Source organism: Fusicatenibacter saccharivorans, assembly GCF_015557635.1.
GTDB classification, from domain to species: domain Bacteria; phylum Bacillota; class Clostridia; order Lachnospirales; family Lachnospiraceae; genus Fusicatenibacter; species Fusicatenibacter saccharivorans.
On sequence record NZ_JADNOP010000015.1, the window covers coordinates 1 to 57,671 of the forward strand.

The following is a 57,671-nucleotide window of genomic DNA, read 5'->3' on the forward strand; positions in this document are numbered from 1 at the left end:
GGGGTATATTCTGAATTTATATGCTTTGTTTGCCATGTTGGTCACTTCCTTTTTCGATCCGTTTGTCCCTGACTTTCAATGTATTTTTTGATTACTTCCATCGGGGCACCGCCCGTTGTGAGCAGGCAAAAACTCTGGCTCCAGAAATGTTCTTTCCATAATTTTTGCTTTATCTGTGGAAATTCTTTTTTCAGAAGTCTGCTGCTTGCACTTTTATATGCGTTTATGAACTTGCTTATTTCTGTATTTGGATGCGCCTTGAAAAGTATATGCACATGGTCTTTATCGTGATTCCATTCTTCAAGGGTGATATTGTAATTTGGAGCAATATACGCAAAGATCTCTTTTGCCCTGCCGGAAATTGCGTCATCAAAAACCTGTCTGCGGTACTTAACCACAAGAACAAGATGATAGTGCAGCAAAAACACTGAATGTGCATTATTATCCAAATCCATTGTATTTCGACCCCTTTCTGCCATTCGACTGATTCTATTATACCATGATTAGAACCCACTATCAAGAAGGTAACGGACGCAATTCATCTCCCACCTTAGAGGTCGGAGTCTTCTTGCTGAAAGAGGATAAAAGTCCGTTTTCTGCTGACTTTTCTTCTTATTATTAGCCAAGCGGATATTCGCAATCCGTTTCGCTACTTGCTCATAACCGAATAACTGCTTCGCAGCTTATCAGGAGTGACTTGTACCACTCCTGATACAAACAAGTCCCAACCCACTGCTTATTGCTCCACGCAATGGAAGCAGGGGACTTGCTTGATTCGATTAAATCACTTTCGTCGTCCACTCCGAGCAGTCCCATACGCTGGTTGCCAGGCCATCATAAAATTCCGGCTCATGGCAGACCATAAGAACAGTTCCTTTGTACTCTTTCAGTGCGTTTTTCAGCTCCTCTTTCGCGTCCACGTCAAGATGGTTCGTCGGCTCGTCGAGGACAAGGAGGTTAGTTTCGCGGTTGATGAGTTTGCAGAGGCGCACTTTTGCCTGCTCGCCGCCGGAAAGGACACGCACCAGGCTTTCAATGTGCTGTGTGGTAAGACCGCATTTGGCAAGCGCTGCGCGGACTTCATACTGGGTATAGGATGGAAATTCTTCCCAGATTTCCTGGATACAGCTGTTGGTGTTGCCTTTTTGCATTTCCTGCTCGAAATATCCGATTTCTAGATAATCGCCAAGCTCCACGTCTCCGCCAAGGGACCGGATCAAACCGAGGATACTCTTTAAGAGTGTTGTTTTTCCGATTCCGTTGGCACCGGTGAGCACGATCTTTTCGCCACGCTCGATCGCAAAGGTCAGCGGTCTGGAGAGCGGTTCTTCATAGCCGATCACAAGTTCTTTTGCAGTCACAACAAAGCGGCCCGAAGTGCGCGCAGTGCGGAAATGAAATTCCGGCTTTGGTTTTTCTTTCGCAAGCTCGATCACATCCATCTTATCCAGCTTCTTCTGCCGTGACATAGCCATATTTCTGGTTGCCACACGGGCTTTATTTCGTGCCACGAAATCCTTCAGTTCACTGATCTCCTGCTGCTGGCGGTTATAGGCAGCTTCCTTCTGCGCTTTTTTGACTGCATAAACCTCCTGGAAGTGATCATAATCACCAACATAACGATTCAGTTCTTTGTTTTCCATATGATAGATCAGATTGACAACACTGTTCAGGAATGGGATATCGTGAGAGATCAGAATGAAAGCATTTTCATACTCTTCAAGGTATCGTTTCAGCCAGGTGATATGTTCCACATCCAGGTAGTTGGTCGGCTCATCCAAAAGAAGGATGTCCGGTTTTTCCAAAAGTAATTTTGCCAGAAGTACCTTCGTTCTCTGTCCGCCGGAAAGTTCGGTGACATCGCGTTCGAGACCGATCTCTTCAAGACCAAGCGCGCGGCCAATCTCTTCTATTCTGGAATCCAGAATATAAAAATCATGTGCATCCATCATCTCCTGGATTACGCCGAGTTCTTCCATCATTGCATTCAGCTCGTCCTCGGAGGCATCGCCCATGGAATCGCAGATCGTGTTCATCCGCTCTTCCATCTCGTACAACCAGGAAAAAGCACTTTTTAACACATCACGGATCGTCATACCTTTTTCCAGAACGGTATGCTGGTCCAGATAGCCGACACGGACGTTTTTTGCCCACTCAACCTTTCCCTCATCCGGCATCAGCTTTCCGGTGATGATGTTCATAAAGGTTGATTTTCCCTCGCCATTTGCACCTACCAGACCGATGTGCTCCCCCTTTAACAGGCGGAACGATACATCTTCAAAAATCGCACGGTCACCGAAGCCGTGGGACAGATGTTCTACATTTAAAATACTCATGCAGTAAGTCTCCTTTTTCTGTTCTATTGAATTCTCCTGATGATTTACTTTTTCCTATCACAATCTGAATCATTATATAGGAAATTTCACCCTTTTGGCAAGCTTTTTCTATCTTATTTACAGGCTTTTATGCCATGCATAGAAGACGCAGCTTTCTGCCGCAAAAAAGAAGAATCCCGTTGAGGAGTTCCGTCACCGTCTCCTCTGTCAGAATTCTTCTCTGTCCTTATGTTCTTACTCCGAAATCAAAGATGATGGGAAGTTTTAAGAACACTTCTTCTTTTGTCCATACACCCACTCCGCATACATTTCTTTTACGGATGGATACACATACTCCACAAGATACTGCGAGTTCTGCATTTCTTCACGCGTAGATTCACCGGAAAGCACAAGGGCTGCAGAAACGCCCGCCATGTTGGCGCACGCAATGTCCGTATAGAGACGGTCTCCTACAAGAACAGCCTCATCTCGGGTTCTGTCTGTCATATCAAGTGCCATCTCAATCATCCGTATGCCTGGTTTTCCGATATAAGTCGGCATGCGGTGGATCGCATGACCGATCATCTCGCAGATGGAACCGCAATCCGGCACGTAGCCGAATTCAATCGGACAAACATAGTCCGGGTTCGTTGCAGCGTAATCGAGCTCCGGGCGCTCTGTCAACAGCCGACAGATATCCGTCAGTTTTTGATACGTCAGTTCATTGTCATAGCTTGCAAGCACACACGCAATTCCTTCTTTTTCCGGATCGCGGGTGGTACACACACCGAAGCTCTCCAATTCCCGGATCAGAGAGTCTGTTCCCAGCACATAGACGGGACGGGATCCATATTTCTGTTTCAGGTAATGAGCTGTCGCAACGGATGCTGTCAGAAAGTTCCCGCTTGTTGTCGGAATGCCCAGCTTTGCAAATTTTTTCCGGTAATCTGCTACGCTCATCGTCGTATTATTTGTAATAAACACATAATCTCCACCGTACTCGGACAGTCCGTTTAAAAACCGGTCTGCTCCCGGAATCAGACGGTTCCCCACGCAGATGGTTCCGTCGATATCCAAAAGGAACAGCTTTTTTTCTCCAATCGGTATCACTTCGCGTTGCGGCAGGAAACGGCCACATCCGGATAATTGGTGATGACTGCGTCAACACCGGCATCCATCAGGCGTTCGATCTCCGCCTTATCATTGACCGTCCACACATGCACTGCAAGATCACTTTCCACATACTGCGGAAGAAAGTCTGCCATCTGCACATGAAAGGTTGCCGGATGAAGAGCTCCTGTTCCGATTTTTTTCGCATAATTCACGACATCGTAAATAACATCTGCGTAGAGGATGCCGGTGCTGGCTTTCGGATCCAGTTCCAGAATTTTTGCAATGCTGTAATGGTTAAAGGAAGAATAAATCACGCGATCTTCCATCTCCATCTCTTTTGTCAGCTCGAGTACCTTTTTTTCCAGGTCTTTATACCAGAAAATACCGGTTTTCAGCTCGACATTGATCGTCATTCCCGTTGGCTTTAATGCTTCATATACTTCGCGAAGCGTCGGAATTTTTACATCCTGATACTCCGGATGTGTCTTATTAAAGTTCAGGATCTTTAATTCCGCAAGCGTATAATCTTTGACAAATCCGCTTCCGTCACTGACCCGGTCGATTTCCTCATCGTGGACAACAACCATCTCGCCATCTTTTGTCAGCTGTACATCCAGCTCCACACCGTCTGCTCCCTGCTCTGCCGCAAGAAGAAACGCTTCCAGTGTATTTTCCGGTGCATATGCACTGGCTCCTCTGTGTGCCCATACTTTTGTTTTCATCTCGTATCTGTCCTCCATTTTCCGTTCCCATTTCCAAACCTGCACTCTTTTCTATCTTTTGTCCCGGCTGCAGCTTTTTTTCTTTTATCGTAAACCCTGAAAATAATTAAAAAAGCGGTACTGACTCTCTTGCATTATTTGGAGGCTTACTATAAATCCGGAAACACGCCGGATTTTTGTCTCCGACGCATTTCCAGTCATATCTGAAAAATCATTTCCGTAACTCGGATCTTCCCCTTCATAGAAACCGTTCAAACACGCTTTGGGAACTCGTTTTTCTTCACTATAGGACGAAATCTTATTTTTGTAAAGTCTGTCTCTTATTCATTCACCAGATTATAATCCTCGATTGAACTGTTGATCTGGGAAGCCATCGATTCTACTGCTTTCTCCGGAGTCTCGTTTCCGTTGATCATATTCTCGATTTCTGTTTCCACAATCTGTCTTGCCTCCGGGAATACAGAGAGAAGTGCGCCGGCATACTGCGGCTTGGAATCGTGCAGCTGATCAATCGCGGTCTGGAACTGCGGATACTGTGCTACATTATCTTTGAAGGTCTGCTCCTCATCGGCGGCTGTTGTAACTGGGAAGTAACCAGTCTCGGCATTCCAGTATGCCTGAGATTCCGGGGAAATCAGGAATTTGATAAATTTCCAGGTAGCAGCTGCTTTCACATCGTCGTTATTGTTCAATGCCCAAAGAGAAGCTCCTCCAATGGAAACACCGCCCTCATCGCCGTCCTTGATTGTCGGGAAATATGCAGTTCCAACCTCGAAGCTTCCGTTGACATCCTGCAAAATCTGCTTCAGAGATGCGGTAGAGCCAAGGGTGATCGCTGCTTTTCCGGAAGTAAAGTCTGTCGTTGCGGTATCACTTCCGGCACGGCCTACGTTTGGTGCAACGTCGGCATCATTCAGGGCTTTCCACTCATTTAAGATGTTGAGCGCTCCGCCGTTGGAATCAAATTCAACCGCAGTAGCAGCAGCATCACGGCCATTTCCATTATCCGCATAGGAAAGTCCCTGTTTGCAGAGCCACTGTTCGAAATACCATCCATAGATGGAGAGTGCCAGCGGTTCACCGGCTCCGCCCTTTGTTTTCAGATCATCACCGATGGCAAGAATTCCTTCCAGGCTTGTAGGAACCTCGGTGATCCCTGCTTTTTCAAACATATCTTTGTTGTAATACAGAATCGGTGTGGACGAATTGAATGGCATCGAGTACAGCTCATTGTTTACCGTATAATAAGCAGCGATATTCGGCTCGATCTGGGAAATATCATAGCCATCTGCATTAATCAGCTCCTGCATCGGAATGACCCAGCCGGAATCAATCATAAAGCGTGTTCCGATATCATAAATCTGTACCAGGTCTGCTCCCATATTTCCGATCTGTGCACTTTTCAGTTTGTTAATCGTATCATCATATTCTCCCTGATAAACCGCCTCAACGGTAATGCCATCGGTATTCTCTTCATTGAATTTATTGACAAGATAATCCATCGCTTCGCCATTGACACCTCCCATGGAATGCCAGAAGGTAATCGTGGTTCCCTTCGTATCCTGGTTTAAGTCCGGTGCTTCTGCTCCATCCGCCGTACTTCCTGCCTCAGTGCTGGCTGTGGTTTCATCTGTTGTCGCACTCTGTGCCTCACTCGTTGTTTTTCCGCCTCCGCATCCGGTAAGCGCCATAGCTGCCATAGAAGCCGCAAGAATTGATGCAATCACTTTTTTCTTCATTTTTTTTTCCTCGTTTTCATACAGTTTTCTATTCTTTTTTCTGTCACAGGAATCAGCCCTTGACTGCTCCCGAAAACATTCCTTTGATTAAGGCCTTCTGGCCCACGATAAAGATGGAAATGGATGGAATGATAATCATTACTACGCCCGCCAGCATCAGGGTAATCGACTGTGCGTCGACGCTGTTCAGCATACTGATACCAATCTGTACGGTACGCTTGCTGTCCGAACCTGTAACCAGCAGCGGCCACATGTACATATTCCATGCATTGATAAAGGTGTAAACCGCCATTGCTCCCATTGCTGACTTTGTCAGCGGCATCAGGATTTTTACGATAAACCGCAGATTACCGCAGCCGTCCAGCTTCGCCGATTCATAAAGCGAAATCGGAAAGGTCATGTAGAACTGGCGGAACAGGAAAATTCCCATTGCAGAGGTAAGAGAAGGCAGGATCAGAACAATATAGGTATCGAGCAGTCCGAGACTTCCTACTGTCAGATAATTGGAAATAATGGTTGCCTCACCCGGCACCATCATGGTCGCCATGACCAGCATAAACAGAACATTTTTTCCTTTGAAGTTCAGGAAAGAGAAGGCAAATGCCGCAAGAGAACACGTTACAATCTGACCCAGTGTAATGCTGCCCGCAACCAAAAATGAATTCAGGACAAAGCGTACCAACGGGATTTTATGAAATGCTTCCACAAAATTTTCCAGTGTCGGATGTTTGGGAACGATATTCATCGCCATTGTGTATAACTCGCCGGACGGCATAAATGCTACGCTGATGGTATAAAGCAGCGGAAACAGCATAAACAGGCAGACAATCAGGTTCATGGTAACCAACGCTGTTTTCTGAATCATTTTCTTTCTTTTTGCTTTTGCATTCATTGCCAGATGCAGTGCCTGCAGCTCCTCTGCAGAATAAGTTTTGGGTCTGGCAATCGTAGTTGCTATCGTAGACATCAGTATTTTACTCCTCTCTTTTCCACGCGGAACATAACCAGGGTAAGCGCCATGACAATCAGAAACAAAACAACGGACTGTGCAGCTGCGCTTCCAAACCGGTAATTAAAAAACGCATCACGGTAAATCGAATATACAATCAGGTTAGTGGATTCTCCCGGTCCTCCCTGTGTCAGGATTTTCACCTGTCCGAATGACTGGAATGCCTGAATAATGTTAACAACCAGTGTGTAAAACATGATTGGAGAAAGTCCCGGCAGTGTCAGCTTAAAAAATTTCTGTACTGCATTCGCGCCATCCACAGAAGCACGCTCATAAATCGAATCGTCGATGTTTCCAAGTCCCGCTGAAAAGTACAGGAAATTGATGCCACTGTTCAGCCATGCCGTGAGGACAGCCACACAGATCAGCGCATATTTCGGATCGCTGACCCAATTAATGCTCACATGCAGCAGTTTGTTTACGATACCGATCGTGGGATTTAAGATAATCTTGAAAATCATGGCGCCTGAGCTCGATGCTACTGCCATTGGGAGTGCATAGGAAGTACTGAATACCCGGATTCCCGGAAAAGCCTTGCTGCAAAGAACTGCTCCCAGAAGGCCAAGCGCCATACTTCCGACTACAACAATCGCCACAAATTCCAGCGTAACCCAGAGGCTGTTGTAAAAGGATGGATTCGATAATAAGCTTTTATAGTTGTCCAGTCCCACATACAATTTCGCTTCTCCAAGCTTGTTTGTCTTATACAGGCTCAGATAAATGGTCTTAATAAACGGATAAAACAGAAAGATGCTAAAGATCACCATACTCGGGATCAGATACATATAAACTTCTGCTTTTTTACACTTTTCGATTACTTTTTTCACTTCTTGCTCCTTCTTATGCTGTTGCACGTTCTTCTTTTTCAACCGGCAGAGATAAAATATTTTCTTCTGTAAACGGATCAAAGATCTGTGCTTTCTCCATATCTGCATACAATGTAATGCTTTCCTTTACAGCAACCGGTGCCTCGGAAGGCACTCTTGCTGTAATCAGATTTCTTCCGGTATTCATATGCAGATACGCTTCTGCACCGATCATCTCCCGCAGGTCAACAAATGCCTTCAACTGATTCTCTTCATAACAGATCTGATGTGCGGAAGCGGTTATTTCGTCCTGTAAATCCTCCGGTCGCAGGCCCAGGATCATCATTTTTCCGAGATAAGCACGGCGAAGCACCATTTCATTCTCTCCTCTGACACGAAGGGTAATTCCTCCGTCTGCCTCCAGATAAACCGCTCCGTTTCTTTCCATCACCATCGTTTCCATAAAATTCATACTCGGAGCTCCGATAAAACCAGCCACAAATTTGTTTGCCGGATGGCGGTAAATCCGCTCCGGTGTATCCGCCTGCTGCACAACACCGTCTTTCATAACAATAATTTTTGTACCAAGCGTCATCGCCTCCGTCTGATCATGGGTAACATAAATCACCGTCGTTTTCAGTTCCTTATGTAATTTTGCCAGCTCCACCCGCATCTGTGCCCGCAGCTTCGCATCCAGATTTGAAAGCGGCTCATCCATTAAAAATGCTTTCGGCCGTCTCATAATTGCGCTTCCAATCGCAACTCTTTGTTTCTGACCACCGGAAAGTGCTGCCGGTCTCCGGTCAAGTAAATGCTCAATTCCAAGCATTTTAGCTGCCTCATGTACCTTTTTATCAACTTCATCCTTGGGCTGTTTCCGGATTTTCAGAGAAAACGCCATGTTTTCATATACCGTCATATTCGGATAAAGCGCGTAGTTCTGAAATACCATCGAAAGATCGCGATCCTTTGCTTCTACATAATTACAAAGCTGTCCATCAATCCAGAGCTCCCCGCTCGTAATCTCCTCAAGACCGGCAATCATCCGAAGCGTCGTCGATTTTCCGCAGCCGGAAGGTCCAACAAAAATCACAAACTCCCGATCCGGTATTTCAAGCGAAAAATCCTGAACCGCATAATGTTCCTTATCATAAGATTTACAGACATTCTTCAACACAATATTTGACATTCGTTTTTCTTCCTCCTCGTCTTGTCGAGATTCATTATACCTTTCCTTCCGTAAAGCCCACTACCACCGCTTTGTAAAATATCCGTTAATAAAATAACCGGTTACTTTACAAAAAATGTCCACATTTTCCCTTATCTCCATCCCCTTCTTTTCCAGCCACTCTTCCAGATCACTCTTTGTAAAATCCCCGAAAATCACCCGCAAAACCAATTTTCAAAACAAATTCTGAATAGCCATTCCTTTTCCCAATACCCAACAGATTATTTTTGACACAAAAAAAACGCCGCAACCCTCAAAGCTGCAGCTCTTTCTCATCACAACATACCATATTCTTCTTTCATGTCAACGCAGTGGGCGCTCCCGCTCCCACATCCGTGTCCGTCCTTCACACAGCCCCGTAACGCACACAAGGGTGATGCGCATTTGCAGGGAGCGTGTAATTCTTAGGTTCTGGCATTTTGCGTTATGCGCCAAAAATCAACTGTCTGAGCGACAGCGAGTTTTGATTTTTGGCGCATGGTTTTAGCAAAATGACAGAGCCTTAGAATTACTAGCTCCCGAAACCGCGCATCACCCTTGTGTGCGTTACGGGGCGTCCGTCCAAACCTATTCCACCGGTTCCGCCGGCACAAACACCCTGCTGTTTTCCTGTTCTTTTGGTTTTTCCGCTCTTTCCGTTGCCTCCCTGCAGAAATACTCCTGTGAATTCACCAGCATCTTTCCGCGCTTATCCGGCTTTGTATACGTTCCGTCTGCCTGTAAAATACTGGCTTTCACATTATCCTTCATCTGGATATCAAGAATATGCATTACTTCTTTCTTGATCTGCTCATCCTCAACCGGGAACACAATCTCCACCCGTTTTTCCAGATTTCGCGGCATCCAGTCCGCGCTTCCCATAAACACCTCTTCATTTCCACCACTGTAGAAGTAGAAAATCCGCGCATGTTCCAGGAAATTGCCGACAATCGAGCGAACGGTAATATTCTCGCTGACACCCGGGATTCCAACCTTCAGGCAACAGATTCCCCGGATAATCAGGTCAATCTTTACTCCGGCTGCCGAAGCACTGTAAAGCGCCGCAATAATATCGCGGTCGCATAACGAGTTCATCTTCGCAATAATATGCGCTTTCTGTCCCTTCTTTGCGTGCTCCTCTTCCATCGCAATCAGATGCAGGAACCGGTCCTTCATCCAGAGCGGTGCAACAATCAGTTTGTTCCAGCGATCCGGCTCCGAATAGCCTGAGAGCATATTAAATACCGCTGTTGCATCCTCACCGATCTTTGCATTGCACGTCAACAGACCACAGTCGGTATACAGCTTTGCCGTAGAATCGTTATAGTTTCCCGTGCCAAGATGTACATATCTGCGAATACCTGTCTCCTCACGCCGAACCACCAGTGTAATCTTACTGTGTGTTTTCAGTCCCAGAAGACCATAAATTACATGGCATCCCGCTTTCTCCAGCATCTTTGCCCAGACAATATTGTTTTCTTCGTCGAACCGTGCCTTTAATTCCACCAGTACGGAAACCTGTTTGCCATTTTCCGCCGCCTGAGCCAGTGCTGCAATAATCGGAGAATTGCCGCTCACACGGTACAGTGTCTGTTTGATCGCCAGTACATCCGGATCCTTTGCTGCCTGTTGTACAAATTGCACGACCGGATCAAACGTCATATAAGGATGATGCAGCAGGATGTCGCCTTTTCGGATGTTTGTAAAAATGTCATCCTCATTCATCAGCGCCGGAACTGCCGCCGGAATATATTTCGGAATTTTATACTCATCAAAGCCGTCGAGCCCATACATTTTCATTAAAAACGTCAAATCGAGCGGTCCCGGAATCCGGAACAGGTCGTCTTCATCGATGTCAAACTCTTTTTCCAGCATCTTCAGGAGCCGCTTATCCATCTTATCTTCCACTTCCAGACGGATCACTTCGCCCCACTGACGTTTTTTAAGCTGCTTCTGGATCTCTTTTAACAGGTCCGAAGCCTCATCCTCATCGATCGAAAGATCTGCATTTCGCATAACACGGTACGGATGCGCGCAGACCACATCGTAGCTTAAGAACAGCTTTCCAATGTTCCGCTCGATGATCTCCTCCAGAAGAATCACATACCGCTGTCCCGTCTTTTCATCCTGCGGAAGCAGAATAAAACGCGGCAGTACCGAAGGAACCTGAACCGTCGCAAATTCCAGTTCTTTCTCCTTTTCCTTCTCCTTGCCTTTCTTCTCTTTCTTATCCTCCGCACGGCTCAGAAGCGAATCCTCTTTCTTCTGCACCAGTGCACCGATATTCAATGTTTTGTTCCGGATCAACGGGAACGGGCGGGCCGAATCCATGGCCATCGGGGTCAGAACCGGGTAAATGTTTTCCTCAAAATAGGAATCCACATACTCCGCCTGCTCCTTCGTCAGCTTCTCGTGCTCACTGATAATCGTAAGGCCAACGTGCTCCAGAGACGGAACCGCCGAGCGATTGTACGTATTGTACTGCAGCTGCACCAGCTCATGCGTCCGTTTGCTGATCTCGGTAAGCTGCTCCTTCGCATCCATGCCGGACAGATCCTTTTTCGTATAGTTTGCATGCACCTGGTCTTTTAGTGAAGCCACACGGACCATATAAAACTCATCCAGATTGGAGGAGGTAATGCTGATAAATTTCAGACGTTCAAACAGCGGAATACTCTTATCCCGCGCCTCGTTTAAAACACGCTCGTCGAAGCTGATCCAGCTCAATTCCCGGTTTCGAAAATATTCCGGTTTCTTATATGGTGCAATATCCATCTTTCTTCGCCTCCTTTTACATCTGCCGTTTCAGTTTGATGACCGGCTGTATGCTGAATACCTCATTGAAGAAATCTAATTTTTCCTGGCACAAACCTTGCTCAAGGGTAAAATCGCGGTTGACCGTGAGCGAAAGCTGCAGCTCGCGCTCCTTTAATGTGGCGCGGATCGCCTGAATCTTCTGCAAATGACTCCGGTCGAGCGCATTCGCCAGACGGACGATTGCGGTCAGTTCGGATACTGTCAGATACTGCTCGGCACTCAAGGACGATTCCATCACCAGCTCATCGTAGGACGGGAGCGTAACCGTGTTGTATCTTGCAATCAATGCCACCATCTCACGCTCAATGTGCGACAATCCGATGATTTCATTTGACATGATAATATTATAGGAAGAATCCGCCACATTATTGAAACTGATGTATTTTCCAACGTCATGCAGCATCACTGCCATCTGGAGAAGCAGCCGTTCGCGCTCTTTCATACCGTGCATCTTTTTCGTCGCATCAAACATGGCAAGCGCTGTCATCTCCAGGTTCTGGACATGCGGACGGTTCACTGCGTACCGTTTTCCGATATTTTTTGCCGCCATCAGAATATCATTTTCGAAATTATGACCGCCTTTCAGCAGTTTCATCTGCTCCGCATACTCGTATGCAATACCACGTGTCATATGCACGCCCGGAATCCAGATATGCTCCGCACCCATCATATCAATCAGACATTTATAAATCACAGCAGACGGATACATCAGTGAAGCGTTTTCCAGCGGAATACCAAGTTTTACGGCGAGCTCCATCGGTGACTGGCGGATAATTTTCTCATACCAGGTATTAAAGTTTTCGCGGGAAATGATTTTTGTCGTTTTTTCTTCAATGTTCTGATAAACACTGTCGGTGAAAACATCGCCGATCAGCATAATGTTTTCAATTTTGCGGTCTTTCAGATACATCTTTTTAAAGCTTGATACTTCGTTCCAGATCAGCTCCTCGACCATCTCTTCGTAATGTTCCGTCTCACTCTGAATTCCGGCAAGACGCTCGCGGATGCGAAGACTTCCCATGCGGATGTTCTGTGTTGTGACAAGTGCATCCTTGTCGAACAGGGAAATCTGAAAACTGCCACCGTCAAGATCGAGAATCGCAGTTCCCTTTTCAATGATCTTGTTAAAATTGTCCTCCATCGCCGCGAGCGCTTTATAGCTAAGAAAACGCTGCTCCGAGTTGGAGAGAACCGTGACAGAAAGACCGGTCAACTGATGAATTTTTCCAAGGACATAGAGACTGTTCGACGCCTCACTGATCGCACTGGATGCCGTTGCACGGTAATCGTCCACGCGATAGCCTTCCATAATCCGCACAAAATCTGCGAGTACACGGCACAGCTCTTCTTCCATTTCCGGGCGAATTTTTCCCAGCGTGTACGTATCTTTTCCAAGCTCCATCCGATGGCAGATCTTATCCACGCTTCGGATACCCTGCTTTTTGGAGATCTCGAAAATCTCCAGAATGACGTCGTAGCTGCCGATATCAATGGCAGCAAATGTGGAATACTGCATATATGCTTTTCCTCCTTCTTTTTCAAAGGATATCCCAAAAAGCCCGCTCCCAATACCAAGCGGACTTTTTGACCTTTTTCTTTTTACTGTTTTCCGAGCAGATAATCGATAAACTGCTGTGCGGTACGGCCGGAAAGACCGCCGTGGGACAGTTCCCATTTGTTCGCTTCTGCCAAAAGCTCTTCCTCACTCAGCGTCACGCCGTATCGTTCGGCCAGTGTGGAAACAATCTTCTGGAATTCTTTCTTATCCGGTGCACCAAAATAAATGCTGACGCCGAAACGGTATACCAGGGACAGCTTCTCCTGTACGGTGTCGGAAGTATGCATATCCTGTCTTGTTCCTTCTTTATCACTGTAATCCTCTTTAATCAGATGGCGACGATTGGAGGTTGCATAAATAAGAATATTGTCCGGACGTTTTTCCAGGCCTCCCTCAATGACAGCTTTCAGGTATTTGTACTCAATCTCAAACTCTTCAAAGGAAAGGTCATCCATGTAAATAATGAATTTATAATTTCTGTTTTTGATCTGTGCAATCAGCTCATTCAGATCCTGAAACTGATGCTTGTAAACCTCGATCATACGAAGTCCCTGATCGTAATATTCATTCAGGATGCCCTTGATGCTGGAGGATTTTCCGGTTCCGGCATCGCCAAAAAGCAGACAGTTGTTTGCTTTCTTGCCCTCGACAAACGCTTTCGTGTTGTCGATCAGCTTCTGCTTTGGAATTTCGTAGCCGACAAGATCAGAAAGGCGCACATCCGGAATGTTGGTAATCGGGATAATCTCAACGTTCTCTCCTGTATGCGCAATACGAAATGCCTTGTGAAGTCCCAGTTTTCCCACTCCGAAATCTTTGTAAAACTGAACCATATCAGCCATAAATTCATCTGCGGATGCAGCCTTTGCCAGACGGATGGCCAGCTCACAGATACGATCCCGGACTTCTTTGTTGAACAGTTTATTCGGACTGTCCGTGTTCTCATAGGAACTGATGACAGAGGCATCGCCGGACTCAAAAATTTCATCAAAAACACAGATATCAAAATCAAACAGTTCTTTGAAACGGACAAAGTCGTGTTTTGCCATCTGGTTGATGCTTCCCTCTACTTTTCCGACAATCTCGCACGAGGTAGAGAATGCATTTTCTTTGTTTACCAGCAGATACGTCAGATAATCATGCCAGAGATTTCCGGAGAAGCCGTAGCGGTTTGCCATCTCGACAAGGCGGTTCAGTGCCTCATAAAACTGCGGCTCATATGCGCTCATATTCTCACGGAACCGGCGGTCCTTCAGGGAAATCTGAGCATTGACCAGTTTTTTGTAGGTCTCCACCAGTATCGTCATATCGCGCAGTACCTCCCCCTCTGCGAAATCGCGGTAGAGGATACATTCTTCTATTCTAATCATCTTTTGTCTCTTCCTTCCTGTCATTTTTCATTTTATTTATGCGAAAAGGCCGCTTGGTACGGCCCTCTCTTCTGGATTAATAATTTCCGAAAATCCGGAATTTCGCGGATTCTGCCTGCAATCCGCGCAGTGCGTTTTTGACTGCCGGATCGCTTAAGTTCCCCTCGAAATCCACGAAGAAACGGTACTCCCATTTCCGCTGCGGAATCGGGCGGGACTCGATTTTGGTCATGTTCAGATCGTTGTAAATAAAATGTGCCAGTGCATTGTAAAGAGAACCGCTTTGATGCGGCAGTTCCATGCATACGCTGATTTTCTGTGCATCCTTTACAAAGCGTTTCTGACCGGAAATAATAACAAAGCGTGTCGTATTGCCCCGGGCGTCAAAAATGCCTTCTTTTAAGATCTGCAGTCCGAAGTGTTCTGCTGCATATGGGCTTCCGACGGCTGCCATCGTCAAATCACCGCTCTCAGATACTTCTTTTGCAGCGGCGGCCGTATTCAGTCGTTCCTCTGTTTTCCAGTTTTCATTGGAATCGAGAAAACGGCGGCACTGGGCCAGTGCCTGCGGGTGGGAAATCACGGTACGGATGTCCTCAACTTTCGCACCCGGCAGTGCCATCAGCACATGCTCGACCGGCAGCTCCTGCTCGCCGACGATGTAGTGCGGGTATTCCACGAGAAGATCGTAAATGTCGGATACGATGCCTGCGGTGGAGTTCTCGATCGGAAGCACAGCGTAATCAGCCTCGCCCTTTGTGATCGCCTCCATCGCCTCTTTCCAGGTGTCTACGTGGAAACTGGTGATCGTATCATCGAAAAATTCTTTCATGGCACCGAAACTGTAGGCGCCCTCCACACCCTGGAAAACAACTCTTTTGCCGTGTGTCGGGAGGTGGTCAACCTGCGTGTAATCGGTCATCTCCTCGCCGCCGTTTTCTGTCAGCAGCTGATACTGACGCTTCCGGCTGATCGACATGATCTGCTGGAACAGCTCCTGGATGCCTTTTATATTGAATGCATTTGTTCCCTCGCCTGTCAGCTTTTCCAGCTTCTGGCGCTCACGTTCCGCATCAAAAACGGCTTTTCCTGTCTCTATCTTGTACTGCGCAACCTCCGCCGTCAGCGCCATCCGGTGCTGGAACAGGCGGACGATCTCGTCATCGGTGGCATCGATCTCGTCGCGGATTTTTCCTAAGTCTAGCATATCTGGTCCTCCTGATACTCTGCATTTGTTGCAGATATCAATATTTTACTCCATCTCCGTTTAATTTACAAGAAAAGATCTTCCGAAATTCGGCTTTTGTACAATCTTTTTCCTTTTTGACTGCTATTTCACTTTATTTTTTCACATTTCATATTACTCTGCTTTTCGACCTTTTTCCTGCCATTTTTTATCTTGCATTTATCCTGTTTTTGTGTTAAGGTGGAACACAGAAAAAATAAGTTACTGTTCACTCAGCAGGGAAACACCTGCTGTTTCGCTGCGTAAGAAAGTGATTCAGGCGTGAGCAGCCCTCCTTTTGCGAAGCAAAACTTTAAATGAGGGCTGCGAATGTTACCGTTCGCAGGGAACCTGTGAACGGTAACAAAAATAAGGATCTTCATAGGAGGTAATATATGCGACACTTAATGAGTCCCCTTGATTTCTCGGTCGAAGAACTGGATCAGTTAATGGATCTGGCGAACGATATTGAAAAGAACCCGGAGAAATATGCACATGCCTGCGATGGCAAAAGACTTGCTACTTTATTTTATGAACCAAGCACACGCACCCGTCTCAGCTTTGAGGCTGCCATGATGAATCTTGGCGGTACTGTTCTTGGTTTTTCTTCTGCCAATTCTTCTTCCGCTTCCAAAGGTGAAAGCGTAGCCGACACCATCCGCGTGGTATCCTGCTTTGCAAATATTTGTGCCATGCGTCATCCGAAAGAAGGCGCTCCGCTCGTTGCATCGATGTACTCCCGTATTCCTGTGATCAACGCAGGTGATGGCGGACATCAGCATCCGACGCAGACTCTTACCGATCTTCTCACCATCCGTTCTTTAAAGGGTCGCCTGAACAATCTTACCATCGGCTTCTGCGGTGATCTTAAATTCGGCAGAACGGTTCATTCCCTGATTGAAGCGCTGGTTCGTTATACCGGCATTAAAATTGTATTAATCTCCCCGGAGGAGCTTCGTCTCCCGGATTACATCCGTGATGATGTGCTGCGGGCGAACAATGTTCCATTTGAGGAAGTTATTAAAATGGAAGATGTTCTCCCGAAGCTGGATGTTCTTTATATGACCCGTGTCCAGAAAGAACGTTTCTTCAACGAGGATGATTACATCCGCATGAAGGATTTCTATATTCTGGAACAGTCCAAAATGGATCTTGCTTCTCCGGAAATGCTGGTTCTGCATCCGCTGCCGCGTGTCAATGAGATCTCCGTTGACGTGGATAATGACCCGCGCGCTGCTTACTTTAAACAGGTTCAGTACGGTGTTTATGCACGTATGGCCCTGATTCTGACGCTGCTGAACATCAAAGTCGATTAAGAAAGGAGCATCTTTCGCTATGCTGAACGTAGGACGTATTGAAGAGGGCTTCGTGCTCGACCATATTAAAGCAGGAAAGGCTATGACCATTTACCATGATCTGGGACTGGACAAGCTGGACTGTACCGTAGCCATTATTAAAAATGCCAAAAGTGAAAAAATGGGAAAAAAGGACATTCTGAAAGTTGAGTGTTCGGTTGATAAGATGGATCTTGACATCTTAGGCTTTATCGATCACAATATCACTGTCAATGTCATTAAAGACGGCGAGATTACGGAGAAAAAAGAACTTCATCTGCCGAAACAGGTGGTTGATGTGATTAAATGTAAAAACCCGCGCTGTATCACCTCTATTGAGCAGGGATTAAAACATGTCTTTATCCTGGCTGACCCGGAAAAAGAGGTTTACCGTTGCAAATACTGTGATGAGAAGTATACAGGAAACAGAAATAAATAAGAGCTGTACGGCAAAGCGCCCGGAACCACGTTCGGTTTCGGGCGCTTTCTTTTATCTTTCCTATGCAGTTTTTGCTTCTTTCGAACCGAGGCACACAATCAGCCAGCCGATGAAGGCCGCAAGAGATGCGCAGATCAGCATCGCGCCAACACCGGCTGCATCGATAAGCCAGCCGCCAAACAGGGAGCTCATTACATTTCCTGCGGTGATGGTCATCGCCATATATGCCTGTCCTTTAATCGAATCCTGCGGCTCCATGATGCCGTCCACGTAATAGACGCAGGCGACGTTGATCAGCGCCCAGCCGAACATCTGGAACGGCTGAACAGCGTAGTATGTCGGAATATTAAAGGCCAGGAAGGTTCCTATGCTTTTCAGGACAAAAAACAGGCCGGAGAGACGGAGCCAGAAAACACTGCTCTTCTTTTTCAGCAGATAGCCGAACAGAAACATCGTTGGCAGCTCGGAAACTGCAGAGATGGTCATCGCATTTCCCATCTCACCGCTGCCACCACCTTTTGCCATTGCAATCTGATAATTGAAGCTGTTAATCAGGCTATGTGACATAAAGATCAGAATGCAGCCAAGCAGTACTACCACGAAGGACGGATACCGTTTCAGAAAATCGACCGGACCGGCTGCTCCTGTCTCTTCTTTTTCTGCTTCTGCTTTTTTCCTGTCCTTTTTAAACGGAAAGCGAAATACACAGATGAGGAAAAGAATGGTCAGTGCGATAGCCCAGATCGGAATCATGTCTGCTCCAAAGGATGCGGTCAGCCGGCCGAGCAGCCATGATGCAATCGCATATGCAACGGAACCCATGCCGCGCCCGATTCCGTAATCAAGTTCCTCTCCCTGGCGGATCGTCTCCATACCAAGAGAATTAACGAACGGAATCATCAGCATCAGCATCGTAATGCTTGCGCCGTACAGCAGTGTCCTTACCACCATAGAACTGCTTTCTGCCGTTGCAGCAAGGGAAATGATAAGAACAAGCTGAATCAGGTTCGCTCCAAGGAGCATTGTTCGTACGGACGGGCTTTCCGGCCGATCTGCGTAGGATGCCAGCGCAGGCTGCAGAACCGCTGACACGATACAGCCAACTGCCGTCAGAAGGCCGATTTGTGTGTTTGTGAAGCCTTTTTCAAGAAGATAAACGCTGGCATACCCCATCAGTGCCGCGTATCCCATCCAGTAGCAGCCCTGAATCGTGCCGTAGCGCACGGACAGGTGTTTTTTCATGTTTTTGTCCCCCTTTTTCTACAACTTTTCCCTTATCGTAGCGTATTCTACAGAAAATGGCAACTCAAAATCAACAATAAAACTATTTAGATTTTTTTCGAAATGCTTATTGACTTTTCGCTTTCCATGTGATAAAAAGTATTTAGATGAATTTCTAATTAGATTGTATTCATACTAATGTACTCTCGGAGTCTTTCTGTGCTTGATTTTGTGAGATGATTTTTTGTCAGTTGTGCCCAAATTTCTGAGGCGTACGCGGTGCGTACGTTGATGAAATTCGGGTGCAACTGGCGGAAAATCAGCCGCAAAAGCAAGTGCAGAAAGATTCCGAGAGTACATACTACTGGAAAGGAGGTTCCATGGCATTCGCAGAAACGTTTAAAGCTCTCTCCGATCCTGTCCGGCGAAGGATTCTGGAGCTTCTGAAAAACGAAAGACTTTCTGCCGGGGAGATCGGATCGCACTTTGATATGGCAGGTGCAACCATCTCCTACCATCTCGGTATTCTGAAAAAAGCAGACCTTGTGCTGGAATCCCGGGAGAAAAATTTTATTTATTATGAACTGAACACTTCCGTCCTGGAAGAAATCATGCTCTGGATTTCAGAGCTCAAAGGAGGCACTTCTGATGTGGAAAAAATATAAAACAACACTGATTCTGACAACACTCATTTCTCTTTTTCCGATGGTGATCGGACTTCTGCTCTGGAATCGCATGCCGGACACCATTGCCACCCATTTTGGCACAAACAATGTTCCAAACGGCTGGAGCAGCAAAACGATGGCAGTGATCGGTATTCCTCTGTTTCTTGCCGCTCTGCAGATTTTTACCGCTGTTCTCACTTTTTCTGATCCGAAGCGGCAGAACATCGGCCCGAAGATGATCCGTCTTGTTCTGTGGATCATACCTGTAACCTCCCTGATAATCTGCTGCTCCATCTACGCAAACGCAGTCGGCATCGCAGTTGATATCGGTTTTGTTAGCAATGGGATTGTCGGCCTTCTCTTTATTCTCATCGGCAATTACATGCCAAAATGCAAACAGAACTACACAACCGGCATCAAGGTTCCATGGACCCTTCACAGTCAGGAAAACTGGAACCGCACTCACCGCCTCGCCGGCTGGGTTTGGATCATCGGCGGCGTTGCCATGATCGTAAACAGCTTTCTGCAGCTTGAATGGATTTTATTTCTCACGATCGCAGCGCTGGTTTTGATTCCGATCGGATATTCCTTTCTCCTGTTTCAGAAAGGAATCTAAACCCGGAGAATTTTTTATAAGAAAATTCAACGAAGTTTCCTGTTTAAAAAAGCTTCTGTTCTTCCCTTTTTCCGGGAGGAACAGAAGCTTTTTTATTTCGCGATTTTTATATCTATAAGGAAATGATTCCTATTTTTATACTTATTCTACTGGATGCAGATTTTTCAATGATACATCAAGAATCGGTGCAGAATGCGTCAGTGCACCGCTGGAAACATAGTCTACGCCGGTGTCGAGGATCGTGGCGATATTTTCTTTTGTCACATTTCCGGAGCACTCGGTTTTTGCTCTGCCGTTGATGACGGCTACCGCCTCTTTCATCTGTGCTGGAGTCATATTGTCGAGCATGATAATGTCGGCACCTGCATCTGCTGCTTCGCGGACCATATCAATATTTTCGCACTCGACTTCAATCTTGCGCACAAACGGAGCATAATCACGTGCCATCTCGATCGCTTTTGTGACACTGCCTGCAGCTCCGATATGATTGTCCTTTAACAGAACGCCGTCGGACAGATTATAGCGGTGATTCTGGCCGCCGCCGATTTTGACTGCATATTTTTCAAAAATACGCATATTCGGGGTCGTTTTTCTGGTATCGAGAAGGGTCGTTTTGGAACCTTCGAGCAGCTTCGCAACGCTTCTCGTATACGTTGCGATTCCGCTCATCCGCTGCAGATAATTGAGCGCGGTTCTCTCACCGGACAGCAGAACACGGATATCGCCGTTTACGGTTGCGAGCAGATCGCCTTTTTTGACTTCATCTCCGTCTTTCACATACGGAATAATCTCGGTTTTCTCATCGAGCAGAGTAAATACTCTTGCAAATACTTCCATACCGGCAATGATGCCGTCCTGTTTGCAGAGAAGCTGTACCGTTCCCTGGCAGGCTTCTGGCATGACAGCATTCGTGGTTACATCTTCACTGGAGATATCTTCCTGCAGCGCCAACAGCAGCAGATTATCCACATTTAGTGTTCTTGTGATTGGATTCATATTTGTCTTCCTTTCTGATCGCATCCCAGATGCTCTCTTTGCAGCGTTCTGCATATTCTTCCATATCCTGGTAATCTTCTTTTCTAATATCGTACCGTTTTGCAAGGAGCTTCCATTCATCTTCCTTCGGCTCCGTTGCCGTTTCTTTGCGGTCTGCGTTCTCTACAAGACCCTCTGCGGCCCATTCGGCAGCCATCTTCTTTGCCGCGCGCTCTGCGAATACAAGGCTCTCCAGCAGAGAATTGCTTGCCAGACGGTTTGCACCGTGCACGCCGTTGCAGCTCGTCTCACCTGCTGCATACAGATGATCCATCGTCGTTTCGCTATTGCTGTCTACCTTGACGCCACCCATAAAGTAATGCTGGGCCGGTACAACCGGGATCGGTTCTTTTGTGATATCATATCCCTCTTCCAGGCATTTCTGGTAAATATTCGGGAACCGTTCTTTTACATCGAGCGGAATCGTTTTCAGAGAAAGCCATACGTGCTTCGTGTGGTCCTTTTCCATCTGGCGGTGGATCTCACGGGATACCACGTCACGCGGCTGCAGTTCATCGGTGAAACGCTCGCCATTTTTATCGAGCAGTACAGCGCCCTCTCCGCGGACAGATTCGGAAATCAGGAAACGGCGGCCTTTCTTTTGGGAATACAGCGTTGTTGGGTGAATCTGTACGTAATTGACATTTTTCAGCGCTACGTTCCTGTGAATTGCAATTGCAAGTGCATCTCCTGTCAGATGCGGGAAGTTCGTGGAATTATCGTAAATTCCGCCGATACCGCCGCATGCCCAGATCACATCCCTGGCATAAACCGGAATCAGCTTTCCTTCTTCATCCCGGATCAGAACACCCTCGCAGACATTTTTGCAGGAAAGAATATCACACATTTCCGTGTGCGCAAGAAGCGTCACGTTCGGCAGCTTTTTTACCTGCGCGAGAAGCTTGCTCGTAATCTCCTTTCCGGTTACATCGTCGTGGAACAAGATGCGATTGGTAGAATGTGCGCCTTCTTTCGTATAGCAGAGTTCCCCGTTCTCATCGCGACGGAAATCCACACCCCAGGCGATGAGCTGATTGATAACATTTCGGGAAGAACGGATCATAATGTCGACGGATTCCGGCGTATTTTCGTAGTGCCCGGCATGCATCGTATCTTCATAGAACGCATCGTAATCGCTCTCGTTTTTCAGAACACAGATACCGCCCTGTGCGAGGAAGGAGTCGCTGTCCTCGGTATCTGCTTTTGTTATCATCAGAATATCGGCTTCCTGGGGCAGATGAAGTGCCGCAAAGCATCCTGCCACACCGCATCCTACAATCACTGCATCATAATACTTTTTCATTTCGTTTCCTCTTTTCCGCTTCTGCGTTCTGCTTATTTTGTTACTTTGCAAGCTCGAGCATTCTTAACAGCGGCGCATGTGCGTCTGAAATTTCCTGTTCGCTTAACAGAACTTCATTCTCCTCGTTTTCCAGTGCTTCTATTAATTTGTCCAATGTCACTTTTTTCATATTTGGGCAGATCTGCGTATTTCCCACTGCATAAAACTTCTTATCCGGGCAGCGCTTTTTCAGCTCCGCGAAAACACCAAGCTCGGTTGCAACGAGAAACTCGGTATCTTTACTTGCCTCGGCATATTTGATGATGCCTGCGGTGCTTCCGACATAATCGGCAAGTGCAACGACTTCACTTCTGCACTCCGGGTGAACGAGAAGCTTTGCCTGCGGGCGCGCTTCCTTTGCAGCCTTTGTAGCTTCCGGGCGGATGGCAGCATGTACGTGGCAGAAACCGTCATTTAAGATGATATGTTTCTCCGGCACCTGCTCAGCCACATAGGTACCAAGATGCTCATCAGGGATAAAGAAGATGTCGTGGTTCGGCAGTTCTTTTACAATTTTTACTGCGTTGGAGGAGGTGACACAGACGTCGGAATGACTTTTTAATTCCGCGGTGGAATTGACATAGCATACGACAGCCACATCCGGGTACTCTTGCCGGACTTCCTTGATTTTTTCAATCTCTGCCATGTGAGCCATCGGGCAGTCGGCATGCAGATCCGGGAGCAGTACTTTTTTGCCCGGGTTTAAGATTTTGGCGCTCTCACCCATGAAACGAACGCCGCAGAGAACGATGACACTGGCGTCCACTTTCGTCGCCATGTCGCTTAAGTAATACGAATCCCCGATGTAATCGGCAATTTCCTGCACCTCATCCGGCACGTAATAGTGTGCCATGATGACAGCATTTTTTTCTTTCTTTAATGCTTCCAGCTTTTCTCTTCTGGTATCCATTGGTTTTGTTTCCTTCCTATTTTTACTATAACGATTCAGAACCCTGAATAGTGATATTTTTTTAACACTTTAGCGCTTAGTATACCACAACTTTTGTCATGTGACAAGACAGTTGTAATATCCATTGTCCATTTTTTTCCTGCCTTTTCCCTTCCCCGTGCTCTATAATAGAAAGTACTTGTCTAAGACATGAAAATCTGTGACGCAGTAATTCACGTTCTGCTGCGCTGAATTTTTGCATTATTTTCCGAGATTGCTATAAAAACACCCGTAAATTTGACGGTTGAATAATTATCTACAAAAAAACGGCCACAATACCCATATTTACTGGGTTTGTAACCGTTTTATCACCATACAGCTGTCAAAGACGGGATTCTATCATTTCACCTCTGATATGTCACTATTTACCATCTCTTCCGCCGTATCTTCTTCTATTTCTGTCTTTGTCACCTGTTTGATATGCTTTTTTTTCAGATGCAGATATACGAATTCCCGAAAAATAGTATAGAACACGGAAAGCAACGGAATGAAAACAAGCATACCTATAATTCCCATAAGGTTTCCGCCGATCGTAACTGCTGCAAGAACCCAAATCGATGGAAGCCCTACAGACTCACCCACAACATGAGGATAGATCAGATTTCCCTCTATCTGCTGCAGCACCAGAAATACTATAATAAATAAAATTGCCTGTTTCGGATTTACCATAAAGATCAAAAAGCTTCCCACCGCACACCCGATGAAGGCTCCGAAAATCGGGATCAATGCCGTAAACGCAATTAAAACTCCGATCAAAAGTGCATATGGCATCCTCAAAATGCTCAATATAACAACAAACATACCGCCAAGGATCACGGCTTCCAAGCACTGACCTGTAAGAAAATTTGCAAATGTCTGATAAGTCAGAGAGCAGACTTTAAGAAAAGCATCTGCTTTTTCCTTTGGAAGAAAAGCGAAAAATACTTTTCGAATCTGCACCTGCAGCGTTTCCTTCTGAAAAAGGACATAGCAGGCAAAGGAAAATGCAACAAAAAAGGCTGCCAATCCACTAACTATGGAACCCACTGCTGACATTGTGATATTCATCATATTTCCTGCACCATTTCCAAGCAGGCTTATCCCCCACTTGATCGCCTGATCCGGATTAAACTGTACCTGATCTACAAGCTTCATGATTTCCTGGTTATTATGGGAAAACTCCCGGATCCAGCTTTGCATCTGCGGAATAAAGTCAGTGATACTCATCATCAGGGTTCCCATTGTCCGCGTAAGCTGCGGAATCACACCAAACATCACCAGTACAATCACGCCAACCGCAAATACGATCGTAAGGAACAGGCTTATCGGTCTTGCCAGTTTTTCGACTATCTTATTTTCTTTTTTTGCCCTTCCAAAAATTTTCTTTTCCAAAAAGCTCATTGGCACGTTGGTCACAAATGCGATCGCTCCGCCAAGTACAAATGGAAATACGATCCCCCATATTGCTTTCAACACATCGAGTACCACATTAAACTTCCACAGTGCGACCACAAGAAATGCTGTAAACACAATAAGTTCCCGGATTTTTTTTACAGATTTTTTACTTATATCCACTATCATTCTCCTCTTTTTCTTAATTTCATGCGTATCCATTTAAGCAACTGAATAATCGGAAGACTTGCAAACGCAAATTTTCAAACTTAAATTACTCCCCTTTATTAGACCTAATCGTATAACAGAATCGGTACCTCTGTCAAGATTTTTGAAATTATATTTAAAGTGTAAAAAGATATAGTCGCCATTTTCTTTCTTGCCTTTTCCCTTCCCTATGGTCTATAATAGAAAGTACTTGTCTAAGATACGAAATTGCTGATAAAGGAGCATTCTATATGAACAAAAAGGAAATTGCCGAAATTAAAAAACTGTTTACCCCATCCCACTGTGCGATCACGCGAATCTGCGGATGCTATGTGGATGCGGAAAAGAATATTAAGACAAAATTAAAAGAAGCGTTTCTCTCTCTCGAAGAGGAAGAAATGTTTAAGTATTTTAAGATTTTTAAAAGCACCCTCTCCGGTACCATCGGAAAGAATCTGCTGAATATGGAGTTCCCGCTCTCCCAGGAAAGTGAGGGCGGCACACAGGAGTTTCTCTTAAAACTCCGCAACAGTGAGCTGAAGGACGAAGCGCTGATTGATGAATTTTATGAAAAGGTGATGGCGGATTATCTCTATCCGGAAAACTACTATATTATTCTGATCCATGGTGCCTACGATGTACCGGGACGCGCTTCTGATAATCTGGATATGGACGATGCTTCCGATTACGTCTATGAATTTATCCTCTGCAGCATCTGCCCGGTAAAACTCGACAAACCGGGTCTCTGCTACAATGTGTCCCACAATACGATTGAAAACCGCGTGCAGGACTGGGTGGTCGGCGCACCGGAAAACGGTTTTCTCTTCCCGGCCTTCACAGACCGCAACACGGATATCCACAATCTGCTGTATTTCACGAAAAACGCAGAGATGGATCAGCCGGACTTTCTCGACCACTTCCTGGGCTGTCAGGCGCCACTCTCCGCGAAATCTCAGAAAGAAACGTTTCAGTCTATTATAGAAGAAACTCTCGATTCCGCCTGTGATTTTTCTACTGTTATGACCATTCAGGAGAACTTAAATACCATGATTGAAGAGCGGAAAGACGATCCGGAACCGGTGGTGCTCGATAAACACGAGGTAAAACGTCTGCTCGCCAGCAGCGGCGTACCGAATGAACAGCTTGACGAGTTCGACGAGAAGTACGAATCCATTGCGGATGAGAAAGCAAGCTTCGTTGCCTCGAACGTGGCCAGTACACGGAACTACGAGATCCGCACCCCGGATGTTATCATCAAAGTCAGCCCGGAAAAGGCCCAGCTCATCGAAACCCGTACGATCGACGGAACACCGTATATTCTGATCGAGGCAGCCGATGAAGTGGAAATCAACGGAATTCTTTTAAAACCGTCACGGCCATCCGATGCGGATGATACCGAATTTTAACAGCCAAATGACAGCGAGTCTTTCTCCCTGTCCGAAAAAAAAGCGGCAGTCCCAGACAAAAGGGCTGCCGCTTTTTCTTCCTTTTATTTATGCTTAGCAGAGTGCTTTTCCAAGTGCAATGCATGCTGCCTCAGCTTCATCATCTGGCGCGTCTGCGCAGATCACGCTGTCGCATACCAGCTCGGCGCCATCATTTTTGCAGCTTTCTTCCCAGGTGCGCATCCACTCGCCGTCTCCCCATCCATAGGAACCGAACAGAGCGATTTTCTTTCCGGAGAGTTTGGATTCACATGCGGAGAACATTGGCTCGAACTCGGTATCTTCCAGCTCTTCTGCCCCCATAGCCGGGCATCCGAAAGCGATTGCATCGTATGCATCTACATCATCCGCAGAGAAATCTGCGCAAGTCAGAACAGAAACTTCTGCGCCTGCCTCTTTTGCTCCCTCTGCTACTTTCTGTGCCATCATTTCTGTGTTGCCGGTTCCACTCCAATAAACTACTGCTACTTTGCTCATGTTTCAAATCCTTCTTTCTTTATTTTCTGATTCCGGGGGATTTTTCTTTCCCCGATCCTACTGCCCTTTTTATGGTATGCAGGATTTTATGTTAAACAGCTACGGTGAGCTGTAAAACGCTTCTTCCCTGCTTCCAGAGACGCAGATACACGTTTCTGCATTTCTGATAGCGCTGAAATGTTTTCTGTGTTTCGCACTCATTGCAATAGACCTTCCAGCATCCCTTGCATTTATAATTGTGGCCTTTGTTCTCAATAAAACCGATCACATCACCGAGCGGATAGTTGAGAAACACACCGATCTCATGCGGAAATCCTTCTTTACACTCTGCTACCCGGGTTTTCAGGCGATTCAGTGCATAGGCAATGTCTGTATTTTCATATCCATAGGATTTCAAAAACGCTGCATTCTCCGGATTTTCCAGCTCTTTCTGGAGAAGCCCTTCACGGTACACATAGACCAGTGCTCTCGTCTCATGCTCCCGCAATACAAAGATGTGAATTCCTTTTGGTTCCAGACAGGCACTCCAGTATGAAATCTGATCTTCCAGTTCTTCTTTGGATGAAAATGTCATATTACATAAATTTGCGGCTTTGATGGAAGCCAGCGTTGCCGAACAGTGTTCGATCAGAAATCTCTCAATCATGCCTTTTACGTCTCCTTCTTACATTGCTGCTGCGCAGTGCTCATCTAATACCGAGCGAAGTGCGGTGGCACTGCTGGTATGGATTCTTGCGATCGGAATATTGTTTTTCTTTGCTTCCTGGGAAGCAGTGATGACCATTTTGTGGGATACGGTGTTGGTAAAGAGAATCATCAGATCCGGATTCCCGATTTTTTTCTTAACGGAGCCATGCTCTTTCGGGAACACCTTTGCTTTACATCCATAGTCTTTACAGATATCTGTATATTGACACACCATTCTTTCATTTCCACCGATAATTACGACACTCATCTTCTCTACCTGCCTTTCTGTTGTTATCTTTTGCTACTTGAAATTAGTTTATTCTAACTCCTGTGTTTTAAGAAAGAATCCCTCTACCGGGATCCCGTATGATTTTTGGTTTTATCCGTTGTACTTTAGTTAGCTACATCTAACTGTTGGGTATATCATACCGTTTTTGTCGGATTTTGTCAAGGATATCCTGCAAATTTTTCCAGCTTTTCTTGAGAAAATTGTATCATTTTCTTTTTCACATCACGCTGGTGAAAGAATATTCGCAATGGAAGCAGAGGCTTTCCCTGCTTTTGTTAAAAAGCCGCTGGAATCTTAAGAAGAAGACTCCAGCGGCTTTCCCGTTGCTATTCTGTTCTGTTTTTTATACCGGCTCGTCCAGCAGGTTGCCCATACTCTTTAAGCCAATGTAAAGAGTAGATGTATTGTGAAGCAGTGCGGAAGTGGTTGGCTGTAAAATGCCGCCCACGCCGAGCAGAATCAGTCCGGCGTTGAACGTAACGATAAAGCGGTAATTCTTATGAATCCGTTTCATCAGACGGTTGCTCAGCATACGAAGCACCAGAATTTCTGCCAGATCGTCTGCGGCAACGGTGATATCCGCGATCTCACGCGCAATCTCTGCGCCCTCGCTGATGGCGATTCCAACGTCTGCGGCAGAAAGTGCCGGTGAATCGTTAATACCGTCACCGATCATAATGACTTTACGTCCCTCTGCTTTTTCTTTCTCCACAAAGTTTGCCTTATCCTCTGGCAGTACCTCAGCATAGTACTCGTCCACGCCGACCTTCTTCGCGATCGCTTTTGCCGTGCGCTCGCTGTCTCCGGTCATCATGACGATCTTTTTCAGACCTGCTTTTTTCAGCTGACGGATAATTTCGGCCGCCTCCGGACGAAGCGGATCCTCAATGCAGATAACTGCTGCAAGTACACCTTCTAAGGCAAGATAGAGATGAGAATACTCCTCCGGCAGATGACGGAACTTCTCTTCCATTCCTTCCGGAATGATACTATTCTCATCCTCAAATACGAAGTGATAACTTCCAATAATCGCTTTTTTGCCATTGATCGTTGTAGAAATACCGTGTGCAACGATATATTCTACCTTGGAGTGCATCTCCTCGTGATCCAGATATTTCTCTTTTGCCGCGTCTACTACGGCTTTTGCCATGGAATGCGGAAAATGCTCTTCCAGGCAGGCTGCGATGCGCAGAAGCTCATCCGGGCTCTTTGTTTCGCTGAAGGATACCACCTCTGCTACGGTCGGCTGCGCTTTTGTCAGTGTTCCGGTCTTATCGAAAACGATCGTATCCGCTTCCGCCACAGCTTCCAGGAATTTACCGCCCTTTACGGTGATCTTGTGCTGGTTTGCCTCGCGGATTGCAGAGAGAACGGAAATCGGCATGGCAAGTTTTAACGCACAGGAGAAGTCTACCATCAGAATAGAGAGTGCTTTCGTTGCATTTCTGGTCAGAAGATACGTCAACGCCGTTCCGCCAAGGGAATACGGTACAAGACGGTCTGCCAGATGCTCTGCCTTGCTCTCCAGTCCGGATTTCAGTTTCTCGGACTCTTCGATCATCGCGGTAATCTTCTCGTAACGGCTGGATCCGCCGGTCTGCTTCACAAGAATAGTAAGCTCGCCCTCCTCAAGAACCGTTCCCGCATAGACAACGGAACCTAAGGTACGGCGTACCGGAACAGATTCTCCGGTCAGAGAAGCCTGGTTCACCATACCCTCGCCGTTGGATACCTCGCCGTCGAATGGAATCAGATTTCCCATATGTACGACAATCTCGTCGCCCGCAACAATTTTTTCAGACGGAACGAGAATTTCCTGGCCGTCTTTTTTCAGCCATACCTTTCCGACGTTCAACGACATGCTGCGTGCCAGATCTCCGACGGATTTTTTATGCGTCCATTCCTCAAGCAGCTCTCCTACGCCGAGCAGGAACATGACAGAGCCTGCGGTTCCATAGTCGCCGCGGAGCATCGAAACACCGATTGCAGTTGCATCAAGAACCGGAACTTCGATCTTTCCCTGTGCCAGTGTCTGGATTCCTTTCCAGATATATTTTACGGAAACAACCGTAGTATAGATGGCACGGATCGGTGCCGGAAGAAGCCATTTTCTTCCAAAGTGGTAAATCACTTTGCTGATCAGCTTTTCCTGATATTCGTTGTTTAACGCTCTGCCGGAGCTCTCAAGCAGTCCGGTCGGCAGCTCTACTTCCTCGTAGTGGAAGAGCTGTATCATCCGAATCACAGCGGCTCGTTCTCCCTCGTAACAGATCACGGCATCGCCGGTTCTGTCATATACCTTCGCGAAAGATACCTGGTTCTGATTCTGCAGATAGTACAGCAGTGTCTCTGCCTGTACGGAGGACATGCGCTTCTGTGCCAGATGGATTCGGATTCTGCCTCTGCTTTCGTGTTTAATATAAAATTTCAAATCTTATGCCTCCTAGAAAAACACCTGCAGAGAATTCTGCAGGCGTTTCGTTTTTTCCGTATGAATACGACGTAAATCAGATGTTGCTGTGTACAGCTTATGCCTCAACCGTATCCTCTGCTTCTGCTTCAACAGCTTCCTCTGCTGTCTCTTCAGCTACATCCTCTACTGCCTCTTCTGCTGCTTCACGCTCTTCGTTGATCTGTTTTGCGTCAGCATAGATGTCCTCCGCATTCTCCTGGATGGTCGTTACCGTATCCAGAACAACTTTCTTTGCACGAAGAACAGCTGCGGTGCAGTTGGTGTAAAGTTTTTTCGCATCCTTGCTGGACAGTGCTTTGATACCTGCTGTTCCGAATAATACTCCTGCTGCGAAAAGTCCTGGATGTTTTAAATCTTTGATTGTCATATTACATTTCCTCCTATTGTTAAAATAAATTTTTCCTGAATTTTACATCTTCCCCCGCTGTGGTTCACAGTATAGCACTCACCTGCTCGGTTAGACAATACGTACAGTTCTTTTTGATAATTATTTTCATTAAAACAGGGAAAACGGAAGGAATTTTCACCCGTTTTCCCCGTTTTTCAGCCTTCCACCGCTGAAACAATCACATTTTCAATATCCTGATTCTGAATATAGCCCTTTGCCTTCAGTCCGGATTTCATCACGTCCATCCACATCTCTCCGCTTAAGCGGCAGATGGTATGATCGCTCAGTTCTACGGTACAGCCCTGATCTTTGAAGCATTCTTCTCCACAGGCAATCTTGTAAAAATTTTTGCGGCTGATTGCACCGATGCTCTCCAGTGTATTCACCATGCGATACACCGTAGCAGGCCCGATGCTGCTGTCTTTCTGCAGAGCTTTATAGTAAATTTCTTTACAGCAGGAGCACTCCTCTTCCAGGATAATATCGAGCAGAATCCGTCTCTGTCTGGTTATTCTGCATCCCTGTTCCCGGAGCTTCTGAATAATCAGTTCTCGCTTCATCTGTGTTCTGTGATAATTTCTGGCTTCATGCTTTGTCTGTTCCTGCGGCATACGTTCTACCTCCTGATGATGATTCCTGTCCTGTCAGTCGCAATGTCCCTTGCACTGCCCGCAGTTACCACCACAGCTTCCCTTGCCACTTTTTTTATCTTTAATCATACTGCGTACTGCAAGTCCTACCAGACCAACAACGACTACAAGTGTGATAAAAGTTCCCATAGAAACAACTCCTTTCTTTTCAAAAGAGTCCGCATCCTGCAGCGGATGCCGGATACGGACTCTTCATCAGATACATGTTCTCTATCTGTCACAGCAATTATTTGCTGAACATTTTGTTGGTGGAAACGCTCAGAGTTGCGCTCTCTTTGTAAGGTCTTACCAGCAGATATACAAATCCAATGATGAGCAGAACAGCAACTACCGTTCCGATTCCAAAACCGCCGCCGATGAACAGGTTACCGATCTGATAGATGCACAGGGATACAACATAGGCAAGCAGTGTCTGATATCCGATTGCAGTAAAAAACCATTTGGTATTGTTCATCTCACGTTTGATTGCACCCATTGCTGCGAAGCACGGTGCGCACAGAAGGTTGAATACCAGGAAGGAATAAGCTGCTACCGTAGATAAGCTTCCTGCGAGCTGTCCCCAGATCTCGGCGCCGTCTTCTGCAACTTCACCAAAGCCAAACAGGATACCAAAGGTACCAACAACGTTCTCTTTTGCGATCAGTCCGGAAACAGCTGCAACAGCCATCTTCCAGTCGCCCCATCCAAGAGGTGCAAACAGAGGAGCGATCACGCTTCCGATGGAAGCCAGGATACTGTCATTTAACTGCTCGGCTTCCAGCATTCCGAAGGATCCGTCAACCCATCCGAAGTTCATCAGGAACCACAGAACGATGGTGGACATCAGGATGATCGTACCGGCTTTTTTGATGAAGGACCAGCCACGCTCCCACATGCTGCGAAGAACGTTGCTTACCGTCGGCCAGTGGTAAGCCGGAAGCTCCATAACAAACGGAGCCGGATCACCGGCGAACAGTTTTGTTTTTTTCAGGATGATACCGGAGCAGATGATTGCTGCAATACCAACGAAGTAAGCACTTGGTGCAACCCAGGAAGCTCCATTAAACAGGGCGCCTGCGATCAGGGCGATGATTGGAAGTTTTGCTCCACAAGGTACAAACGTTGTTGTCATGATGGTCATTTTACGGTCACGGTCATTCTCGATGGTACGGGAAGCCATGATACCAGGAACACCGCAGCCACTTCCGATCAGCATCGGAATGAAGGATTTTCCGGAAAGTCCAAATTTACGGAAGATACGGTCCATGATGAATGCAACACGCGCCATGTAACCGCAGGACTCCAGAAATGCCAGGAACAGGAACAGTACCAGCATCTGCGGTACGAATCCAAGTACGGCACCAACACCGGCAACAATACCATCCAGGATCAGACCCTGCAGCCAGTCAGCGCAGTGGATCGCGTTCAGCAGATTTTCAATGGCCGGCGGAATGATCTCTCCAAAGAGTACATCGTTGGTCCAGTCCGTTACAAAAGTACCTACTGTTGTGACAGATACATAATATACAACCCACATAACAACTGCAAAGATCGGAAGTGCCAGCCAGCGGTTGGTTACGATCCGGTCGATCTTATCCGATGTTGTCATGGCGTTTTTCTTGTTCTTTGTGACACAGTCGCCGATGATGCTGGAAATATAAACGTAACGCTCGTTTGTAATAATACTCTCGGTATCGTCATCAAATTTGTCTTCCAGCTGTTTGATCTCGGCAGATACATCCGGAACGGATTTCATCTGCTCTGTGATCTTATCATCTTTCTCCAGAAGTTTGATTGCAAAGAAGCGTTTCTGCTCATTTACAATATCACTTCCGAGTTTGCTCTCAACGGTGCGGATGACTGCCTCCACATCCTTGTCAAACTCATGAACCGGTACAGCAGCACCTTTTTTCTGTGCAATCTGCACTGCTTTATCAGCAGCTTCTTTGATTCCGGTTCCTTTCAGAGCAGAGATGGTTACAACTTCACAGCCCAGCTTTTTCGCCAGTTTGTCGATATGTATTTTGTCTCCGTTCTTCTCAACAATATCCATCATGTTGACAGCCATGATCACCGGAATACCAAGTTCCATGATCTGTGTGGACAGATACAGGTTACGCTCAATGTTGGTACCATCTACGATGTTCAGGATCGCATCTGGTCTTTCATTAATCAGGTAATTTCTGGCTACCACTTCCTCCAGTGTATACGGAGATAAAGAATAGATACCCGGAAGGTCCATGATGGTGACATCTTTGTGGCCTTTGAGCTTTCCTTCTTTTTTCTCGACGGTTACACCTGGCCAGTTTCCTACGAACTGGTTGGAGCCTGTCAGTGCATTGAACAATGTTGTCTTACCGCAGTTCGGGTTTCCTGCGAGTGCAATCTTAATTGCCATTTTTTCCATGCCCCTCTTTCTTTGATTTTTACTGATTTTAATAACTTCACAAGCCTTACCAATATTGGCTGCAGCTTGCTTTTGTTAGCATCCGCTAACAAGCAGGCAAAAAAAATTTACTCTACTTCAATCATTTCGGCATCTGCTTTTCTTAAGGATAATTCGTATCCTCTGACGGTTACTTCGACCGGATCGCCGAGCGGAGCAACTTTGCGCACGAATACGTCAACACCCTTGGTGATTCCCATATCCATGATTCTTCTTTTGACCGGACCGGAGCCGTTGAGTTTTACAACTTTAACGGTTTCTCCTACGGAAGTCTCTTTTAAAGTCTTCATCTTCTCTCCTTCTTTCCTATCAAATCAGGATTTTGGCTGCCATATCTTTTCCAACGGCTACCCTGGAATCTTTCACATTCACGATGAGATTGCCGTCGATTTCCGATACGACTGTCACGTTTCCGCCAACGACGAAGCCAAGATTTTCAAGAAATCTTCTGGTCTCTTCTTTTCCGCCAACTTTTCTGATTGTGTAACATTCGCCTGGATTTGCCATCGTTAAAGGCATAGTCAATTACCTCCTGTGTATGATAATGAGTTTCATCTCTATTTCAGTTGTTAGTATATGCTAACGTACGTTAGATGTCAACTGCTTTTTTACTATTTTTTTGTATTTTTTTCTGAAATTTACTCCGTTACTGAGAAAAAGCCTTCGTTAAGGGCCCTGTTTTTTTGAAAAATAAGGCAGAACAGAGAAATTTCGTATCTCCCTGTTCTGCCCTTTTTGCTTTCCATTTTTTTTAGAAACGGTACATCATCTTATGCCATTTTGCACCGCCATGTGTCGAGTCGGAAAGTTCAATATATTCGTATCCGATCCTTTTGTAGAATGGAATCATATGATCCTTGCACGTAAGAACAACGGCTTTTTTGTCACGCTCTCCTGCGCTTTTTACCATATGACGCATCAGTGCTTCTCCAATGCCCTGTTTCTGGAACTTCGGATTGACGTCCAGTCCGAAAATCATCTGATAATCACCGTCCGGGTTGTGCAGCGTGGCGTCATGGTAGAGTGCATCCGCCAGATAATCGGTATCCGCACAGCAGCCATTGCAGAAGCCTGCGATTTCGCCGTCTTCGGTTTCCGCTACAAAAAAGCTGTTTTTGCAGGTTTTGTACCGCTCCATGAAGTCTTCATAACCTGCCGCCTCGGCAGCCGGGAAACATAGCGCCTCCACCTCGGCTACCTTTTTCAGATCTTCGTCTTTTACCGGACGGATCGTATACTTTACTTTTCGTTTTAAATAGGGCTTCAGTCCCGCAACGACTTCTTCCACCGTTCCATCCACGAACGGATTCTTCAGTCCGGCCAGCTCCAGCAGTGCAAAATATCCCTTGCTTCCGCCTGCCTGGCAGAGACGGTAATAATCGCCCCACGCCTTTTCCGGCTCTTTTTTGGAACGCTCAAAGAACTGGAAAGCACAGATCTGTGCCAGCGCATAATCAATATAATAGAACGGGTTCACAAAGATATGCTGCTTCTGCATCCAGAAACCGCCCTCCTCGAGGAACTTGTGGCCGTCATAATTTCTCCATGGCATATAGGTCAGCTCTAACTGATGCCAGATCGCACGGCGCTCCTTGGCCGTCATGCCGATATTTTCAAATACCTTATGCTGGAACTCATCCACACATACCATGTACGGAATCACTTCCAGCGCGCTCATCAGGTGCGCATAACGGTAATCATCTGCTTTCTCTCCAAAGAATGCATTCATCCAGGGGTATGCGAAATGCTCCATTGTCATCGAGTGAATCTCCGCCACCTCGCTTGTCGGGAATACCATATCCATAAACGGAATCTGTTTTGCCGCCGTATAAGCCTCGAATGCATGGCCCGCCTCATGAGTCAGAACATCAACGTCCGCGCTCGTACCATTAAAATTGGAGAAGATGAACGGCGCCTTGAACGTATTCAGAAATGTGCAGTAACCGCCTGTCTGTTTTCCCGGCTTCGTCTCCAGGTCAAACAGCTCATGCTCCACCATAAAATCAAAGAACTCACCCGTCTCTTTCGACAGCTCATGGTACATCTTCTGCGCCTTCGCAACCAGTTCCTCCGTCGTTCCTTCCGGAACCGCGTTTCCTTCCGGGAAAATCAGCTCCTCATCGTAATAATGCAGCCTGTCCACTCCAAGCCGTTTCTCCTGCTCCTTCCGAAGCTCCAGGCAGAGCGGTACAATCTTCTCCTTCACCTGCGCACGGAACCTTGCAACATCCTCCGCCGTATAATCGTATCTTCCATAGCTCAGGTAAATAAATTCAATGTAAGAAGAAAATCCCAGCTTCTTCGCAATTTTATCGCGCAGCGGAACCATCTTGTCATACAGCGCATCCAGCTCCCCGGAAATCTCTTCATACAAATCTCCCCATGCCGTCATCGCCTCTTTCCGCATCTGGCGGTCCGTACTCTGCATCGCCTTCAGCAGTCCATAAAAATTACACGTTTCGCCCTTAAATTCCGTCGAAGCATTCGCCGTAATTTTACTGTATTGCTGCGTCAGATTCGCCTCTTCGATCAGATCCTCCACGATACAGTCGTCCGCTAATTTTTGGCCAACCTCCATATTCTTCACAAAAAATTCCCCGAACTCCTCTGCAAACTCTTTGATAAACGGAGACTCCAGAATCACCTTCTCTGCCTTTTGTATCAGCAGATGGATCGCCGGAATCGTCTCATTCCAGAACTGAACCTCTCCTTCATAAAACGAATCTCTGGTGTCCACCGTATATCTTACCTGCGCCACTTCCGCCATTGTCGCCCAGGCATCCTCGCGCGTTTTTTCTTCCATAAAAAGTCCGCGCAGCTCCTCATATGATTTTGCCTCTTTGAGCGCCTTCGTATACGCTCTTACTTTTTCCCGCTCTGCCTCCATGTCCGGCCTTACGTATTCAATTTCCGAAAACTTTTTCATCTTCTCTTACCTCCTTCTATTCCAGAACGCCCAGATTTTTCAACTCATGATAAACCCGGGACGCCGGCAGTCCCATCACATTATAATAGTCTCCCTGGATTCCTTTCACAAACTTTGTCCCAAACACGGTCTGAATTCCGTATCCTCCAGCCTTATCCGACCACACAGGAGCCTCCCCCTCTTTCTCAAGAGCAAGATACCCGTTTATCTCCTCCTCTGTCATCGCATAAAACTCTACATCTGTGCGGTCACAGAACGATACCACACGCTTTGCGTCCCCCTCTGTTACCGCAATCGTAACTCCAGTATACACCTGATGCACCTTTCCCTGCAACTGCTGCATCATGCTTCTGGCATGTTCTATCCCCTTCGGCTTGCCAAGGATCTCCCCTTCAAAAGCCACAACCGTATCCGCCCCGATCACAACGGCATCCCCTTCGGTAATCTCCGCAACATCCAGACATTTCAGCCGTGAAAGCTCCTCCACAACCTTCTCCGGTTCCGCAGACGTCACAACTTCTTCCGCCCCTGAAGCCTGAACCTTACACCGTATTCCCAACATCTCCATCAACTCTCTTCTTCTGGGTGACCCCGAAGCCAATATCACTTTCATCCTGCTGTCTCCTTTATTTTTTCTTTCATGACATGCATTTTTTTCACACCATGCAGCGGTCCGCGGGAATGTGCGGCTTGCGCCAGATGGCCGGATAAAATAAGTACGCCGGGAACAAACACAATCCACTCGTGTCCGTTCCCGGCGTACTTATTTTATCCAGATGCCTGAATTTCCGTCTTATGCAAAGCAAAACGATAAGCCGGGTTATGTCGTGTGTAATCATCTATCCAATGGAACTGTCGCCAGTCCCCTTAAGCGACCCACCTGAAAACATGACGGGCAGCCATATACGTTTTCTATTCGGTCTTGCTTCGGATGGGGTTTACATGGCTTTCTCTGTTACCAGAGAAACGGTAGTCTCTTACACTGCCTTTCCACCCTTACCAGGAAAAACCTGGCGGTATCTCTCTGTTGCACTATCCCTGGAGTCGCCTCCGCCGGACGTTATCCGGCATCCTGCCCTGCGAAGCCCGGACTTTCCTCACCTGGCCCCTTTCGGTCCTGCCAGCCGCGATTACATATCTTACTTTGTCAAAAACGGAACATCAGACAGTTAATAATCATACCACAAACTCTCTTTCTTGTCCATCCCCAAATCGCAGATCCCACAAAGCCATACAAAACAGCCTTTCACACATCAAAGCAGCTTCCCCCCACAAACTCCCGCAGAATCGAATTCTTGGGAATATCCTCAATCGGCACCCCGACAAAATAATCCAAAAACTTCAGCAGCCGCTTTGCCTCCTGGTACTCCGGCTCTCCCTCCTCAATCTGGAACAAAAGCGGCTCCGCATACAGCTTCAGCACCGAAAGCTCATACACCAGCGCTGAATTGAACATCACATCCGCCTTCTCCTGATTCGGGAAAATATTACGATCTTCCCCGCGGCGCACCGACGGCCACATCGCAATCGTCTCCTTCGCCGACGTCGCCCGTGTCCGGCTGTCACGCACCATACGCCGGATCAGCCGGCCATCCGTCGTCGGAATCCGGTTGTGTTCATCCACATTAATCTGCGTCAGCGCACTGATATAAATCCGGAATTTACTTTCCGAAGGAAGCGACCACGTCAGTTTTTCATTCAGCCCGTGAATCCCCTCCAGCACCAGCACATCAGTCTCCTTCATCTGAATAAAATTCCCCTTGTACTCGCGCTTGCCCGTCTTAAAATTAAAATACGGCAGTTCCACACGCTCTCCGTTCAAAAGTGCTGTCATATCCCGGTTCAAAAGCTCGATATCCAGTGCTTCCAGGCATTCAAAATCATAGTCGCCGTTTTCATCCCGCGGCGTATCTACCCGGTTCACATAGTAATTATCAAGGCTGATCGGATGCGGCGTCAGACCATGCGCCGAAAGCTGGATCGACAGCCGGTTGCAGAACGTCGTCTTTCCGGAGGAAGACGGACCCGCAATCAGCACAAATTTAACCTGCTTTCTTTCCGCAATCTGCTCCGCAATCTTCGCAATCTTCTGCTCCTGCAGCGCCTCCGCAATCAGCATCATCTGCTGAATATTGCCCTTCGTGATGCGTTCATTTAAGTCGGCAACCGTGGAAATTCCCATCTGCTCACCCCAGCGCTCCGATTCCCGCTGCACCTGGAACACCTTCGGGGAGAGATTCGCCGCCGGCACCGTCTCCGGCGCCTTTTTCTCCGGCATCTGCAGCACAAAGCCGTCATCGTATAAATAGAGATCAAAATACTTCAGATAACTCGTATCATACGTCATAAATCCATAATAATAGTCTTCAAAATCCCCGAGACTGTACAGATTCACACGGGAGACACGGCGGTAACGGAACAAGCGGTCTTTATCCGTCATGCCATGCAGCCGGAACCGTTCTCTCGCCTCGTGCGTATCGACACTCCGCTTATAAATCGGCACCGCCTTTTCCACCTGTTCATGCATATACGCTTTTACTTCGTCCAAAAACGCCTGATTCAGCGTGATATCGCCGTCCACCGTGTAGAAAAAGCCCGAACCCGCCGAAAAATGCAGCATCACATGGCGGATCTTATCGTAGCCTCCCACATGATACACCGCTTTTACCAGCAGAAGAGAAAGACTCCTCTGATACGTTTTATGTCCGATCTCATCCTCCGTTGTCACAAATTCCAGTTCACAGTCTTTTTTCAGCTGTTTGTGCAGCTCCCGCAGCCGTCCGTCCACTTTCACAAGGACAATCGGCGCGTCCATTGTTTTTTCAAAATCCTTTGCAATCTCATAATAAGAGCAATTTTCCGGATATTCGTATCCTTTTCCATCAATTGTTACCTGAATCAATTGTAATTCCTCCTTCTTGCAAAACTTTCTGAAAATTCAGAAGTGACAGAAAAGGCGCGCCCGAAAATTACAACTGCTGAAATTTTCAGACACGCCCCTCTTGTGCAAACGCTGTCGTTACATCGTATGGAAACGCGCAAGCGCAGATTCCAGTACTGCCTCTTTTTCTTTTAATTCCCAAAGGCGCTGTGCTGCCTTTTCACTGGAGTGATCCGAAAGCTGGCGGATCAGCGTCTGGTTCTGCTCCTGCTGTTTCAGAAGGTATTCCCTCAGCACCGGATTTTCCTTTTCCAGAAGGCGCGGTCCATAGAAAAGCTCCTCCGCCTTCAGATTCTCCTTTTCCCCTGGCACTGCCCGCAGAATCGGATAATATTTTCCATCCTCCTCTACAAAATTCTCCTGTGCAAGGAAAAATCCGTGTTCCAGAAGCCATGCACGCACGCGGTCGATATCCGACTGCGGCTCCAGGATCAGCTCCCGAAAACCGGACAGCAGCGGCTCACCTTCGCTTAAAATTCTTATGGTAAGCCCGCCGCCCATGCCCGCGATGAGAAGAGAATCACCCTCTCCCGCACGCAGGGCATGGAGTCCGTCGGAAAGTCTTGTTTCTATGTAGTCCCCCATCTGGTACTGCGCAATATGCTCCCTGGCCCGCTCCAGCGGTCCGCGGTTCACATCCATGGCGATTGCGGAGGAAATCTTCTTCTGTTCCAGCAGCGCAATCGGCACATAGCCGTGATCTGTTCCCACATCGACCAGGCAGCCGCCCGAGGTGACAAACTCCGCTACCGCGGAAAGTCTTTTTGATAACTGCATTTTCCTGTCGTCCTTTTCTTCCTCGCAGATTAGTCCAGGTAATCTTTCAGCTTTCTGGAACGGCTCGGATGGCGCAGTTTACGGAGCGCTTTCGCCTCGATCTGACGGATACGCTCTCTTGTAACATTAAACTCTTTACCAACCTCTTCGAGGGTTCTCGCACGGCCATCATCAAGTCCGAAACGGAGACGCAGAACCTTCTGCTCACGGTCGGTCAGTGTGCTTAAGACATCCTCCAGCTGCTCTTTCAGCATCGTGAATGCTGCCGCATCTGCCGGTACCGGCACATTGTCATCCTGGATGAAGTCACCGAGGTGGCTGTCCTCCTCCTCGCCGATCGGGGTCTCAAGAGAAACCGGCTCCTGGGAAATTTTCAGGATCTCGCGGACACGCTCCACAGACATATGCATCTCCTCTGCGATCTCTTCCGGCGTAGGTTCGCGGCCTAACTCCTGCAGTAACTGACGGGAAACGCGGATCAGCTTGTTGATCGTTTCTACCATATGAACCGGAATACGGATTGTTCTCGCCTGATCTGCAATCGCTCTTGTGATCGCCTGGCGGATCCACCACGTTGCATACGTAGAGAATTTGTATCCTTTGCGGTAGTCGAATTTTTCCACCGCTTTAATAAGACCTAAGTTACCTTCCTGAATCAGATCCAGAAACAGCATACCACGGCCTACGTAACGTTTTGCAATCGAAACAACAAGACGAAGGTTTGCCTCTGCCAGACGTTTTTTTGCTTCCTCATCTCCCTCTTCCATTCTCTGTGCCAGCTTAATCTCTTCCTCTGCAGAAAGAAGCGGCACTTTACCGATCTCTTTTAAGTACATGCGGACCGGATCCTCAATGCTGACGCCTTCCGGAACGGAAAGGTCGATGTTCTCCATATCGATCTCTTCTTCTTCAGAAAGATCGATGTCATCGTCGTCCAGAAGGAGAAGATCACGGTCTGCCGCATTTGGATCCTCGGTCATGTCTGAGAGACGCAGTACGTCGATGCCGCTTGCCTCCAGGTATTCAAATACCTTCTCCATCTGCTCCGCGTCCAGCGGCATATCGCGGAAAAAGTCGTTGATTTCCTGATATTCCAGGACGCTCTTTTTCTTTTTGCCGTATGCTACCAGCTCTTTTAATTTTTCCATAAATTTTGCTTTATCGAACTCCATTGACTGTCCATCCTTCCATAGCTTGTATATATTCTGTCCCTGCCCTGCGAAATTAAACACACAGAACAGAAGATTCCAGGGTTTTTCTTGGGTATCCAGTTTTGCTTAAAAAGTGAATTCCGGAAGCTCCCCTGCTTTCCACCGCTCCAGGCTTTTTTTACCTGCCATCAATTTCTGCAGCGCCGCCATATCGGTCACATTCATATGCGCCGACTGATATGCAATACTGTTCTCTTTCATATTGCAGATCACATCGTGCAGCGCGCGCCGTTTTTCCTCCTCTGTCTCCAGCGGGATTCTGGCATTAAAAAGGCCTGCAACTTCTTTCTGCTCCTCGGAATCAACAAACTGATTCAAAAGCTTTGCCGGATTCACCCCGCCCTCGTGATACTGCAGCACAATCATCTCTGCAATCTGGTGGTAAAGAGGTGTGGTAAAATCCTCCGGCGTAATATATTTTTCCAGTTTTCCAATGAGCGCCGGATAAGAGGTCATCCATGTCAGCATCAGCTTCTGTGCTTTTTCGACACCGCCCTCTTTCTCTTTTTTGTTTGCGGCTGTATTCCGCGGCTTGACACGCTCCGTCCTTCCGGCTCCTGATAGTGCCATCTGACCGACCTGCTTTCGCAGTACTTCGACGGCAATCCCGTATTTTCCTGCCACTGCCTCAAGATAACTGTTCCGCTCGATCTCATCCTCGATTGCAACGAGACGACGCACCGCCTCATGCAGGAAATCGGATTTGCCCTGCGGGTCGGCAAGGTCGAAATCGCGTTCCTTCATGCGGATCTCATACAAAACGCTGTTCTCCGCCTCTTCCAGACGTTTTTCGAACGCTTCGCAGCCCTCGTGCTGGATAAACTCATCCGGGTCCTTATACGGTCTCAAATTGACGACACGCGTTGTAAGACCAACCCCTTTGAGCATCGGAATCGCACGAAGCGCCGCTTTGACGCCTGCCTCATCGCTGTCATAGATCACAAGAACCTCGTCGGTATACCGTTTCATCAGCCCCGCCTGCAGCGATGTGAGTGCTGTTCCAAGAGAAGCTACCGCGTTATTGAATCCTGCCTGGTGCATGGAGATGACGTCCATATAGCCCTCGCAGATAATCAGATTTTTTCTCCGTGAAGAGCGCGCCAGATGCAGCCCGTAGAGATTGCGGCTCTTATCGAAAATCTTTGTCTCCGGCGAGTTCAGGTATTTCGGCTTTCCATCCCCCATCACACGGCCTCCGAAGCCGATGACACGGCTGTTGGCATCCATGATCGGGTAAATGACACGGTTCCAGAACTTGTCCTGCATGCCATGCACCTCGTCCGCCAGAAAAAGGCCCGACTGACGCAGGATTTCATCGTCATACCCTTTTTCTTTTAAGAAACGGTACAGCAGGCTTCCATACTTATCTGAATAGCCAAGGCCGAATTTTCGAATCGTATCATCCGAAAGGCCGCGCCCCTTCAGGTAATCGTAGCCCTGCTTTCCGCGCTCGGTGTGGAGCTGGTAATAATAGAATTTCGCCGCCTGCTTATTGATCTCCAGCAGCGTATTCTTTAAATCGGCCTGCTCCTTTGCTTCTTTCGAATACTCCATCTGCGGAAGCTCCACCCCGGCCCGGTCCGCCAGAAATTTCAAAGCTTCCACAAACGTAAAGTTTTCATATTCCATCAAAAACGTAAAGACATTTCCTCCGGCTCCGCATCCGAAGCAGTAATACATCTGCTTTCCTGGGCTGACGGAAAAGGAAGGGGACTTCTCATTGTGGAACGGGCAGAGCCCGAAGTAAGAGCTTCCTCTTCTTGTCAGCTTTACGTAGCCGGATATCACATCTACGATGTCATTTTTCATACGAATCTCTTCCACTAAATCATCGGAATATCGCATTTTTTCCTCCCTGTATCTAATAAACCGCCCAGGCTTTCGGCACGAACAGCTCCTCGTATTTGTGCATGGAATACTGATCGGTCATACCGGCAATATAATCGCATACTACCTGTGTCTTGTCCTCGCCGCACCCGATCAGATTCCGGTACTCGCGGGACATCTGTTCCGGGTGCTCCTGGTAGTAGGTGTAGAGGGAAATCAGCATCTTCTTTGCCTTCTCCTCCTCTTTTTTCGCCTCCGGGTTGCGGTAGACGTTCGCGAACATCAACTCCCGCAGCAGGCGCATTCCCTCGGCAATCTCCGCCGACTGGCGCACATACTCCGTTCCGCGGCTCTGCTCCACAATATCGTGGATCAGCGTATTGAGCCGCTCGCGGCACGTATCGCCAAGAACAACGCGGATCGTAATCGGGATGTCATCCTCGCTTAAGATGCCGGCGCGGATGGCATCGTCCATATCGTGGTGGATGTAGGCGATCTTGTCGCAGAGACGCACAACCTGTCCCTCCAGGGTCGACGGCTTTCCCGCCGTGCGGTGGTTCAGAATTCCATCCCGCACTTCCCAGGTCAGGTTCAGGCCCTGTCCTTCCTTTTCTAGAACCTCCACGACACGGACGCTCTGTTCCGCGTGGCGGAAGCCCCCGGGATGCACCGCATTGAGCGCCGCTTCCCCGGAATGGCCAAACGGCGTGTGTCCGAGATCGTGGCCGAGCGCAATGGCTTCGGTCAGATCCTCATTCAGATTCAGCGCCCGCGCAATCGTGCGGGCAATCTGGGACACCTCGAGTGTGTGCGTCAGGCGGGTCCGGTAATGATCGCCCTGCGCAGCGAGAAACACCTGTGTTTTGTCTTTCATCCTGCGAAAGGCTTTGGAATGGAGAATCCGGTCCCGGTCTCTCTGGTAGACGGTGCGGATGTCACACTCCGGTTCATATCGGTCCCTTCCTCTGGAATTCCGGCTGTGCGCCGCATAAGGACTCAGCTCCTGAAATTCCCGTTCTTCAAACGATTCTCTCAAGTTCAAACGAAGACCACCTCTTTCCCGGTAATATGCCTGTAACAGTTCTTTTCATTGTCCTCCTATTTCCTATATTCGGTGCCCGATTCCGATTTCCTTTTTTATTTTTCAAATTTTTCAAATTTTTTCAAAAAAAGTGTTGACGGCTTACAACTCTGGTGCTATAATACATCTTGTCGTCAGCGAGATGACAAAAACTTAAAGAACATGCGGAAGTGCTGGAATTGGCAGACAGGCCAGACTAAGGATCTGGTGGTCATTGCGATCGTGTGGGTTCAAGTCCCATCTTCCGCATGAAATTTAAAAAACTACATAACATGCGGAAGTGCTGGAATTGGCAGACAGGCCAGACTAAGGATCTGGTGGTCATTGCGATCGTGTGGGTTCAAGTCCCATCTTCCGCAGAACGAAAACCCTTGTGCATGCAAGGGTTTTTTCCTGCTCAAAAAAATCAGAGGAAATTCCTTTCCGGATCCCTCTGATTTTTTATTTTTCTTTTTTTCAGAATTTTCTCTGCAATTTCTGTTTTTACAGGTTCGGTCTTACAATCTTCGGTGTATAGCCAGCCTCTTCCAGTGCTTTGACAATACGGTTCTTGTGATCGGTGCCGAATGCCTCCATTGTGATGCGGAGCTCTACTGCAGCACTTCTGTTCGTTGTGAAGAACTGGTTGTGGTCCAGTTTGATGACGTTTCCGTTCTCGTTTGCAATCACCTGGGAAACGCGTACCAGCTCGCCTGGTTTATCCGGCAGAAGAACGGATACAGTAAAGATACGGTCTCTCTGGATCAGTCCGTTCTGGATCACGGAAGACATGGTGATGACGTCCATATTTCCGCCGCTTAAGATCGAAACAATCTTTTTGCCTTTGACATCCAGATGCTTTAATGCAGCCACAGTCAGAAGACCGGAGTTCTCAACGATCATCTTGTGGTTTTCTACCATATCAAGGAATGCTACGATCAGCTCATCATCATCCACAGTAATGATCTCGTCCAGGTTCTGTCTTACATACGGGAAAATCTTGGATCCCGGTGTCTGTACTGCAGTACCGTCTGCAATTGTGCTGACAGGAGATACGGTCGTTACCTCGCCTTTTTCAAAAGAAGCCTTCATACAGGCTGCTCCGGACGGCTCAACACCGATGACTTTGATGTTTGGTTTCAGCAGTTTTGCCAGTGTGGAAACACCGGTAGCCAGTCCGCCTCCTCCGATCGGAACAAGGATATAATCTACGAGCGGAAGCTCCTGAATTACTTCCATAGCGATGGTTCCCTGGCCGGTTGCAACGGTCAGATCATCGAACGGGTGAATAAAGGTATAGCCATGCTCTGCTGCAAGCTCGTATGCTTTTGCACATGCCTCATCGTACACATCTCCGTACAGAACAACCTCAGCGCCGTAGCTCTGGGTACGCTCTACTTTGATGAGCGGTGTGGTAGTCGGCATCACGATGACAGCCTTTGCACCGTAGCATTTTGCCGCATACGCAACGCCCTGTGCATGGTTTCCTGCAGATGCGGTGATCAGTCCTTTTGCGCGCTCCTCTTCACTTAAGGTGCTGATTTTGTAATAGGCACCGCGCAGCTTATAGGCGCCGGTCAGCTGCATATTTTCCGGTTTTAAGTAGACTTTATTTCCCGTCTGCTCGCTGAAATATTTGCTGTAAACCAGTTTGGTCTCCTGTGTTACTTTTTTTACAATTTCAGACGCTTCCTCAAATTTCGGGAGTGTCAGCATTTCTTCTGCCATAGTCTTTTCTCCTTGTTGTCTTTTTAAGCATTCTCTTCGGATGTATGGAACAGTGCATTTACAAACTGGTCTGCATCAAATTTCTGCAGATCGTGGATGCTCTCGCCCACGCCGATGTATTTGACCGGAATATCAAGCTCGGACTGGATGGCAACGGCGATACCGCCCTTTGCAGTTCCGTCCAGCTTCGTCAGAATGATACCGGTGACATTTGCCACTTCTGCAAACTGTCTTGCCTGCTGCAGCGCATTCTGGCCCGTGGTACCATCCAGCACCACCAGCGTTTCCAGATATGCCTCTGGGTACTCTTTTTCCAGAATCCGGTAAATCTTGTGGAGCTCTTCCATCAGGTTCTTCTTGTTGTGAAGTCTTCCTGCCGTATCACAGATCAGCACATCCGCATTTCTGGCTTTTGCCGCTGCGACTGCATCGTACACGATGGACGCCGGATCTGCTCCGTTCTGTCCGCCGATGATATCCACGCCGGCGCGGTGCGCCCACTCCGTGAGCTGCTCGCCTGCCGCTGCACGGAACGTATCTGCTGCCGCAAGAACAACCTTTTTGCCCTGATCCTTCAGAAGGCCGGCCAGCTTTCCGACGGAGGTCGTTTTTCCGACTCCATTGACACCGATCACCAGCACTACCGATTTCCGGTTTTCAAATTCATAGGCTGTATCGCCTACATCCATCTGTTTTTTGATGCTCTCGATCAGAAGCTGTTTGCACTCTGCCGGATCGGTAATGTGCTCTTCTGCCACCCGCTCTTTTAAGTGGTCAATAATTTTGGTCGTTGTATTGATGCCGATATCTCCCATGACGAGAATCTCCTCGATCTCCTCATAAAAATCGTCATCAATATTGGAATAGCCGCTGAAAATAGAATCAATTCCAGCTACAATGCTGTCTCGGGTCTTCGTCAGACCGTTGACAAGACGTTTGAAAAAGCCTACTTTCTCCTCCGCCATACCGTTCGCCTCCCTTTATCTTTTCTATCTTACTTCTTTCGTATTGTATCTTATTCGTTTCTATTTGTCCAGTTCTCCCTCGATCAAATCGACAGAAACAAGGGTAGAAACACCCTTCTCCTGCATCGTGATGCCGTACAGACGGTCTGCCGCCGTCATCGTACCGCGCCTGTGGGTGATGACGATGAACTGGGTATTTTTTGTCAGCTTATGCAGATACTGCGCAAAACGCGTTACGTTGGAATCGTCGAGCGCCGCCTCGATCTCGTCAAGTAAACAGAACGGGGACGGCTTCAAGTTCTGGATTGCAAAAAGCAGCGCAATCGCGGTCAGTGCCTTCTCGCCTCCGGAGAGCTGCATCATATTCTGCAGTTTCTTTCCCGGCGGCTGGGAAATGATGCGGATACCTGCCTCGAGTACATCCGTGTCCTCCTCGAGCTCCAGCGTTCCCTTTCCGCCGCCGAACAGCTGGCGGAACACGCGGTCAAACTCTTTCCGGATCTCCTCGAATTTTTCCGTGAACTGCTTGCGCATACCGGCATCCAGCTCATCGATGATGCCCTGCAGTGTCTCCGCCGCCTTGACAAGATCGGTGTGCTGTGCATCGAGAAAGGCGTGGCGCTCCGAAATCTCTTTGTACTCCTCAATCGCATTCACATTGACAGAGCCAAGTTTCCGGATCGCATCTTTTACTTCCAGCACACACCGCTTTAATTCACTGCGCTCCGGAATCTCCTCCATCTGGAACTCTCTTGCGTGGCCCGGTGTCACTTCGTACTCTTCCCAGAGATACGAGGTCTGTGCCTCTTTTGTCTCCTCCAGCTTTTCTTTCTGGCTGTTCAGACGGAAGCACTCTTTGTCCATCAGGGAAATCTGGTCGGAGAGCTGATCCCGCTTCTCGAAAAATTCTTTGTGATCTGCGCTTAATGCTTCTTTTTTCTCCTGCAGTTCCACAATCCGGCGGTCTTCCTCTTCTTTTGCCTGCACTGCTGCTGCAATCGTCTTCTGGATCTCCACGATGTCCTGCTGTTTCCTTTTGACATCGTCTTTTTCCTCCGCCGCTTTTTCCAGCATGGTGCGGCTTTCCGCTTCCAGTTTTCCCGTCTCTTCCTCAAGACGGCGGATGTTCTGGGCAAGGAATCCATCCTTCTGGGACAGATTTGCGTAATTTAACCGGATTTCTTCAAGATCCTTCGTATATTCTGCTTCCCGGCGGCGAAGCCCTGTAAGCGCCTCCTGCGCCTTCTGGATATTCTCCTGCAGCGTGCTTTCCCGCTCCACCGATTCCTGCATTTCCTGACCGATGACTTTCCGGTTCCGCTCAATCTCGGCGATCTGATTTTCAATCTCGAGACTCTCCTTCTGAAGCGCTTCAAAATCCAGACGGATTTCCGTCTTTTTCTCGCGCGCTTTTTCCAGATTCAGGCGCACCGTATTCTGCTCGATGTACTGCCGCTGCAGTTTTTCATTCAGCTCGGTGCGGAGATCGCGGATTTCATTCCGCTTATTTTTCTTCTCTTCAAGTTCCTGCTGGATTTCCCGCAGTTCCTTCGCAAGACCCTGTACGCTCTTTTCGAGTTCCTCAATCTCACGCCGTCTTCCGAGCAGGTTGCTGTTGTTCCGGAACGAACCTCCTGTCATGGAACCGCCCGGGCTCAAGAGCTCGCCCTCGAGGGTTACCATGCGGAGCGTCTGACGGTATTTCCGCTGGATCACAATGGCATGGTCGATCGTGTCGACCACCAGCGTTCTTCCAAGCAACTGTGCCACAAGGCCCTCATACACCGGGTCGTACGAAACAAGTGCATTTGCCACACCAAGCACACCGGTTTCTCTTGCCGCATCCTCATTCACCTGCGTTTTTTTCCCGCGCATACTGGTGAGCGGAAGGAACGTCGCACGGCCGAAATGGCCCCGTTTCAGGTATTCAATCAGGTATTTCGCCGTCGCCTCATTGTCGGTGACAATATTCTGAATGCTGCCGCCAAGTGCGGTCTCGATCGCCATCTCGTACTTTTTCTCCGCCTGCAGAAGATCCGCCACAACGCCGTGGATGCCGGGATTCCGGTCTTTCTGCTCCATGACCTTCCGAATACTGTTTCCATAGCCGTCGTACCGCTCGGTGATGTTCTTTAAGGATTCGAGCCTTGACGCTTCTCTGTGGTAATTGGTCTGGCCGGCTTCCATCTCTTTCGTCTGGTTCGAGAGATCCGCCGTCAGCGCGGTAATCTTCTGATCTGCCTCCTGGTACTGCTGTTTCAGGCTGCTTACCGTCTCTCCGAGCGCTTCAAACGCGTTCTGCAGTTCTTCCATCTGCCCGTTCTGTTCGGACTCGCTCGTCTTTAAATGCAGCACCCTCTGGCTTAATTCTGCCTTTCGGATGCCGATCTGCTCGAGCATCGCATCGTAGCGCTGCATTTTTCCCTTCGTGGAACCCCGCTGGTTCAGAAGGCCGATGACTTCGCTCTTATCCTGTTCACTCTGCAGCTCGACTGCCTGGATCTGCTCCTGGCATTCCGAGAGAGCGGCCTCTTTCTCACTCTTTTCCGTCTCTGACCCAAGAAGTGCTTCATGAAGTCCGTCCTTTTCTGCCTGATATGTATTTTTTTCTGCCGTCTTTGTGCGGCTCTCCGCGCGGATCGCCTCCAGACGTCCTCTTAATGTGTCGCTGTTCCTCTCCGATGCATGAATCTGCTCGTTCAACACCTCGATCTGGTTTTCGAGCTGCTGGCGTTTCAGTGCATTCTCCCCCGCCTGATCGCGCGCAGAAAGAATCGTCTGGTCCAGTTTTTCCTGCTCCTGTTCCAGCTTTTCATACTCCTGCTTCGTATGCTCAAAAGCCTCTTTCGTGCTCTTTAACTGCTCTTCTGCAATCCGGTACCGGTCTTCTACTTTCGTGAGATCGTTCCGGATGCGCTCCATCTCGAGCAGAAACATATTGATATCGAGGATCTTTAATTCCTCTTTCTTCTTTAAATAAATCTTTGCCGTCTCAGACTGGCGTTCCAGCGGCTCTAACTGCCTTGTCAGTTCCGAGAGAATGTCGTTGACGCGCACCAGATTCTGCTGCTCTTCCGCCAGCTTCTTTTCGGTCACGGCCTTCCTTCTCTTGAATTTGACAATTCCTGCCGCCTCGTCAAACAGCTCCCGGCGCTCTTCCGGCTTACCGCTTAAGATCTTATCAATCTGACCCTGTCCGATGATGGAATAGCCTTCTTTTCCGATACCGGTATCGTAGAACAGCTCGTTGATGTCCTTTAACCGGCACGATGCACCATTCATCAGATACTCGCTCTCACCGGAGCGGTAGAGCCGTCTCGTCACCGTGACTTCCTCGAAATCGACATTCAGCTTGTGGTCGGAATTGTCGAGTGTAATTGCAACCGACGCGTAGCCGAGCGGCTTTCTCGTCTCGGTTCCGGAGAAAATAACATCCTGCATATTTCCGCCGCGGAGCTGCTTGGCGCTCTGTTCGCCGAGCACCCAGCGCACCGCATCGCCAACATTGCTCTTTCCACTGCCGTTCGGCCCTACAACGCCGGTAATACCGTCGTGGAACTGCAGAATGGTTTTGTTGGCAAACGACTTAAATCCCTGCATTTCAATGGATTTGAGATACATAATTCACCTACGCTTTTTTTCTGGCAAGAATTGCATCGTATGCCGCTGCCTGTTCTGCCGCTTTTTTCGTTCTGCCCTTTCCGGTACCGAGCGCTTTCTTTCCGACGCTGACCTGTGCCCAGAAGCTCTTGTCGTGATCCGGTCCCTCTTCTTTTAAGATGGTGTAAACAATCTCTTCATCCGTCTCACCCTGGATCAGCTCCTGCAGAATCGTTTTGCTGTCGTAGAAAAGCTGTTTGTGTTCGATATCGTTTAAGATATAGTTCAGAACGAACGTTTTTGCCGGTTCAAAGCCGCCGTCCAGGAAAATCGCACCGATCGTTGCCTCCATGGCATCCGAAACGATGGAATCGCGGTGACGGCCGCCGGTTGCCTCCTCGCCCTTTCCAAGGAGCAGAAAGCTGCCAAGGTCAATCTCACGGGCACAGAATGCCAGTGCCGGTTCACAGACGAGGCTGGCGCGTTTTTTCGTCATCTCGCCCTCCGGGAGACGCGGGAATGTCTTGTATAAAAATTCGCTGGATACAACTTCCAGCACGGCATCTCCTAAGAACTCCAGACGCTCGTTGCACTCCAGGCGCTCCATATGGTGCTCATTTGCGTAGGAAGAATGGCGCATCGCCATCTCCAGCAGTCCGAAATCCTGAAATCTATACTGGATCTTCTTTTCCAAATCCACGAGTTTATCAATATTATTCATAACCTGTTTTAAGCCTGTCCTTCCTCATAGTTACCGTTTGCAGGTGTTCTGCGGACGGTAACAAAGGGGCTGTCCTGTAGTAAACAGCCCCTTCGCCATTTTCTATTATTCTGCCAGTTTCTTTTTGATCGCTTCCACCGCATCCTCAACCGATACGATGTGCTCTGCTTCTTCTGCTTCGATCTGGATATCAAATTCTTCTTCAATTCCCATCACAATCTGAAATACATCCAGGGAATCCGCTCCCAGATCATCTGCAAAGGTTGTCTCCATGGTTACTTCATTCGGATCTACGTTTAATACATCCGCAATGATCTCCTGTAATTTTTCAAACTCCATCTTTCGCTGCCTCCCTGCTGCTCTTATAGTCCGCCAGATGCTCCTGCACTTTCTGCGGAATCTTCTCTTCGCTGAATGAAATGCACTGGAGAATGGAATTTTTAAATTCGTTGGCTTTTGAGCTTCCGTGCGTTTTTACAACGAGTCCTTTTAAGCCAAGCAGCGGTGCTCCGCCGTACTCACTGGCATCAAAAGACTTCAGTGTCTCTTTCAGCGCCGGTTTCACAAGAAGGGCTCCGATTTTACTGCGCAGAGATGTCATCATGCCCTGTTTTACCTTGGAAATCAGGGTCGCGCCGACGCCCTCATACAGCTTTAAGATAACGTTTCCGACAAACGCCTCACAGACAACAACGTCTGCGGCTCCGTTTGGAATTTCTCTTGCTTCGATACTGCCGACAAAGTTGATATACGGGTTTTCTTTCAGAAGCGGATACGTCTCTTTGACGAGCGCGTTTCCTTTTTCTTCTTCCACACCGATATTCACGATTCCCACCCGCGGATTTTTAATGCCGACAACGTGTTCCATATAGATGGAACCCATCATGGCAAACTGCACCAGATGGGACGGTCTTGCATCAACATTCGCACCGCAGTCGATCAGAAGGGATACACCGTCTTTCGTCGGGATCAGCGGAGCCAGCGGCGGGCGCTCTACGCCCTTGATGCGTCCTACGATCGTCTGTCCGCCGACCAGGACTGCTCCGGTGCTTCCGGATGAGACAAACGCGTCTGCCTCTCCGTAGCGCACTTTCTTCATGCCGACAACGATCGAAGAATCCTTTTTATGACGGATCGCATTGACCGGCGGTTCTCCCGTCTCAATGATTTCGGTCGCCGGGACGATCTCAACCCGCTCCTTCGGATACGTATATTTCTGCAGCTCTTTCTCGATGACATCCACCTGACCGACCAGCTGGACTTTGACGCGTTCATCTGCGTTTACGGCCTCAACGGCGCCTTTTACCGGCTCCACAGGCGCATAATCGCCGCCCATCGCGTCCACTGCAACTCTGACTAAGTCACTCATGTTTTTTCCTCTTTTCTCTTTTCTAAAGCGCGTTTGAAAACTCTTTTTCTTTCAAAAAACCGTTTTCAACCACGCTCTAAAAGCACTTATGCAAGTGCTGTATTAACTATACTAAACTCCTTTGCAAAAATCAAGCACAAATGCCCATCCGCGCTTTCTCCTGTATTCCAAAAAAGCGGGTGGATTTATCTTTCCAAAATCCACCCGCTCTGTTTTGTCTTATTTTTCTTAAGAAACCTTGACTCCGCTCGAATTCATCTCATGACCGTCTATGGTTGTATTCCGTGCCATGACACCGGTATCCGGATCCAGATAATATTCCTCACCATCCTGCGTGAACCAGCCGGTCTGCATCTGACCGTTGTCCGCCAGATAATACCATTCTTCTCCGCTCCAGTACCATCCTGTCACCATGTATGAATTTTCATCAAACACGTACCAGTAGCCGTCGATATTCTGCCAGGTATTGGTTGCATAGCTTCCATCATTATTCTGATACTGCCATCCGTTTTCATTCTGAACCCATTTCCCGGCCGGAATTACCGTAACTTCTGTTACTGTACTCGTCGCCATGGAAACGGTATTTCCAACCGTGTTTGTTGCCACAACGTAATAGTAATCTTTTCCCTCCGCCGAAGTATCGACCTGGTATGTCACTTCTGTTGCGCCTTCAATCGGCGTTCCTCCGCCGTTGGAATTTACGTTGTTCTTATACCACTGATATGTTACTGTGCCTTCTCCCGTTATTCCTGCCTCACAAGTCAGCTTTCCAGATGTATTTCCAACGGGAATCTGCAGGCTCTCCACCGGATTTACCGAAAAAACCGGCTTTTCCAGATTGGCATCTACATGAACAGCATCGCTGTCCTCTTTTGAAATATCTACACTGGCCGAAGACGAAACCGTCGTCTCAGTTCCCATCATTTTATCCATCAGACTGTCTGTGGAACATCCTGAGAGGAATACTACACTGCACATGCATGCTGCCAGAAATATGATTCGTCTATTCTTCATATGCTTTGCACTCCTTTTTTATAATTGTTACGAAAATGTTGCAATATTGTTTCAATTCTCACCGAGACCATTATAGCACATCACGACACACCACGTCAAATCTTTTATATGACGCTTCCAGACAACCCGCAGAGACAACAAAAAAGCCCCCGGTGACGGGAGCCTTTTGCTGCATTGCACATCGGAACTGATTCCGATTTATGAATATTAGTCCATTGCAACGACTTCTTTTTTGTTGTAAGAACCACAAGCTTTGCAAACTCTGTGCGGCATCATAAGAGCACCACATTTGCTGCATTTTACAAGGTTCGGAGCAGACATTTTCCAGTTTGCTCTTCTCTTATCGCGTCTTGCTTTGGAAGATTTATTCTTAGGACAAATGGACATAGTTACACCTCCTTAAATTTGCTGAATATATCTTTGATTGCAGCCATTCGGGGGTCTAGCCCTGTGGTATCACAATCACAGGTCTGAATATTCAGATTCGCACCACAACGGCTGCAGATTCCTTTACAGTCATCTTTACACAGCACTCGAATCGGCCATTGGACTATGAGTTCATTACGAACCAGTTCTTCCACATCGAGCTCGTCTCCCTCCACAAACGAAGAGTCCTCTTCTTTTTCCTCGCGTTCTTCCTCTGACAGATTCAGATCAATCTGCAGATCGAACTCGAGCTGGAATGGAGTCGCTACCGGTGTCAGGCATCTTGCACATGGAATCTCCATTGTAAGGTCTGCGCTGCCGGTGATCGTGATCACACGATTGCCTTCATGCGTAAGGCCAAGGATAACAGGATGTTTTTCGATTACCCGATAGTCCTGCCCGCCGATCGAAAAAGTTTCGGATGTAAGCGGAATTTCATACTTTTCGGACTTTCCGTCCTGCGCAAATAACTTGGTCAGACTGATTTTCATATTGTTCTCCTAATCACACTTTACCAATTATACCCGGGAAGGTAAGAATTGTCAACTGCTTTTTGAATTATTTTTTATTTTCCTTTTACTAACTCTACGGTCTCCTCGCAGATTGCGATTTCCTCGTTGGTCGGGATCACGCATGCTGTAATCTTGGAGCCTTCTTTGGTGATGATCTTCTCAACGCCACGGCAGTTATTTGCCTCAGAATCGAATTCCAGACCCATGAACTCAAATGCTTTGCAGATGGTCTCACGAAGCGGAATAGCGTTCTCTCCAAGGCCTGCGGTGAAGGTGATCACATCTACGCCGCCCATAGCTGCGATGTAGGAACCGATGTATTTGATAATACGGTAAGCGTATGCTTCCAGACAGTTGATGGCATCCTGATTGCCTGCCTCTGCTGCTGCAGATACATCACGGTAATCGCTGGAGATGCCGGTCATGCCGAGCATACCGGATTTCTTGTTCAGAATGTTCAGAACCTCGGATACGGTCAGGTTCTCTTTGTTGCACAGATACTCAACAAAAGCTGGATCGATATCTCCGGAACGGGTTCCCATGATCACACCTTCAAGCGGGGTAAGGCCCATGGAGGTATCTACACATTTGCCGTTCTTTACAGCGGAAAGGGAAGCACCATTTCCCATATGGCATACGATGATCTTCAGATCGTTGTAGTCTTTGCCAAGGAACTCTGCGGTTCTCTTGGATACGAATTTATGAGAAGTTCCGTGGAAGCCGTATTTACGGATTGCGTATTTCTCATAGTACTCTTTCGGAATACCGTACATATATGCTTTCGGAGGCATGGTCTGATGGAATGCGGTATCAAATACTGCTACGTTCGGAACGCCCGGCATCAGTTTCATGCAGGCATTGATTCCCATCAGGTTTGCCGGATTGTGCAGAGGACCAAGGTCAGCGCACTCCTCGATAACTTTGATTACTTCGTCATCGATGATAACAGAGTTTGTGATCTTCATTCCGCCGTGCAGAACGCGGTGTCCGATGGCATCTACTTCTTCCAGGCTCTTGATGACGCCGCTCTTCTCGTTTACCAGAGCGTCCAGAACCATCTGGATTGCCTCTACGTGTGTCGGCATTGCTGCTTCTGTTACCTCTTTTTCGCCGTTCTTTGGCTCATAAACGAGGCGTCCGTCGATACCGATTCTCTCACAGAGTCCTTTTGCCAGGACGTCACGGTTATCGTAATTGATCAGCTGGAATTTCAGAGAGGAACTTCCGCAGTTTACTACTAATACGTTCATTTCTAAATTCTCCTATTTTAAAAGTCTTATTAAAACTTCTGGCCGGCCTGTTCTCCGCAGCCGGCCAGAAAACCGCTTGTAATTGGTTTTATTTCGTGCTTACTGTGCCTGGCACTGTACAGCAGTGATTGCTACAACACCAACGATATCCTCTGCGGAGCATCCACGGGACAGATCGTTGACTGGAGCTGCGATACCCTGCGTCATTGGGCCGTATGCTTCTGCTTTTGCCAGTCTCTGTACCAGTTTGTATCCGATGTTTCCGGCATCCAGATCCGGGAAGATCAGAACGTTTGCTTTTCCTGCTACTTTGCTGTCCGGAGCTTTGGATGCACCTACGCTCGGAACGATTGCTGCATCAAGCTGCAGCTCGCCGTCGAGAGCGAGATCCGGGTTTGCTTCTTTTGCAATTCTGGTAGCCTCAACAACTTTGTCTACATCAGCATGTTTTGCACTTCCTTTGGAGGAGTGGGAAAGCATAGCAACTCTTGGCTCGTTTCCGGTCAGCATGCGGTAGGACTCTGCGGAAGACTCTGCGATTGCAGCCAGCTCTTCCGGATTCGGGTTCTGGTTCAGACCACAGTCACCGAATACGAATACACCGTCATCGCCGTACTCGCAGTCCGGAACTACCATCAGGAAGAATGCGGATACGAGTTTTGTGCCTGGTTTGGTCTTTAAGATCTGCAGGCATGGACGTAAGGTGTTTGCGGTAGAATGGCAGGCACCGGAAACAAGTCCGTCTGCATCTCCCATTTTAACCATCATAACGCCATAATATGTATAGTCATTCAGGATGGTCTCTCTTGCTTTCTCCGGAGTCATGCCTTTCTTTGCACGAAGCTCTACCAGCTTATCTACATAAGCCTGTGTTTTCTCGTTTTTCTCTGGATCTACAATAGTAGCTTTGGAGACATCCAGTCCCTCGCTGCCTTTCTTTACTGCCTCTTCGCTTCCGATGATGATCAGATTTGCAAGGTCCTCTTTCAGGATCTGTGCAGCAGCCTCATATGTTCTTCTGTCTTCTGACTCTGGCAGTACAATTGTTTTTTTGTCTGCTTTTGCTCTTGCTTTAATTGTGTCAATAAATCCCATGATCTTTTGACTCCTTTCGATAAATTTACTCGATATTCTCATTGTAGTACGCTTTTTGCCCTTTCGCAAGTATAAAATTCAAAACAACTGGACAAAAAATCCAAAACGGAGGAATTCTTGCATTCCTTTTCTGTTTTTGTTACGATAGGGCTATGTGATCCGCGGTTCCTCTCTGTTTGGAATCGTGCTATTTTTTTCGAAAGAAGGTACGTTTTATGACCATTACCGCAGTCATTGCAGAATATAATCCTTTTCATAACGGCCATGCTTATCAGCTGGCAAAAGCCAGGGAACTGACCGGGGCGGACTATCTTGTCGTGATTATGAGCGGCGATTTCGTCCAGCGCGGCGCACC

General features: G+C 47.6%; 51 protein-coding genes, 2 tRNA genes, 1 other RNA gene and 1 pseudogene (1 of these 55 running past the window's edge). 8 read left to right on the forward strand and 47 right to left on the reverse strand.

The window, feature by feature from the left end:
- Nucleotides 1–41: 41 nt before the first annotated feature.
- From tnpA to pheA, 12 genes are all read right to left on the reverse strand, one after another.
- Nucleotides 42–455 (reverse strand): IS200/IS605 family transposase, encoded by a 414-nt coding sequence (gene tnpA / locus I2G42_RS12520; RefSeq protein ID WP_055222090.1) that lies wholly within the window; start codon nucleotides 453–455, stop codon nucleotides 42–44.
- 324 nt (nucleotides 456–779) lie between these two features.
- On the reverse strand, nucleotides 780–2,336 hold the full coding sequence (locus I2G42_RS12525; protein WP_195531119.1) for an ABC-F family ATP-binding cassette domain-containing protein: 1,557 nt from the start codon (nucleotides 2,334–2,336) through the stop codon (nucleotides 780–782).
- A 264-nt stretch (nucleotides 2,337–2,600) separates the two neighbouring features.
- Complete coding sequence (locus I2G42_RS12530) at nucleotides 2,601–3,425, reverse strand: HAD-IIA family hydrolase (RefSeq protein WP_330611340.1); 825 nt, start codon at nucleotides 3,423–3,425, stop codon at nucleotides 2,601–2,603.
- Nucleotides 3,422–4,150 carry a glycerophosphodiester phosphodiesterase gene (locus I2G42_RS12535; RefSeq protein ID WP_195531120.1) on the reverse strand — a complete coding sequence of 243 codons (729 nt, stop codon included), beginning with the start codon at nucleotides 4,148–4,150 and terminating at the stop codon, nucleotides 3,422–3,424. Before I2G42_RS12535 ends, I2G42_RS12530 begins: the two co-directional genes overlap by 4 nt.
- 320 nt (nucleotides 4,151–4,470) lie before the next feature.
- Nucleotides 4,471–5,889, reverse strand: coding sequence for an ABC transporter substrate-binding protein (locus I2G42_RS12540; RefSeq protein WP_022462395.1), 1,419 nt, complete (start codon nucleotides 5,887–5,889; stop codon nucleotides 4,471–4,473).
- A 52-nt stretch (nucleotides 5,890–5,941) separates the two neighbouring features.
- Nucleotides 5,942–6,754: a carbohydrate ABC transporter permease gene (locus tag I2G42_RS12545; protein ID WP_373142031.1), complete on the reverse strand. Its 813-nt coding sequence runs from the start codon at nucleotides 6,752–6,754 to the stop codon at nucleotides 5,942–5,944.
- Between the two features lie 101 nt (nucleotides 6,755–6,855).
- Nucleotides 6,856–7,683: a carbohydrate ABC transporter permease gene (locus tag I2G42_RS12550; protein WP_118697757.1), complete on the reverse strand. Its 828-nt coding sequence runs from the start codon at nucleotides 7,681–7,683 to the stop codon at nucleotides 6,856–6,858.
- A 55-nt stretch (nucleotides 7,684–7,738) separates the two neighbouring features.
- A complete protein-coding gene (locus I2G42_RS12555; RefSeq protein WP_022462392.1) occupies nucleotides 7,739–8,893 on the reverse strand; it encodes an ABC transporter ATP-binding protein in 1,155 nt (384 codons plus the stop codon).
- Nucleotides 8,894–9,499: 606 nt separating this feature from the next.
- On the reverse strand, nucleotides 9,500–11,686 hold the full coding sequence (locus I2G42_RS12560) for an RNA degradosome polyphosphate kinase (protein ID WP_118742178.1): 2,187 nt from the start codon (nucleotides 11,684–11,686) through the stop codon (nucleotides 9,500–9,502).
- 16 nt (nucleotides 11,687–11,702) lie between these two features.
- A complete protein-coding gene (locus I2G42_RS12565; protein ID WP_117510294.1) occupies nucleotides 11,703–13,244 on the reverse strand; it encodes a Ppx/GppA phosphatase family protein in 1,542 nt (513 codons plus the stop codon).
- Nucleotides 13,245–13,327: 83 nt separating this feature from the next.
- Nucleotides 13,328–14,656, reverse strand: a complete 1,329-nt coding sequence (locus I2G42_RS12570) for an ATP-binding protein (protein WP_117813991.1) — start codon at nucleotides 14,654–14,656, stop codon at nucleotides 13,328–13,330.
- Nucleotides 14,657–14,732: 76 nt separating this feature from the next.
- Complete coding sequence (gene pheA, locus I2G42_RS12575; protein ID WP_195531122.1) at nucleotides 14,733–15,863, reverse strand: prephenate dehydratase; 1,131 nt, start codon at nucleotides 15,861–15,863, stop codon at nucleotides 14,733–14,735.
- A gap of 413 nt (nucleotides 15,864–16,276) precedes the next feature.
- Here pheA and pyrB point away from each other — a divergent pair, with 413 nt between their 5' ends.
- Together pyrB and I2G42_RS12585 are read left to right on the forward strand one after the other, a co-directional pair.
- Nucleotides 16,277–17,197 carry an aspartate carbamoyltransferase gene (gene pyrB / locus I2G42_RS12580; protein WP_195531123.1) on the forward strand — a complete coding sequence of 307 codons (921 nt, stop codon included), beginning with the start codon at nucleotides 16,277–16,279 and terminating at the stop codon, nucleotides 17,195–17,197.
- A gap of 19 nt (nucleotides 17,198–17,216) precedes the next feature.
- A complete protein-coding gene (locus I2G42_RS12585; protein WP_022462761.1) occupies nucleotides 17,217–17,654 on the forward strand; it encodes an aspartate carbamoyltransferase regulatory subunit in 438 nt (145 codons plus the stop codon).
- Between the two features lie 60 nt (nucleotides 17,655–17,714).
- Here I2G42_RS12585 and I2G42_RS12590 read toward each other — a convergent pair whose 3' ends face one another.
- The gene (locus I2G42_RS12590) at nucleotides 17,715–18,896 is read right to left on the reverse strand and encodes an MFS transporter (RefSeq protein WP_022462760.1); all 1,182 of its coding nucleotides are present in this window, start codon (nucleotides 18,894–18,896) and stop codon (nucleotides 17,715–17,717) included.
- A 359-nt stretch (nucleotides 18,897–19,255) separates the two neighbouring features.
- Here I2G42_RS12590 and I2G42_RS12595 point away from each other — a divergent pair, with 359 nt between their 5' ends.
- Together I2G42_RS12595 and I2G42_RS12600 are read left to right on the forward strand one after the other, a co-directional pair.
- On the forward strand, nucleotides 19,256–19,540 hold the full coding sequence (locus I2G42_RS12595; RefSeq protein ID WP_022462759.1) for an autorepressor SdpR family transcription factor: 285 nt from the start codon (nucleotides 19,256–19,258) through the stop codon (nucleotides 19,538–19,540).
- Nucleotides 19,524–20,156 carry an SdpI family protein gene (locus tag I2G42_RS12600; RefSeq protein ID WP_055267355.1) on the forward strand — a complete coding sequence of 211 codons (633 nt, stop codon included), beginning with the start codon at nucleotides 19,524–19,526 and terminating at the stop codon, nucleotides 20,154–20,156. The genes I2G42_RS12595 and I2G42_RS12600 overlap by 17 nt, the downstream gene beginning before the upstream one ends.
- Before the next feature lie 141 nt (nucleotides 20,157–20,297).
- Here the strand turns inward: I2G42_RS12600 and nadC are convergent, their stop codons facing one another.
- The 4 genes from nadC to I2G42_RS12620 all read right to left on the reverse strand — a co-directional run bounded on the left by nadC (nucleotide 20,298) and on the right by I2G42_RS12620 (nucleotide 25,036).
- Nucleotides 20,298–21,152 carry a carboxylating nicotinate-nucleotide diphosphorylase gene (gene nadC / locus I2G42_RS12605; protein ID WP_118666842.1) on the reverse strand — a complete coding sequence of 285 codons (855 nt, stop codon included), beginning with the start codon at nucleotides 21,150–21,152 and terminating at the stop codon, nucleotides 20,298–20,300.
- Nucleotides 21,118–22,494, reverse strand: coding sequence for an L-aspartate oxidase (locus I2G42_RS12610; RefSeq protein ID WP_195531124.1), 1,377 nt, complete (start codon nucleotides 22,492–22,494; stop codon nucleotides 21,118–21,120). The genes nadC and I2G42_RS12610 overlap by 35 nt, the downstream gene beginning before the upstream one ends.
- Nucleotides 22,495–22,534: 40 nt before the next feature.
- Nucleotides 22,535–23,443 carry a quinolinate synthase NadA gene (nadA, locus tag I2G42_RS12615; RefSeq protein ID WP_055228380.1) on the reverse strand — a complete coding sequence of 303 codons (909 nt, stop codon included), beginning with the start codon at nucleotides 23,441–23,443 and terminating at the stop codon, nucleotides 22,535–22,537.
- Nucleotides 23,444–23,821: 378 nt separating this feature from the next.
- A complete protein-coding gene (locus tag I2G42_RS12620; protein WP_242857223.1) occupies nucleotides 23,822–25,036 on the reverse strand; it encodes an AI-2E family transporter in 1,215 nt (404 codons plus the stop codon).
- Nucleotides 25,037–25,311: 275 nt separating this feature from the next.
- Between I2G42_RS12620 and I2G42_RS12625 the strand changes: the two genes are divergently transcribed.
- Nucleotides 25,312–26,466 carry a DUF4317 domain-containing protein gene (locus tag I2G42_RS12625; protein ID WP_022462754.1) on the forward strand — a complete coding sequence of 385 codons (1,155 nt, stop codon included), beginning with the start codon at nucleotides 25,312–25,314 and terminating at the stop codon, nucleotides 26,464–26,466.
- On the opposite strand, the pseudogene I2G42_RS17040 reads toward I2G42_RS12625, so the two are convergent.
- The 19 genes and pseudogenes from I2G42_RS17040 to I2G42_RS12720 form a co-directional block, all read right to left on the reverse strand.
- Nucleotides 26,463–26,528 (reverse strand): annotated as a pseudogene (locus tag I2G42_RS17040) (hypothetical protein); the annotation flags it as partial. The gene I2G42_RS12625 and the pseudogene I2G42_RS17040 overlap by 4 nt on opposite strands.
- A gap of 31 nt (nucleotides 26,529–26,559) precedes the next feature.
- Nucleotides 26,560–26,982: a flavodoxin gene (locus I2G42_RS12635; protein ID WP_022462753.1), complete on the reverse strand. Its 423-nt coding sequence runs from the start codon at nucleotides 26,980–26,982 to the stop codon at nucleotides 26,560–26,562.
- Between the two features lie 91 nt (nucleotides 26,983–27,073).
- A complete protein-coding gene (locus I2G42_RS12640; RefSeq protein ID WP_055228382.1) occupies nucleotides 27,074–27,628 on the reverse strand; it encodes a DUF3793 family protein in 555 nt (184 codons plus the stop codon).
- A gap of 18 nt (nucleotides 27,629–27,646) precedes the next feature.
- A complete protein-coding gene (locus I2G42_RS12645; RefSeq protein ID WP_022462751.1) occupies nucleotides 27,647–27,937 on the reverse strand; it encodes a DUF2325 domain-containing protein in 291 nt (96 codons plus the stop codon).
- A gap of 364 nt (nucleotides 27,938–28,301) precedes the next feature.
- Nucleotides 28,302–30,389, reverse strand: coding sequence for a heavy metal translocating P-type ATPase (locus tag I2G42_RS12650; RefSeq protein WP_055228383.1), 2,088 nt, complete (start codon nucleotides 30,387–30,389; stop codon nucleotides 28,302–28,304).
- A 97-nt stretch (nucleotides 30,390–30,486) separates the two neighbouring features.
- Nucleotides 30,487–30,798, reverse strand: coding sequence for a DUF6110 family protein (locus I2G42_RS12655; protein ID WP_055228384.1), 312 nt, complete (start codon nucleotides 30,796–30,798; stop codon nucleotides 30,487–30,489).
- A gap of 176 nt (nucleotides 30,799–30,974) precedes the next feature.
- Nucleotides 30,975–31,430, reverse strand: a complete 456-nt coding sequence (locus tag I2G42_RS12660) for a transcriptional repressor (protein ID WP_022462748.1) — start codon at nucleotides 31,428–31,430, stop codon at nucleotides 30,975–30,977.
- A 33-nt stretch (nucleotides 31,431–31,463) separates the two neighbouring features.
- A complete protein-coding gene (locus I2G42_RS12665) occupies nucleotides 31,464–31,598 on the reverse strand; it encodes a FeoB-associated Cys-rich membrane protein (protein WP_022462747.1) in 135 nt (44 codons plus the stop codon).
- A gap of 97 nt (nucleotides 31,599–31,695) precedes the next feature.
- Nucleotides 31,696–33,846: a ferrous iron transport protein B gene (gene feoB / locus I2G42_RS12670; RefSeq protein WP_022462746.1), complete on the reverse strand. Its 2,151-nt coding sequence runs from the start codon at nucleotides 33,844–33,846 to the stop codon at nucleotides 31,696–31,698.
- A 116-nt stretch (nucleotides 33,847–33,962) separates the two neighbouring features.
- Nucleotides 33,963–34,184, reverse strand: a complete 222-nt coding sequence (locus tag I2G42_RS12675) for a FeoA family protein (protein ID WP_022462745.1) — start codon at nucleotides 34,182–34,184, stop codon at nucleotides 33,963–33,965.
- Nucleotides 34,185–34,203: 19 nt separating this feature from the next.
- On the reverse strand, nucleotides 34,204–34,413 hold the full coding sequence (locus I2G42_RS12680) for a FeoA family protein (protein WP_022462744.1): 210 nt from the start codon (nucleotides 34,411–34,413) through the stop codon (nucleotides 34,204–34,206).
- 232 nt (nucleotides 34,414–34,645) lie between these two features.
- A complete protein-coding gene (locus I2G42_RS12685) occupies nucleotides 34,646–36,820 on the reverse strand; it encodes a M3 family oligoendopeptidase (RefSeq protein WP_055228385.1) in 2,175 nt (724 codons plus the stop codon).
- 16 nt (nucleotides 36,821–36,836) lie between these two features.
- Nucleotides 36,837–37,433 carry a Maf family protein gene (locus I2G42_RS12690; RefSeq protein WP_055228386.1) on the reverse strand — a complete coding sequence of 199 codons (597 nt, stop codon included), beginning with the start codon at nucleotides 37,431–37,433 and terminating at the stop codon, nucleotides 36,837–36,839.
- Between the two features lie 182 nt (nucleotides 37,434–37,615).
- Nucleotides 37,616–37,966: RNase P RNA component class A (rnpB, locus tag I2G42_RS12695), an RNA gene on the reverse strand.
- A 100-nt stretch (nucleotides 37,967–38,066) separates the two neighbouring features.
- Nucleotides 38,067–39,722: a nucleoside kinase gene (locus I2G42_RS12700; protein ID WP_055267351.1), complete on the reverse strand. Its 1,656-nt coding sequence runs from the start codon at nucleotides 39,720–39,722 to the stop codon at nucleotides 38,067–38,069.
- A gap of 117 nt (nucleotides 39,723–39,839) precedes the next feature.
- Nucleotides 39,840–40,538, reverse strand: a complete 699-nt coding sequence (locus I2G42_RS12705; RefSeq protein ID WP_195531125.1) for a tRNA (adenine(22)-N(1))-methyltransferase — start codon at nucleotides 40,536–40,538, stop codon at nucleotides 39,840–39,842.
- A 29-nt stretch (nucleotides 40,539–40,567) separates the two neighbouring features.
- Complete coding sequence (rpoD, locus tag I2G42_RS12710) at nucleotides 40,568–41,710, reverse strand: RNA polymerase sigma factor RpoD (RefSeq protein ID WP_022462739.1); 1,143 nt, start codon at nucleotides 41,708–41,710, stop codon at nucleotides 40,568–40,570.
- 105 nt (nucleotides 41,711–41,815) lie between these two features.
- The gene (dnaG, locus tag I2G42_RS12715) at nucleotides 41,816–43,594 is read right to left on the reverse strand and encodes a DNA primase (RefSeq protein ID WP_195531126.1); all 1,779 of its coding nucleotides are present in this window, start codon (nucleotides 43,592–43,594) and stop codon (nucleotides 41,816–41,818) included.
- 16 nt (nucleotides 43,595–43,610) lie between these two features.
- Complete coding sequence (locus tag I2G42_RS12720) at nucleotides 43,611–44,618, reverse strand: deoxyguanosinetriphosphate triphosphohydrolase (protein WP_195531127.1); 1,008 nt, start codon at nucleotides 44,616–44,618, stop codon at nucleotides 43,611–43,613.
- 203 nt (nucleotides 44,619–44,821) lie between these two features.
- Between I2G42_RS12720 and I2G42_RS12725 the strand changes: the two genes are divergently transcribed.
- Together I2G42_RS12725 and I2G42_RS12730 are read left to right on the forward strand one after the other, a co-directional pair.
- Nucleotides 44,822–44,906 (forward strand) — tRNA-Leu (locus I2G42_RS12725).
- 25 nt (nucleotides 44,907–44,931) lie between these two features.
- Nucleotides 44,932–45,016: transfer RNA gene (locus I2G42_RS12730), tRNA-Leu, on the forward strand.
- A 124-nt stretch (nucleotides 45,017–45,140) separates the two neighbouring features.
- On the opposite strand, the gene ilvA is transcribed toward I2G42_RS12730, so the two are convergent.
- The 11 genes from ilvA to pta form a co-directional block, all read right to left on the reverse strand.
- Nucleotides 45,141–46,352 carry a threonine ammonia-lyase gene (ilvA, locus tag I2G42_RS12735; protein WP_055219017.1) on the reverse strand — a complete coding sequence of 404 codons (1,212 nt, stop codon included), beginning with the start codon at nucleotides 46,350–46,352 and terminating at the stop codon, nucleotides 45,141–45,143.
- A gap of 35 nt (nucleotides 46,353–46,387) precedes the next feature.
- Nucleotides 46,388–47,329, reverse strand: a complete 942-nt coding sequence (ftsY, locus tag I2G42_RS12740) for a signal recognition particle-docking protein FtsY (RefSeq protein WP_022462735.1) — start codon at nucleotides 47,327–47,329, stop codon at nucleotides 46,388–46,390.
- Between the two features lie 60 nt (nucleotides 47,330–47,389).
- Nucleotides 47,390–50,950, reverse strand: a complete 3,561-nt coding sequence (gene smc, locus I2G42_RS12745; RefSeq protein ID WP_117813971.1) for a chromosome segregation protein SMC — start codon at nucleotides 50,948–50,950, stop codon at nucleotides 47,390–47,392.
- Between the two features lie 7 nt (nucleotides 50,951–50,957).
- Nucleotides 50,958–51,650: a ribonuclease III gene (rnc, locus tag I2G42_RS12750; protein ID WP_173828769.1), complete on the reverse strand. Its 693-nt coding sequence runs from the start codon at nucleotides 51,648–51,650 to the stop codon at nucleotides 50,958–50,960.
- A gap of 105 nt (nucleotides 51,651–51,755) precedes the next feature.
- Nucleotides 51,756–51,989 carry an acyl carrier protein gene (gene acpP / locus I2G42_RS12755; protein ID WP_022462732.1) on the reverse strand — a complete coding sequence of 78 codons (234 nt, stop codon included), beginning with the start codon at nucleotides 51,987–51,989 and terminating at the stop codon, nucleotides 51,756–51,758.
- Nucleotides 51,979–53,019 (reverse strand): phosphate acyltransferase PlsX, encoded by a 1,041-nt coding sequence (gene plsX, locus I2G42_RS12760; RefSeq protein WP_055218874.1) that lies wholly within the window; start codon nucleotides 53,017–53,019, stop codon nucleotides 51,979–51,981. Before plsX ends, acpP begins: the two co-directional genes overlap by 11 nt.
- Nucleotides 53,020–53,247: 228 nt before the next feature.
- The gene (locus tag I2G42_RS12765) at nucleotides 53,248–54,033 is read right to left on the reverse strand and encodes a hypothetical protein (RefSeq protein ID WP_055218872.1); all 786 of its coding nucleotides are present in this window, start codon (nucleotides 54,031–54,033) and stop codon (nucleotides 53,248–53,250) included.
- Nucleotides 54,034–54,240: 207 nt separating this feature from the next.
- Nucleotides 54,241–54,420, reverse strand: coding sequence for a 50S ribosomal protein L32 (gene rpmF / locus I2G42_RS12770; protein WP_022462729.1), 180 nt, complete (start codon nucleotides 54,418–54,420; stop codon nucleotides 54,241–54,243).
- Nucleotides 54,421–54,422: 2 nt separating this feature from the next.
- The gene (locus tag I2G42_RS12775) at nucleotides 54,423–54,950 is read right to left on the reverse strand and encodes a YceD family protein (RefSeq protein ID WP_055267341.1); all 528 of its coding nucleotides are present in this window, start codon (nucleotides 54,948–54,950) and stop codon (nucleotides 54,423–54,425) included.
- Between the two features lie 74 nt (nucleotides 54,951–55,024).
- The gene (locus I2G42_RS12780) at nucleotides 55,025–56,221 is read right to left on the reverse strand and encodes an acetate kinase (protein ID WP_022462727.1); all 1,197 of its coding nucleotides are present in this window, start codon (nucleotides 56,219–56,221) and stop codon (nucleotides 55,025–55,027) included.
- A gap of 99 nt (nucleotides 56,222–56,320) precedes the next feature.
- Complete coding sequence (gene pta / locus I2G42_RS12785) at nucleotides 56,321–57,316, reverse strand: phosphate acetyltransferase (RefSeq protein ID WP_022462726.1); 996 nt, start codon at nucleotides 57,314–57,316, stop codon at nucleotides 56,321–56,323.
- 215 nt (nucleotides 57,317–57,531) lie between these two features.
- Here pta and I2G42_RS12790 point away from each other — a divergent pair, with 215 nt between their 5' ends.
- Nucleotides 57,532–57,671, forward strand: the 5' portion of a protein-coding gene (locus I2G42_RS12790; RefSeq protein WP_195531128.1) for a tRNA(Met) cytidine acetate ligase. It continues 1,111 nt past the right edge of the window; the window shows 140 of its 1,251 coding nt (coding positions 1–140); its start codon is at nucleotides 57,532–57,534; its stop codon lies off the right edge, out of view.

Bases quoted from the DNA above. Each gene is read 5' to 3' on its own strand.
- tnpA (WP_055222090.1), bottom strand. From the start codon at position 455: ATGGATTTGGATAATAATGCACATTCAGTGTTTTTGCTGCACTATCAT.
- I2G42_RS12525 (WP_195531119.1), bottom strand. From the start codon at position 2,336: ATGAGTATTTTAAATGTAGAACATCTGTCCCACGGCTTCGGTGACCGT.
- I2G42_RS12535 (WP_195531120.1), bottom strand. From the start codon at position 4,150: ATGAAAACAAAAGTATGGGCACACAGAGGAGCCAGTGCATATGCACCG.
- I2G42_RS12540 (WP_022462395.1), bottom strand. From the start codon at position 5,889: ATGAAGAAAAAAGTGATTGCATCAATTCTTGCGGCTTCTATGGCAGCT.
- I2G42_RS12545 (WP_373142031.1), bottom strand. From the start codon at position 6,754: ATGATTCAGAAAACAGCGTTGGTTACCATGAACCTGATTGTCTGCCTG.
- I2G42_RS12550 (WP_118697757.1), bottom strand. From the start codon at position 7,683: ATGTATCTGATCCCGAGTATGGTGATCTTTAGCATCTTTCTGTTTTAT.
- I2G42_RS12555 (WP_022462392.1), bottom strand. From the start codon at position 8,893: ATGTCAAATATTGTGTTGAAGAATGTCTGTAAATCTTATGATAAGGAA.
- I2G42_RS12560 (WP_118742178.1), bottom strand. From the start codon at position 11,686: ATGGATATTGCACCATATAAGAAACCGGAATATTTTCGAAACCGGGAA.
- I2G42_RS12565 (WP_117510294.1), bottom strand. From the start codon at position 13,244: ATGCAGTATTCCACATTTGCTGCCATTGATATCGGCAGCTACGACGTC.
- I2G42_RS12570 (WP_117813991.1), bottom strand. From the start codon at position 14,656: ATGATTAGAATAGAAGAATGTATCCTCTACCGCGATTTCGCAGAGGGG.
- pheA (WP_195531122.1), bottom strand. From the start codon at position 15,863: ATGCTAGACTTAGGAAAAATCCGCGACGAGATCGATGCCACCGATGAC.
- pyrB (WP_195531123.1), top strand. From the start codon at position 16,277: ATGCGACACTTAATGAGTCCCCTTGATTTCTCGGTCGAAGAACTGGAT.
- I2G42_RS12585 (WP_022462761.1), top strand. From the start codon at position 17,217: ATGCTGAACGTAGGACGTATTGAAGAGGGCTTCGTGCTCGACCATATT.
- I2G42_RS12590 (WP_022462760.1), bottom strand. From the start codon at position 18,896: ATGAAAAAACACCTGTCCGTGCGCTACGGCACGATTCAGGGCTGCTAC.
- I2G42_RS12595 (WP_022462759.1), top strand. From the start codon at position 19,256: ATGGCATTCGCAGAAACGTTTAAAGCTCTCTCCGATCCTGTCCGGCGA.
- I2G42_RS12600 (WP_055267355.1), top strand. From the start codon at position 19,524: ATGTGGAAAAAATATAAAACAACACTGATTCTGACAACACTCATTTCT.
- nadC (WP_118666842.1), bottom strand. From the start codon at position 21,152: ATGAATCCAATCACAAGAACACTAAATGTGGATAATCTGCTGCTGTTG.
- I2G42_RS12610 (WP_195531124.1), bottom strand. From the start codon at position 22,494: ATGAAAAAGTATTATGATGCAGTGATTGTAGGATGCGGTGTGGCAGGA.
- nadA (WP_055228380.1), bottom strand. From the start codon at position 23,443: ATGGATACCAGAAGAGAAAAGCTGGAAGCATTAAAGAAAGAAAAAAAT.
- I2G42_RS12625 (WP_022462754.1), top strand. From the start codon at position 25,312: ATGAACAAAAAGGAAATTGCCGAAATTAAAAAACTGTTTACCCCATCC.
- I2G42_RS12635 (WP_022462753.1), bottom strand. From the start codon at position 26,982: ATGAGCAAAGTAGCAGTAGTTTATTGGAGTGGAACCGGCAACACAGAA.
- I2G42_RS12640 (WP_055228382.1), bottom strand. From the start codon at position 27,628: ATGATTGAGAGATTTCTGATCGAACACTGTTCGGCAACGCTGGCTTCC.
- I2G42_RS12645 (WP_022462751.1), bottom strand. From the start codon at position 27,937: ATGAGTGTCGTAATTATCGGTGGAAATGAAAGAATGGTGTGTCAATAT.
- I2G42_RS12655 (WP_055228384.1), bottom strand. From the start codon at position 30,798: ATGACAATCAAAGATTTAAAACATCCAGGACTTTTCGCAGCAGGAGTA.
- I2G42_RS12660 (WP_022462748.1), bottom strand. From the start codon at position 31,430: ATGCCGCAGGAACAGACAAAGCATGAAGCCAGAAATTATCACAGAACA.
- I2G42_RS12665 (WP_022462747.1), bottom strand. From the start codon at position 31,598: ATGGGAACTTTTATCACACTTGTAGTCGTTGTTGGTCTGGTAGGACTT.
- feoB (WP_022462746.1), bottom strand. From the start codon at position 33,846: ATGGCAATTAAGATTGCACTCGCAGGAAACCCGAACTGCGGTAAGACA.
- I2G42_RS12675 (WP_022462745.1), bottom strand. From the start codon at position 34,184: ATGAAGACTTTAAAAGAGACTTCCGTAGGAGAAACCGTTAAAGTTGTA.
- I2G42_RS12680 (WP_022462744.1), bottom strand. From the start codon at position 34,413: ATGCCTTTAACGATGGCAAATCCAGGCGAATGTTACACAATCAGAAAA.
- I2G42_RS12685 (WP_055228385.1), bottom strand. From the start codon at position 36,820: ATGAAAAAGTTTTCGGAAATTGAATACGTAAGGCCGGACATGGAGGCA.
- I2G42_RS12690 (WP_055228386.1), bottom strand. From the start codon at position 37,433: ATGAAAGTGATATTGGCTTCGGGGTCACCCAGAAGAAGAGAGTTGATG.
- I2G42_RS12705 (WP_195531125.1), bottom strand. From the start codon at position 40,538: ATGCAGTTATCAAAAAGACTTTCCGCGGTAGCGGAGTTTGTCACCTCG.
- rpoD (WP_022462739.1), bottom strand. From the start codon at position 41,710: ATGGAGTTCGATAAAGCAAAATTTATGGAAAAATTAAAAGAGCTGGTA.
- dnaG (WP_195531126.1), bottom strand. From the start codon at position 43,594: ATGCGATATTCCGATGATTTAGTGGAAGAGATTCGTATGAAAAATGAC.
- ilvA (WP_055219017.1), bottom strand. From the start codon at position 46,352: ATGCTGACACTCCCGAAATTTGAGGAAGCGTCTGAAATTGTAAAAAAA.
- ftsY (WP_022462735.1), bottom strand. From the start codon at position 47,329: ATGGCGGAGGAGAAAGTAGGCTTTTTCAAACGTCTTGTCAACGGTCTG.
- smc (WP_117813971.1), bottom strand. From the start codon at position 50,950: ATGTATCTCAAATCCATTGAAATGCAGGGATTTAAGTCGTTTGCCAAC.
- rnc (WP_173828769.1), bottom strand. From the start codon at position 51,650: ATGAATAATATTGATAAACTCGTGGATTTGGAAAAGAAGATCCAGTAT.
- acpP (WP_022462732.1), bottom strand. From the start codon at position 51,989: ATGGAGTTTGAAAAATTACAGGAGATCATTGCGGATGTATTAAACGTA.
- plsX (WP_055218874.1), bottom strand. From the start codon at position 53,019: ATGAGTGACTTAGTCAGAGTTGCAGTGGACGCGATGGGCGGCGATTAT.
- I2G42_RS12765 (WP_055218872.1), bottom strand. From the start codon at position 54,033: ATGAAGAATAGACGAATCATATTTCTGGCAGCATGCATGTGCAGTGTA.
- rpmF (WP_022462729.1), bottom strand. From the start codon at position 54,420: ATGTCCATTTGTCCTAAGAATAAATCTTCCAAAGCAAGACGCGATAAG.
- I2G42_RS12775 (WP_055267341.1), bottom strand. From the start codon at position 54,950: ATGAAAATCAGTCTGACCAAGTTATTTGCGCAGGACGGAAAGTCCGAA.
- I2G42_RS12780 (WP_022462727.1), bottom strand. From the start codon at position 56,221: ATGAACGTATTAGTAGTAAACTGCGGAAGTTCCTCTCTGAAATTCCAG.
- pta (WP_022462726.1), bottom strand. From the start codon at position 57,316: ATGGGATTTATTGACACAATTAAAGCAAGAGCAAAAGCAGACAAAAAA.